The sequence below is a fragment of the Hansschlegelia plantiphila genome, from assembly GCF_027922265.1.
Classification (GTDB): Bacteria; Pseudomonadota; Alphaproteobacteria; order Rhizobiales; family Methylopilaceae; genus Methylopila; species Methylopila plantiphila.
The window spans coordinates 1-56,849 of the sequence record NZ_BSFI01000023.1 but is presented as its reverse complement, the minus strand read 5'-3'; the positions used below and the strand labels follow the sequence as shown (position 1 = coordinate 56,849).

Below are 56,849 nucleotides of genomic sequence, written 5' to 3'. Positions count from 1 at the left end.
CGGGCCGGCGTCGCTCACCGTCAGGACCAGCGAGTCACCGTCCCGGCGCGCGGCGACGCCGACCCAGCGCGGCGACGCCTCGATCGCGTTGTCGATGACGTTGCAGATCACCTGCTTCAGGGAGACGTCGGAGACGATGGAAAGATCCTCGCCGAACCGGTCCTGATAGGCGATCTCGCCCACCGGCCTGGCCGACCGGCGATCGGCGACGACGTCGGCGAGCAGCGCCTTCACCGTCGTGACGATCGGGGCCTCGCCGCGCGCCTCGCCGGCCGACAGCAGGATGCCGGTGACGATCGACTTGCAGCGGCTCACCTCCGCCTGCATCGCAGCGATGTCGCTCGAAAGCTCGGGGTCGGCCGCGAGCGCCGGCATCCGCCGCCAGTCGCCGAGGATGACCGCGAGCGTCGACAGCGGCGTGCCGAGCTCGTGGGCGGCGCCGGAGGCGAGCAGGCCCATGCGCACGATGTGATCCTCCTCCGCGGCCTGCTGCCTGAGAGCCGCGAGCCGGGCGTCGCGCTCCCGGAGGTTTCGTCCGATGCGTCCGACGAAGACGACGAGGAGCGCCGCGTCGAGCGCGAAGCACGCCAACATGCCCTTGATGTGCAGCTCGAAGAGATCGCCCGAGACGTTCGACGGCAGCGCCAGCGGCTGGAAAAACGAGATCAGCCCGACGAAGCACGCGACGGCGATCGCCACCATCGCCCATGTCGACCACGCCTCGAGCAGCATGGCCGCCAGCGTGACCTGCAGGAGGTAGAGGAACACGAAGGGATTGGTGGCGCCGCCGCTCAGAAACAGCTGGACGGTCAGCGCGAGCGCATCGAACGCCAGCGCCAGGAACAACTCGGCGTTGGCGACCGCGGCGCCCGATTTCAACCGCCACAGGCTGGCGACGTTGAGCGCGACGAGACCTGCAAGCACCAGGGCCATCGCCGGCAGCGGCAGCGCGATCCCGAACGCCAACTGGACGACGGCGATCGTGACGACCTGCCCGACGACCGCGATCCAGCGCAGCTGGATCAGCTGCATCATGTTCTTGCGGCCGGTCGAGTCGTCGTGCTGAGCGGAGTCTGCGATCACGGCCCGACCTTATCCGATCGCCGCGCCCGTCAGTAGCCGGGCTTATGAACCGATCCGCGCCGCCGTATCCGGCGCTCGTGCAGAAACACCCGCCACGCGCCGAACGCGACCATCAGGGCGAGACCGAACCAGGTTGCGGCGTAGACGAGATGGTTGTTGTTGAACGCGATCACGGTGAGGCCGCCGACCGGCCAGCCCCCGGGATTTTCCGTCGCGTCGGCGTCGACGAAATAGGGAGCCGCCTGCTCAAGTCCGCGCCGCGCGGCGATCGCGGCGACGTCGCGGGAATACCAGCGGTCGGCCGCAGGGTCGTTCGAACGGAGAAAGCCGCCCCCGGGCTCGGTCATCCGCAGCAGGCCGACGACCGTGACCTGCCCTGACGGCCGCCCCGCCGCGCGCGTGGCGGGATCGCGACGGTCCGCGGGAACGTAGCCGCGGTTGATCAGGATCTCGAAGCCTCGGCTCGAGCGCAACGGCGTCAGAACCCAGAAGCCCGGGCCGAGTTCGGTCGACGCCTGCACCAAGGTTTCGCGGTCGTTCGCGAAAGAGCCGGTGACGGTCACGCGCCGGTACTCGTCGGACTGAGGCGTGATCCCGGGCCACTCGGCCGGTCCGGGCGCGGCGACAGGCTCGGCATGGACACGTTGGTCGACCCGTTCGATCAGGTCGACCTTCCATGCGCGCCGCTCGATCTGCCAGACGCCAAGCGACGTCAGACCGACGAACGCCGCAAGCGCCATGAGTCCGATCGCCCCGAGCGTCAGCGCCGAGCGGGGAGAGGAAGCCGGCTGGTCTTCACTGGACATCGGGAAAGCCTGGCGGCCGCGCGACCTTAGTCCTTAGGCCGCCGCTCGGAACCGCCGTCGCGCGCCGTCACGGCAGCTTGTTCATGTCGTGAACCGACATCGGCATCATGTTGGCGTTGAGGTGGAACATCACCCAGAACGAGCCGCTCAGAGTGATCACCACCAGCACGACCGTGAAGATCATGGCGAGCATGGTCCAGCCGCCCTGCGACTTCGTATTCATGTGGAGGAAGTAGATCATGTGCACGAAGATCTGGACGACCGCGAACACCAGCACGACGATCGCCGCCGTCCTGGCGTCGCGGAACACGTCGCCCATGATCAGCCAGAACGGAATGGCCGTCAGGATCACGGAGAGGAAGAAGCCGGTGAGGTAGCCGCGCATCGAGCCGTGGCTCGCGCCGTCGTGGTGCTCGGCCAGCGCGTCGTGGGCGGCGTGGGCGTCGGCGCTCATCGCAGGCTCCCCATCAGATAGACGAAGGTGAAGACGCCGATCCAGACGACGTCGAGGAAATGCCAGAACATGCTGAGGCACATCAGCCGGCGCTTGTTCTCCGGGATCAGGCCTTTCTGGACCACCTGGACCATCAGCGTGATCAGCCAGACGATGCCGAAGCTCACGTGCAGGCCGTGGGTTGCGACCAGCGTGAAGAACGAGGACAGGAACGCGCTGCGCTGCGGGGTCGCGCCCTCATGGAAGAGGTGGGCGAACTCCGTCAGTTCGAGGCCCACGAAGGCGAGCCCGAACAGGCCGGTGATCACCAGCCAGACGAGCGTCGGCCCCTGCCGTCCCTTCTCCATCTCCAGCATGGCGAAGCCATAGGTGATGGAGGAGAACAGCAGCATCGCCGTGTTGATCGCGACCGTCGTCAGGTCGAACAGGTCGGCGCCCGACGGCCCGGCCGCATAGCTGCGTCCGAGCACGCCGTACATCGCGAACAGCACCGCGAAGATGAGACAATCGCTCATCAGATAGATCCAGAAGCCGAGCAGCGTCCCGTTCTCGGGATGATGCTCTTCCGCCAGGTAGAACATCGGCGTGTCGGCGTCGCCCGGCGTGATGGTCGTATGGGTCGACATCGATCAGGCCCCCGCCGCGAGCAGTTGGGTGCGCCGACCCTCGGTCCGCACCACTTCGTCGGCCGGAATGTGGAAGTCGCGGTTGTAGTTGAACGTATGACCGATCGCGATCGCCAGCAGCGAGACGAAGCCAAGCCCGGCGAGCCACCAGATGTGCCAGATCATCGCGAAGCCGATCACGACGCTGACCCCGGCCAGAATGACGCCGGCGCCGGTGTTCTTCGGCATATGGATCGGAATGAAGCCCTCGGTCGGCCTGACATAGCCGCGGCGCTTCATGTCCTCCCAGGCGTCGAGATCGTGCACGACCGGCGTAAGGGCGAAGTTGTAGGCCGGCGGCGGCGACGACGTCGACCACTCCAGCGTCCGGCCGTTCCACGGATCCCCGGTGACGTCCTTGAGCGCCTCGCGCCTGCGGAAGCTGACGAACAGCTGGATCAGGAAGGAGGCGATGCCGATCGCGATCAGGACCGCGCCGAAAGCCGCGATGACGAACCAGATCTGAAGCGACGGATCCTCGAAGTGGTTCACCCGCCGGGTCACGCCCATCAGGCCGAGCACGTAGAGCGGCATGAAGGCGAAGTAGAAGCCGACCGTCCAGAACCAGAACGACATCTTGCCCCAGAACGGGTCGAGCCTGAAGCCGAAGGCCTTCGGGAACCAGTAGGTGATGCCGGCGAACATGCCGAACACGACGCCGCCGATGATCACATTGTGGAAGTGAGCGATCAGGAACAGGCTGTTGTGCAGCACGAAATCAGCGGGCGGGACGGCGAGCAGCACGCCCGTCATGCCGCCGATCGTGAACGTCACCATGAAGGAGACGGTCCACAGCATCGGCACCTCGAAGCGGATGCGGCCGCGATACATCGTGAACAGCCAGTTGAAGATCTTGGCGCCCGTCGGGATCGAGATGATCATCGTCGTGATGCCGAAGAACGAGTTCACGCTCGCGCCCGACCCCATCGTGAAGAAGTGGTGCAGCCAGACGAGGTAGGAGAGGATCGTGATGACGACGGTCGCGTAGACCATCGACGCATAGCCGAACAGCCGCTTGCCGCAGAACGTCGCGGTGACCTCGGAGAACACGCCGAAGGCCGGCAGAACCAGGATGTAGACCTCCGGGTGGCCCCAGATCCAGATCAGGTTCACGTACATCATGGCGCTGCCGCCGAAGTCGTTCGTGAAGAAGTTGGTCCCGACGTAGCGGTCGAGCGAGAGCAGCACGAGCGTCGCCGTCAGCACGGGGAAGCTGGCGACGATCAGGATGTTCGAGCAGAGCGCCGTCCAGGTGAAAATCGGCATGCGCATCAGCGTCATGCCGGGCGCGCGCATCTTCACGATCGTGGCGATCAGGTTGACGCCCGACAGCAGCGTGCCGACGCCGGCGATCTGCAGCGACCAGATATAGTAGTCGACGCCGACGCCCGGGCTGTAGGCGATGCCGGACAGCGGCGGATAGGCGAGCCAGCCGGTCTTGGCGAACTCGCCGATGAACAGCGAGATCATCACCAGGACGGCGCCGCCCGCGGTCATCCAGAAGCTGAAATTGTTGAGGAACGGGAAGGCGACGTCGCGGGCGCCGATCTGAAGCGGGACGACGAAGTTCATCAGGCCCGTGATCAGCGGCATGGCCACGAAGAAGATCATGATGACGCCGTGCGCCGTGAAGATCTGGTCGTAGTGCTCCGGCGGCAGATAACCCTGCGCGTCGCCGAAGGCCATCGCCTGCTGGAGCCGCATCATGATGGCGTCTGAGAAGCCGCGCACCAGCATGATCACAGCCATGATGATGTACATCACGCCGATTTTCTTGTGGTCGATCGTCGTCAGCCACTCGGTCCAGAGATAGCCCCAGACCTTGAGGTAGGTCAGCAGCGCGAGCAGCCCCGCGCCGCCGAGAGCGACGACGGCGAAGGTCGCGACGAGAATCGGCTCGTGAAAAGGCAGCGCCTCGAATGTGAGACGGCCGAACACGAAGGTCAGAAGGTCCGGGCTGATGGACATCAGGCTACCTGTCATTCCGAAGAGACGGCGCGAGCGGCCGGGGAGCGGCCGTCGCTGACGAAGGACGTGCGCGTGGCCTTCATCTCGAAGATCGGCGGCTCGCCGGAGCGGCCGCCCACGGGAGCTTCAGAGGCCACGCTGGCGCGCGGAGCCTCCGGCGTGCAGACCGCCGCGACATAGCTCTTGGCGAACGCGCGGTCGCGCCCATCCTTGCCGAGGGTGATGACGTTCTCGACGCCGGCGACGCCGAGGCCGCCCTGCGCGTCGATCCGCATCATGTCGCTCTGGCACATCTTCGAGCGGTCGACGCAGCGGTTGAGAATCGCGTCGTACAGATCGGACGCAACGGAGGCGTAATGGCGGACCGGCTCGCGTTCGCTCGGGCGCTCCAGCGCGAGATAGTCCTGCCGCTCTAGGCCGCCGCCGTCGGCCTTCACCGACGCGACCCACTTGTCGAAGTCCTCGCGACCGAGGCCACGGAACTTGAAGCGCATGCCCGAAAAGCCCTGACCGCTGTAGTTCGCGGAGAAGCCTTCATAATCGCCTGGCTTGTTGATGACGGCGTGGAGCTTCGTCTCCATGCCGGGCATGGCGTAGATCTGGCCGGCGAGCGCGGGGACGTAGAACGAGTTCATGACCGACGACGCGGTGATCTTGAACGCGATCGGCGTGTCGACCGGGGCCGCGAGCTCGTTCACCGTCGCGACGCCGAGATCGGGATAGACGAACAGCCATTTCCAGTCGAGCGCGACCACCTGCACCGTCAACGGCTTCACGCCTTCGGGGATCGGCCGCGACGCGTCGAGGCGCTCGATCGGACGATAGGGATCGAGCAGATGCGTGCTCACCCATGTGATCGCGCCAAGCGCGATGATGATCACCAGCGGCGCCGACCAGATCACGACCTCGAGGCCGGTCGAGTGCGCCCATTCGGGAGCGTAGACGGCGTCCTTGTTCGACGAGCGGTAGCGCCACGCGAACAACAGCGTCAGCACGATCACCGGGACGATGATGAGCAGCATCAGCGCGGTGGACACGATGAGGAGGTCGCGCTGCTGCGCGGCCACGTCGCCGGACGGATTCAGCACAACCATGTTGCAGCCGGAAAGCAGGCCCAACAGGGGGAGCAGGACGAGTCTGCGGAGTTTGGTCACGGTCAGGCTGATCTTCTGTCATGACAGGGCGTTCCGTCCTCCCGTAGGCCTTTTGGGGCCGCCGGCGACATTGGACGGTTTGTCCTATCGGATGAACCGCTAGAGAGGGTATTGAAAGGTGCAACAGACGCCTTGCGGCATTATCTCGCAAGAGCACAATCGATCGCGGACGCCAGTTCGCACTCGAGACGGATGATTTCGAAGGAGCGCTCGGACCGATGAGCCAAGACCTCGCCCTGCCGAACGGCTCGTCGATCGAGCAAGCGACCGGACACGCCGGCGGCCACTCGAAGGTTTCGCCCAACGAGATCGCCATGGCCGTCGTCATCGGGCGGACATCGGAATTCTTCGACTTTTTCGTCTACGGCACGGCGTCGGTCCTCGTGTTCCCGAACCTGCTGTTCCCGGAAATCGACCGGCTGACGGCGACGCTCTACTCTTTTGCGCTGTTCTCGCTCGCCTTCCTCGCGCGACCGATTGGCTCGGTGATCTTCATGGAGATCGGCCGGAAGCTCGGCCGCGGCGTCAAGCTGACCATCGCGCTGTTCCTGCTTGGCATATCGACCGCGGCGATCAGCTTCCTGCCCGGCTACAGCCAGATCGGCTACGCCGCGGTCTATCTGCTCGCGGCCTGCCGAATCGGACAGGGCCTTGCGCTCGCCGGCGCCTGGGACGGCCTCGCCTCGCTGCTCGCGCTCAGCGCCCCTGACGAGAAGCGGGGCTGGTATGCGATGATGCCGCAGCTCGGCGCGCCGTTCGGCTTCCTTCTGGCGAGCGGGCTGTTCGCCTTCTTCGTCAGCGCGCTGTCCACCGCGGACTTCCTCGACTGGGGCTGGCGTTACCCGTTCTTCGTGGCCTTCGCGGTCAACGTCGTCGCGCTGTTTGCACGCCTCAGGCTCGTGATGACCGAGCAGTTCTCCGAATTGCTCGACCAGCGCGAGCTTCGACCGACTTCGGTGTTCGAGATGATCTGGGCCGAGGGCGGCAAGGTCATCATCGGCGCCTTCGCCCCGCTCGCGACCTTCGCGCTGTTCCATCTCGTCACGATCTTCCCGCTTTCCTGGGTGACGCTGTTCTCCACCCAGTCGCCCGGGGAATTCCTGGTGACGGAGATGGTCGGCGCCTCGATCATGATCGTCACGGTGATCGCGTCCGGCGCGATCGCCGACAAGATCGGCAGGCGCACCCTCCTTGGGATCTCCGCCGGCCTGATCGCGGCGTTCAGCTTCGTCGCGCCCCTTCTGCTCGCCGGCGGCGTCGGCGGCCAGACCGGCTTCATCATGCTGGGCTTCGGCCTGCTGGGCCTCGCCTTCGGCCAGTCGTCCGGCGCGGTCGCCTCAAAATTCTCAAGCAAGTACCGTTACACCGGCTCGGCTCTGACCTCCGACCTGGCCTGGCTCGTCGGCGCCGGATTCGCGCCGCTGGTCGTGCTTGGCCTCTCCAGCAGCTTCGGCATCGCGGCGGTCGGGGTCTACCTGCTGTCCGGCGCGGCCTGCACGTTGGCGTCGCTCACCTTCAGCCGGCAGCTCGAAACCGTGGAGTGACGGCGGCCGTCAGGAGGACCTGCTCGCAGCCTCGGCCATCGCGCAAAGGCGTGGGATGTCCTCCGCCTTGGAAGGGTGGGCCATGTGAAAGCCCTGCACTTCGTCACATCCATCAAGGCGCAGGAGCGTCAGCTGTTCGGCGGTCTCCACGCCTTCCGCCGTCACCGAGATGCCCAGCGCCCGACCGAGCCCCAGAATGGCCTGGACGATGGCGCGGGACTCGCCGACAGCATGGAGATCGGCGATGAAGCTCCGGTCGATCTTGATGGCGTCGAACGGAAAGCGCTTGAGGTATCCGAGCGAAGAATACCCGGTCCCGAAATCATCCATCGAAAGCTGGATCCCCCGCGCCTTCAGGCTGTTGAGGATGAGCCCCGCGCGCTCGGTGTCCTCGAGCAGCACCCCTTCCGTCAGTTCGAGTTCGAGCCGGGCCGGGGCGAGCCCCGTCACGGACAGCGCCTCGCTCACCGTCGCGACGAAATCGGATCCGCGGAACTGAACCGGCGACACGTTGACCGATACGCCGATCCCCGGCCATTCGATCGCCTGACGACAGGCGAGCCGGAGCACATGGACGCCGAGCGCGGCGATCAGCCCTGTTTCCTCCGCAAGCGGAATGAATTCCGCCGGACCGACAAGGCCGCGCTCGGGATGGCGCCAGCGTACGAGCGCTTCGACGCTCCGGATCCGCATCGAGCGGGCGTCGTAGCGCGGCTGATAGAGCAGGAAGAATTCGTCGGCGTCGAGACCGCGTCGCATGTCCGCCTCGAGCCCGCGACGCTTTAGAATCTGGTCGTTCATCTCGGATGCGAAGAAACGATAGGCGCCGCCGCCATTGGATTTCGTCTGGTGAAGCGCAATGCCAGAGCGACGCAGCAGGCCTTCGGCGTCGGCCGCATCCTCGGGCGCCAGAGTGACGCCGATCGACAGCCCGACATGGACGACATGGCTCTCGACCTCGATGGGCTGGCGGATCGCCTCTAGCAGACGGCGGCAGAGCGCCTCGACGTCCGCGCCGTCGATCCGGCGAACCATCATGACGAACTTGTCGCCGCCGACCCGCGCCACGAGATCGCCGCCCCGCACGGCCTTGCAGAGGCGCTTCGCGACTTCGTTCAGAACCAGATCGCCTACGGAATAGCCGAACCCATCGTTGACCGACTTGAAGCGGTCGAGATCGAGATGGAGCACCGCGAATCGCGAACCCTTGCGCGATAGCGCCTCCGTCATCTGCTTCGTCAGCATCGACCGGTTCGGCAGGCCCGTCGTCGGATCGTGAAGCGCCTGATGCTCGGCGTCGCGATAGGCTTCTGCAAGCTTTGCGGCGCCGCTCTGCGCCAGGGCGGCCGCCTTCATCGCGGAGCGCACGGCGAGCGCAAGCAGCGCGATGACTCCGGCCACCGTCACCACCAGCCACGGCAGAAACGTTTCGAGCAGACGCGTTCCGGGACGCTCCGGATCCCAGCGCAACGTGAACGCCGACGCGCCTTCGCCGATGCGCAATGAGGGCGCCGCCTTGGCGTCGTCGCCGTTGCGAGCGACGCGCAGGCCGTTCACGAAGGTGCCGCGCCCGAGCTTGTCGAGGGCGGCGGGCGACATGCGCTCGCCGAGAATGAGAACGGACGGCGGGCCGTCCTGCTGCGGGATCGATCCGTCGCCCCCGGTCGAGAAGGCGCCGGCCGAGACGATCACGGGATCGCCGCCCGCCGACAGAACGCCCGAAATCGCCAGCGTTTCGTTAGCCGGCGCTGCGGCCGCCTTGTCCACGAGGCCCCTGAGGTCGCCCTGCATCACGTCGCCCGCCTGCACATTGGCGAGAACGCCGTCTATGACGGCGTAGACCGTGCTCCCGTCCGGCGCGATGACGAAGATGTAGCCGAAATCGAATCGCTCGAAGAGCGAGCGCCCGAGGTTGCCTTGCGTATAGGCCCACTCAAGATTCACGCGCGTATGAAGGTTCGCGTAGGCGTCCCCCCAACCCGCATAGTCCGACAGCAGCTTGGACTGGGCGTCCGTCCGCTCGGACCACGCCAACTGAGTGAAGGCGACCGATCTTGCTTCGGACTCAGCGTCGAGTTGATTGGAGATACTGCACAGCAGCGCGAAGACGAGAGCGAGCGCGACGATCAGCACCCCGACGAGCGGAATCATGATGCGGCGGCCGAAAGTGGCGGCGAAACGCGATTGAGGATGAGACATAAGCGCCAGCGTGTCGTCGGATCGTGCGCAGCTTGCGCGAACGCCGTAAATATTCGCTCAAGAATTGGACCGTCCGGCGCAATCGGATCGGATGGCGAACGACGGATACTGCCCGCTAGGCGCCGGCCGGCGCGGCCGGAAACAGATTCTCCGCCAGAAAGTCGACGAACACCCTGACCTTGGGGGAGAGGTAGCGGCTGGTCGGCCACACTGCGCGCAACACGCCGACATGGTCGATGTCATCTCCGAGGATTGCGACCAGCGCGCCCTCGGCGATCTGCCGGCGGACGGCGAAATCGGGCACGCAGGCGATTCCGACGCCGAATTCGGCGAGCGAGATCAGCGGCTCTACCGTGCTCGAGGCGGCGGTGATCGGCAGCGCCACGTCGTGTCCGCCCGGTCGTCTGGCGAAAGGCCAGCGCTGCAGCTTGCCGCTCGTCGGGTATTTGTGGTGCAGGCAGGCGTGGGCCGTCAGATCCTCCGGCGTGGTCGGCGTTCCGGCGCGCGCGAAATAGGCGGGCGCTCCGACCACCTCCAGCCGGAAGGTGCCGAGGGTGCGCGACATCAGCCGGGAGTCGCCGGCCTCGCCGGTGCGCACCACCACATCGTAGCCGCCGTCGATCACATCGACGATGTGGTCGGTGAAATCCACCTCGAGCTGGATTTCCGGGTAGGCCAGCATGAACTGGCTGAGCGTCGGCATCAGCAGGGTGCCGACGAGGGGCAGGCTGACCTGCAGCTTGCCCTGCGGGGCCCCCTTTGTTTGCGCAAATTCAAGCTCGATGGTCTCGACCTCGGCGAAGATCCGCCGGCAGCTCTCGAGGAACAGCTTGCCTTCCTGGGTCAGCCTCATGCTGCGCGTGCTGCGGTGGAACAGGCGCACGCCGAGCCTCTCCTCCAAGCGCGCCACCGCCTTGCCGACCGCCGAGGACGACAGGCTGAGCTGCCGCCCGGCTTCGGTGAAGCTGCGCGCCTCCGCCGCCCTCACAAACGCGCTCAGTGCGCCGAGACTGTCCAATTTCAAGGCCCCTGATTGCGGACATCCATGTCCGATAAGTCGGGAATGTTGGCCCATAGATGGCTTATTTCAATCAGGTCTAAACTAGCGAGCTCCAGCGCCGCGGACGGACCTCCGCCGGCGCTTCGAGATCAACGCGCGGCGGCCGTCACGTCCCGTGCGATCCGAGGAGCGACCACTTTGATAAGCCTTCACATCAACGGTCAGACCCATCAGGTCGACGTTCCCGAAGACATGCCCCTGCTCTGGGTGCTGCGCGACGTGCTCGGCCTGACCGGCACCAAGTTCGGCTGCGGCATTGCGCAATGCGGCGCCTGCACGGTTCACGTCGAGGGCGAGGCCGTCCGGTCCTGTCTCTATCCGGTCGGCGCGCTCGGCGAGAAGCCGGTGACCACCATCGAGGCGGTCGGCCGAACGCCGGCGGGAGCCAAGGTTCAGAAGGCCTGGCTCGAGAACGAAGTCGTCCAGTGCGGCTACTGCCAATCGGGCCAGATCATGTCGGCCGCGGCGCTGCTCACCCAGACGCCGAAGCCGACCGACGCCGATATCGACGCCGCGATGTCCGGCAACATCTGCCGCTGCGGCACCTATGTGCGCATCCGCGACGCGATCCATTCCGCGGCGGAGGCTTGAACCATGCGCATCAACGAACTTGAAGCGCCGTCGCGCCGCTTTCTGCTGAAGGCGAGCGTGCTTGCGGGCGGCGGCCTGCTGCTCGGCCTGAGGCTTCCCGGCCTCGCGCGCGCGCAGGGCGCCGCGGCTGACGCCGGCGGCTCCTTCATGCCGAACGCCTTCGTGCAGATCGACACGGCCGGCAAGATCACGCTGATCGCTCCGCACACCGAGGTGGGTCAGGGCATCGACACCGCCCAGGCGATGCTGGTCGGCGAAGAGCTCGAGGTCGGGCTCGACCAGATCCACGTCCAGCCGGCCCCGCCCGACATCAAGAAATACGTCGACCCGAACCTCGGCGACCAGGCCACCGGCGGCTCGACCTCGATCCGCAGCGACTGGACGCGGCTTCGGCAGGCTGGCGCGACGGCGCGGGTGATGCTCGTCGGCGCCGCCGCGAAGCAGTGGGGCGTCGATCCCGCGACATGCCACGTCGAGCGCGGCGTGATCCATCACGACGAAAGCGGCCGCACGCTAGGCTTCGGCGACGTCGCGAGCGCGGCGGCTGGCGAGCCGATCCCGACCGAGGTGAAGCTCAAGGAACAGTCCGAGTTCAAGCTGCTCGGCACCAACGCCAAGCGCATCGACACCCCGTCCAAGGTGGACGGAACGGCGGTGTTCGGCATCGACGCCAAGGTCCCGGACATGAAGTTCGGCACCCTGGCGCTGGTGCCGACCAAGGGCGGCAGGCTCGTGCGGATGGACGAGGCGGCGGCCCGCAAGGTGCCGGGCGTCCGCGACGTGATCCGCGCGGGCGACGAGGCGGTCGCCGTGATCGGCGATCACATGTGGGCGGCCAAGCAGGGCCTCGAGGCGCTCGCTCCCGTCTGGGACGGCGGCGCCAACGGGGCCGTCACGCTGACGTCGCTGGTCGCGGCGATGGACAAGGCCTCGCAGAAACAGGGCGTGGTCGCGAAGGACGAAGGCGGCGCGGCGTCCGCGATCGACAAGGCGGCCACCAAGCTGTCGGCGATCTACGAGCTGCCGTTCCTGTCGCATTCGCCGATGGAGCCGCTGAACTGCACGCTGCACATCCAGCCCGACAAGGCCGAGATCTGGGTCGGCACGCAGGTGCCGGTGCGCGCGCAGAAGGCTGTGGCCGACGCCGCGGGCCTCGCGCCCGAGGCGGTCACGGTCAACAATCTCTACATGGGCGGCGCGTTCGGCCGGCGGCTCGACGTCGACAGCGTCGAGGTCGCCGCCAAGATCGCCAAGCAGGTGAGCTACCCCGTCAAGCTGGTCTGGACCCGCGAGGAGGATCTGCGCCACGATTACTACCGGCCGTATTATTACGACCGGGTGAGCGCGGGCCTCGACGGCGACGGCAAGCTCGTCGGCTGGACGCACCGGGTGACCGGCTCGTCCGTGATGGCGCGCTGGGCGCCTCCCGGCATGAAGGGCGGCCTCGACCCCGACGCCGTGGAGGGCGCGGCCGACACCCCCTACGAGGTCCCGGCCACCTTCGTGGACTATGTCCGCCACGAATCCGACGGCATGAACACCGGCTGGTGGCGCGGCGTCGGGCCGACGCACAACGTGTTCGTGACGGAAAGCTTCATGGATGAGCTCGCCGTCGCGGCCAAGCAGGATGCGGTCGCCTACCGGCGCAGCATGCTGGGCAAGAACCCGCGGGCGCTCGCCGTGCTGAACCTCGCGGCCGAAAAGTCGGGCTGGGGCTCGCCTCTGCCGCCCCGCTGCGGGCGCGGCGTCAGCGTGCAGTTCGCCTTCGGCTCCTACGTCTCCTGCGTCATGGAGGTCGAGGTGTCGCCGAAGGGCGAGATCCTCCTGCGCAAGGCCACCGTCGCGATCGACTGCGGGCTCACCGTCAATCCCGACACCGTGGTCGCGCAGATCGAGGGCGGCCTGATCCTCGGTTTGAGCACCGCGATGTACAACGAGATCACCCTGACCGGCGGCGCCGTGGACCAGAGCAACTTCCACGACTACCGCGCGATGCGGATCAACGAGGCGCCCAAGATCTCGGTTCACCAGATCCGCAACAGCGAGGCGCCGGGTGGCGTCGGAGAGACCGGCACCGCGGCCGCGGCGCCTGCGCTCGGCAATGCGATATTCGCGGCGACCGGACAGCGGCTTCGCAAGATGCCGTTCGCAAGCGGCCTGCGGGGCGCATGATCATGACCGGTCTCATACGCAACATCGCCGCCGCGGCGGCGCTCGTTCTCGCCTTCGCGCCGGTTTCCGCGCGGGCGGACGCCCAGTCCGATCTCGTGGCTCGCGGCGAATACGTGACGCGCGCCGCGGACTGCGTGGCCTGTCACACCGTTCCCGGCGGGAAGCAGTTCACCGGGGGCCGGCCCTTCAAGCTGCCGTTCGGCGTTCTCTACTCGCCGAACCTCACGCCGGACGAGACGACCGGCATCGCCGGCTACAGCGACGACGACTGGGTCCGCATGCTGCACGAGGGCGTCGGCCGCGGCGGCAAGCATCTCTACCCCGCGATGCCCTACGCCTCCTACACCGGCATGAGCCGCGAGGACGCGCTGGCGGTGAAGGCCTATCTCATGAGCTTGGCCCCGGTGCATGCGCCGGCTCCGGAAAACGACATCGGCTTCCCTTTCAACCAGCGCTGGGGAATGATGTTCTGGAACCTGCTGAACAACCCCAACAAGCGCTTCGAACCGGATCCTGCGAAGTCGGCCGAGTACAATCGCGGCGCCTATCTGGTCGACACCCTCGGCCACTGCGGCGAATGCCACACGCCGCGCAACCTCACGATGGGGCTGAAGAACAGCAAGAAGTTCGCCGGTGCCGAACAGGAGGGCTGGCTCGCCTACAACCTGACGAGCGATCCGAAGAGCGGCCTCGGCGGCTGGACCGACGAACAGCTCGCCGAATACCTGTCGACCGGCCAGACGGCGGGACGCGGGCCCGCCTCGGGTCCGATGGCCGAGGCGGTCGAGCACAGCCTGAGCCATCTGAAGCCCGAGGACATCAAGGCGATCGTCACCTATCTGCGCGGCGTCCCCGGCCAGCCCGACGGACCGCCGGCGGCGGTCGCAGGGGCGTCTCCGGGACCGGCCGACCCGCTCGGCGAACGGCTGTTCGCCCAGGCCTGCGCCGGCTGCCACCTGCCGAACGGCGCCGGCCGCCAGTCGCCATGGGCGGCGCTCGGGGGGGCTCACACGGCGGCCGATCCCGCCGGCACGAATCTCGTGAAGGTGCTGACCGAGGGAACCCAGCTCAACACCCGCCAGGGCCTGATGTTCATGCATCCCTTCACGGGCGCCTATAACGACCGCGAGCTCGCCGCGCTCGGCAACTACGTCCGCAGCCAGTTCGGCTACCAGCCCGGCGCGATCACGCCGGAGCAGATCGCCAAACAGCGCGAGGAGGCGTCGCCGAAACCGAGCAAGCCCTCCACCTGAGAAGAGCCGCGTCCGGGGCGCCGCGGGTTAGCCTGCGCGCTCCGGAACGGACCTTTCATGTCTCCGGACAGGAAGGGCTCCGGGCCAGTCCCTGACGCATGGCGCTTTCGTATCATCGAATCGCTTCCTCCCGATCCGCCGCGCGGTAAAGATCGCGATGGAGGAACGGCGTAATCGTCCTGCGCCGCCTCAGGATCGAGACCGGGAAAAATCGCCTTGGCGCTGTTTGAAAGCATGCTGACGCTCGTTCTGGTGGCGATCGTCCTGCTGCAGGCCTCGCGCCGGTTCCTGATCCCCTACCCCACGACCCTGGCGGTCGCCGGCGTCGCCGTCGCGGCGCTGCCGTGGACGCCGGCGGTCGAGATCGATCCTCAGCTCGCGCTCGCCTTATTCATCGCGCCCGCGCTGCTCGACGCCGCCTATGACCTTCCTCCCCGAGAACTCAGGCGCAATTGGGCGCCGCTGCTCGCGCTCGCGGGCGTCGCGGTGCTGATCACGACGGCTGCGGTCGCGACCCTCGGGGTCTATGCCGCCGGCATGCCGATCGCCGCCGCGATCGCGCTCGGCGCGATCGTCGCTCCGCCGGACGCGGCGGCCGCCGCCGCCGTGCTCGGGCGCTTCTCGCTGCCGCGGCGCACGGTCTCGGTGCTCAAGGGCGAGAGCCTGCTGAACGACGCCGCCGCGCTCCTGATATTCACCGCGGCGGTCGCAGCGGTGGCGGAGCCCGACGCATTCTCCGGCCTCGTCCCGCAGCTTCTGCTGGCAGCCCCCGGCGGCGTGTTGCTCGGCTGGATCACGGGTCGGGGCTATCTCGTTCTTTCGCGCTGGTTCGCGGGCGCGCTCAGCGCGCTGCTGTTCGAATTCGCGGCTACCTTCGGCGTCTGGGTGCTCGCCGAACGGCTGCATCTTTCAGCCATCCTCGCCGTCGTGGTCTACGCCATGGTGGTGGCCCGGCTCGGACCGGAGCGGCAGCTCGCGCATCACCGCGTGCGCTCCTATGCGGTCTGGGAAACCGCGGTGTTCCTGCTCAACGTCGTCGCCTTCATGCTGATCGGGCTGCAGGCGCGCGCCGTGGTCGGACGCCTCGACGCCTCGGCGACATGGAAGGCGCTCGGCTTCGCGGGACTGGTGCTGCTGACCGTCGTCGTGGTGCGGATCGCGTGGGTGTTCGCCTACACGACGACGGTCGTCGCGCGGATGCGCAGACGAGGCGAAGCGCCGCCGACCCTCGCCCAGCGCGTCGTCGTCTCCTGGTGCGGCATGCGCGGACTTGTGACCCTCGCGACCGGAATCGCGCTGCCGGCCGATTTCCCGGCTCGCGACACCATCGTGCTCAGCGCCTTCGTCGTCGTGCTCGGAACGTTGGTGCTGCAGGGGATTTCGCTCGGACCGCTGCTGAAGCTGCTTTCCTTCAAGCCGGACACCAGCTTCGACGACGATCTCGCGCGCGCCCGGCTTTCGCTGCTCGACGCCGCCGACCAGGCGCTTGAAGGCCGCGGCGACGAGACGACGGCGAGGGTCCGCGCGGAGATCGAAGCCCAGCGCGAGCTGACGCGCCGCGGCGACCACCGCAGTTCCGCAACCGAGCTCGGCGAAAGGAAGATGGAGAGCCTGGTCGCCAAGCGCCGTGCGCTCGCTGATCTCAGGCGTCGGGGCGATATCGACGACGACGTCTTTCACGCGCTCGAGCAGGAGCTCGACTGGCAGGAGATCGCCGCCTCGCCGCCCGACCGTATCGAGATCGCCGAGACCTGAAAGCTCCGGACGGTCGACCTTGGCGCGAACATTGCGATGGCACGCCAGCCGGCGCCGCCGCCGCTATGGGACGTCCGGCGATCGTAAGGAGGGATACTGACGATGTGCCAAGGCGATGACGCGACCTGCCCACAATTCGAGCTGCACTACCGCGCTCTCAAGGACAATCTGGACGCAGAGCGGCGTGGCTTCCTGAAGAGCGGCTTCGTGGCGGCGGGCGGTCTCGCCACGCTGGGCGTTGGCGGGGCGTCGCTCGTGACCCCCGCGCTCGCCGAAGCCGCAGCGGCGCGCCAGCCGGGCGAGCGCACGCATCATTACCTGCCGGCCAACGCTGACACCGTGCATTGGGGCTACTTCTCGAAGACGCTGAAGCCGCAGGTCGAGATCGAGTCCGGCGACCTCGTGACCATCGAGACGCTGACCCATCAGGCGAGCGACGACCTCGAACGCATGGTCGAGGGCGATCCGGGGGCGGAAAGCGTCTTCCTCTGGACCAAGGACAAGAAGGGCGTCGACCGGCGCGGGGCCGGGACCACTGACCCCAAGCTTTACAAGAAGGGCTCCGGCGAGGGCCAGGGCGTCCACGTGATGACCGGCCCGGTCTATGTCCGCGGCGCCGAGCCCGGCGACATCCTCGAGGTCCGCATCCTCGACTGCGTCCCGCGGCCCTGCGCCAACCCGAAATACAAGGGCAAGTCGTTCGGCTCCAACGCCGCGGCGTGGTGGGGCTACCACTACAACGACCTGCTCGGCGGCGAGAAGCGCGAGGTCGTGACGATCTACGAGGTCGACGCCGGCGGGTCCAAGAGCTGGGCGCAGGCGGTCTACAACTTCAAATGGGTGCCGCAGACCGACCCCTTCGGCGTCGTCCACCCGACGATCGACTATCCCGGCGTGCCGGTGGATCACGCCAAGACCAGCCGCAACTTCGACGCGCTCAAGGGCGTGCGGGTGCCGATCCGGCCGCATTTTGGCACGCTCGGCGTGGCGCCGGCCGACGCCGACTTCGTCGACACGATCCCGCCGAACCGCACCGGCGGCAACATCGACAACTGGCGCATCGGCAAGGGCGCGACGATGTACTATCCCGTCGCCGTCGAAGGCGCGCTGCTTTCGGTCGGCGACCCGCATGCGAGCCAGGGCGACAGCGAACTCTGCGGCACGGCGATCGAATGCTCGCTCACCGGCGTGTTCCAGCTCATCCTGCACAAGAAGGCGGACCTTGCCGGCACCGCGCTCGAGGAGCTGAACTATCCGATGCTGGAGACGCAGGACGAATGGCTCGTCCACGGCTTCAGCTTCGCGAACTACCTGAAGGACCTCGGCCCTGACGCGCAGACCGAGATCTACACGAAATCATCCGTCGACCTCGCCATGCGCGACGCCTTCCGCAAGATGCGTCACTTCCTGATGACGACGCAGAAGCTGACGGAGGACGAGGCGATCTCGCTGATGTCGATCGGCGTAGACTTCGGCGTCACGCAGGTCGTCGACGGCAACTGGGGCGTCCATGCGATCGTCAGGAAGGAGATCTTCGCCGGTCGCGCCTGAGGCCGGTCTCCGCCGGGGAGCGCTGCGTCTCCTCGGCGCGCTGGCGATCGCGCTCGCCGCCCTTCCCTCCTCCGGCGCGGCGGCGACGGTCACGGTCTCGTCGAAAAGCGACACCGAGGGGAGCCTGCTCGGAGCGATCATCCTGATCGCTCTCGAGCACGCCGGAATCGCGACGCGCGACAGAGTCGCGCTCGGCGGAACCGCGATCGTGCGGGCCGCCATTCTTGCGGGCGAGATCGACGTCTATCCCGAATACACCGGCAATGCCGCGTCGTTCTTCAACCGCGCCGCCGACCCGCTCTGGCGGGACGCGGCGAAGGCCTATTCAGAGGCGAAGCGGCTCGACTACGACGCCAACCGCATCGTCTGGCTGACGCCGTCGCCTGCCGACAACACCTGGGCGATCGCGCTGCGGAAGGACGTCGCCGATCCGAACCGAGTCGAGAGCCTGTCCGATTTCGGCCGATGGGTCTCCGCCGGCGGCGCGGTGACGCTCGCCGCCTCGCTCGAATTCATCCACTCCCCCTCCGCGCTGCCGAGCTTCGAAGCCGCCTATGGCTTCCATCTCAAGTCGGGCCAGCTGATCGGGCTTGCGGGCGGCGACACGGCCGCGACGCTCGCAGCGGCGGCGAAACAGATCAGCGGAGCGAACGCGGCGATGGTCTACGGGACCGACGGCGGCATCCCGTTCTCCGGCCTCGTGGTGCTGGCGGACGACAGGCACGTCCAGCCGGTCTACCAGCCCGCGCCGATCATCCGCGAAACCGCGCTCAAGGCCGAGCCGCGGATCGCCGACATCCTCCGGCCGATCTTCGAGCGGCTGGATCTTTCGACCCTTCAGCGTCTGAACGGCCGCATCCAGGTCGGGGGCGAACCCGCCAGCGCAGTGGCGGAGAGCTATCTTCGCGACAACGGATTTCTGAAATGACCGGCCCGATGGGAAGAACGGCATGACGCCCGGCGCCATCGAGCGCAGCGCGCTCCGTCTTGACCGCGTCGGCGCGACGCTGGCGGCGCTTGGCGTGGGCGGCCTTGCGCTCGGTCCCTTCGTCTCGGCGCGGCCCAACCGGATCGTCGACGGCGTCCCGCACGGGCTGTTCGAGGCGCTGCCGCCGTCTCTCGCCGCCTTTGTCGCGCTTGTGGCCGCCGCGGCCGCGCTCGTCGCCCTGTCCCAGGCGCCGCCCGTGCTGCGCGCCTTCGCCGGCGCCGCTGCGCTGGCCTGCCTGACGCTCGCGCTCGGACAGGCTCCGCGTCATCTGACGGCCCCGGGCGATATCTACGCCCGCGTCGCGCCGGGCTGGGGCTATTGGCTTGCGGGCTTCGCGTCCACGCTGCTCATCGCCGACGCATTGACGCGGCTGCGCTTTCGGCCACTCGCGCGCCTCGCCGCCCTCGTCATCGCCGGCCTGGCGGCGGCCGCGGCGATCGGCTCCGGCGCGCTCGACGACCTGTCGATCATGAAGGAATACGCGATCCGCGCGACGTCGTTCTGGGCGGAGGCGCGGACGCATCTGGCGCTGGCGCTGGGCTCGGTCGCGGCGGCGCTCGCGATCGGCGCGCCGCTCGGCGTCGCGGTCCATCGTGTGACCGCCGCCCGCGGGCCGACGCTCGCGGTCCTCACCGTCGTACAGACCATCCCCTCGATCGCGCTGTTCGGCCTGCTGATCGCGCCGCTCGCATGGTTGGCGCGGACCATCCCCGGCGCGGCCGAGATCGGGATCGCAGGCGTCGGAGCCGCTCCGGCCTTCGTGGCGCTCACCCTCTATGCCCTGCTGCCGGTCGTGGGGAGCGTCGTCTCAGGGCTCGGCGCCGCGCCGCCGCCCGCCATCGACGCGGCGCGCGGCGCGGGCATGACCGACTGGCAGGTTCTTGCGCAGATCGAGGCCCCGCTCGGCGCGCCGACCTTCCTCTCGGGCCTGCGCGTCGTCACGGTGCAGAACATCGGGCTGACGACGATCGCGGCGCTGGTCGGCGGCGGCGGGTTCGGGACTTTCGTGTTCCAGGGCGTCGGGCAGACCGCGATCGACCTCGTGCTGCTCGGCGCGGTTCCGACGGTCGCTTTGTCCTTCGTCGCCGCCGTCGTGCTGGACGCCGCCTCCGAGAGCGCGGGAGCGCACGCGTGATCACGATCGAACGACTCACCAAGCGCTATGACGACGATGTCGTCGTCGACGACGTCTCGCTGGAGATCGCGGAAGGCGCGATCGTCGCGGTCGTCGGCGCGTCGGGCTCGGGCAAGACGACGCTGCTGCGCATGATCAACCGGATGGTCGAGCCCACCAGCGGCCGGGTGCTGATCGCGGGCGAAGACACGCGCGCCACCGCGCCTCATCTGCTTCGCCGCTCGATCGGCTACGCCATCCAGGGCCACGGCCTGTTCCCGCACCGGACGATCGCGGAGAACGTCGCCACCACGCCGAAACTGCTGGGCTGGGACAAGGCGCGCATCGAAGCGCGGGTCGACGAACTGCTGTCGCTGTTCGGCTTGGAACCCGCGATCTACGGCCCCCGCCGTCCCCATCAGCTTTCCGGCGGCCAGCAGCAGCGCGTCGGCGTGGCGCGGGCGCTCGCGGCCTTTCCGCGCGTGCTGCTGATGGACGAGCCCTTCGGGGCGCTCGACCCGATCGTGCGCGCGAAGGCGCAGGCCGATCTGAGGGCGATCCAGCGCAAGCTCGGCGTGACGGTGGTGCTGGTCACCCACGACATGGACGAGGCGACCAGCCTCGCCGACCGCATCGCCATCATGGAGCGCGGACGCCTCGTGCAGGAGGCGACGCCCGTCGAGGTGCTGACGCATCCCGCGACGCAGTTCGCGGCCGACATGTTCGGGGCGGATGAGCGTCCGTTCCGTCTGTTGTCGCTGAAGAGCGTCGCCGACCTGACGCAGCCCGGCGAGGCCGGAGGCGAGCCGATCGCGGCCGACGCCGACCGTCGCGAGGCGCTCGCCGCCCTGCTCTGGTCGGGACGAGCCGCAGCCCCCGTCACCGGAGCCGGCGGCGAACGCCTCGGAATCGTCACCCTCGCCCGCCTCGTCGAGGCGGCCGCCGCGAAGGCGCGATGAAGGCCGCGGCCTGGACCCTTCGCTTGCTGACGCTGGCGCTGCTGGCCGTCTATCTCATCAGGCCGGAGACCTTCGCCGCCGCGCTCGCTCCGCTTGCGCCGGCCGGAGCGCCGGCCGTCTACACGCAGTCGAGCGTGCTGGAGCTCGCGGCGATCCATGTGGCGATCGCAGCCGTGGCGACCGTGCTCGCGACGGCTGCGGCGCTTGCGCTCGCCGTGTTCGCCACGCGTCCTGCGGGATCTGCGTTCCTGCCGCTGTTTCGAAGCGTCGCGAACGCCGGGCAGACGTTTCCGCCCGTGGCGGTGCTCGCGATCGCCGTGCCCTCCGTCGGCTTCGGCGAGGCGCCGACGCTGATCGCTCTCACGCTCTACGGCGTGCTGCCTGTGTTCGAAAATGCGCTGAGCGGGATCGAGGGCGTATCGCCCGCCGTGCTCGACGCGGCCCGCGGCGCGGGGCTGTCGCCGCGACAGGAGCTTCTGGAGGTCGAGCTGCCGCTTGCATTGCCGGCGATCCTGTCCGGCGTCAGGCTCTCGGCTGTGATCGCGCTGTCGACCGCGACGATCGGCTCAACGGTCGCGGCGCGGACGCTGGGCGAGGTGGTGATCGCAGGGCTCGCGACCAATAATCTCGCCTATATCGTGCAAGGCGCGGCGGCGATCGCGGCGCTGACGGTGCTGATCTCCGACGCGCTCGGCGCTCTCGAACGATGGGCCGCGCGCCGCGCTGGACGCGGTTGAGAGGGCCCCCAGCCGTCAGAACATGTGGCTGTAGCGGTCCGTCTCCCACTGGCTGATAGTGGCGTGATACTCCGCCCATTCCTCGCGCTTGTAGCGCACGAACTCGTCGCGCAGCGCCTTGCCCAGCGTCTTCTCGACCAGCGGGTCGGCGGCGAAGGCGTCGACCGCTTCGGCGAGCGTCTGCGGCAGGAACTCGATGCCGCGCCTGGCGCGCTCGGCCTCAGACAGCTCGTAGAGATTGTCCTCGTTCGGCGCGCCCGGATCGAGCTTTTCGCGCACGCCTTCGAGGCCGGCGGCGAGCGCCAGCGCGGCGGCGAGATAGGGGTTCGCCGCGCCGTCGGCGTTGCGGCTCTCGCAGCGGCCGCCGCCCATCGGTACGCGGATCGAGTTGGTGCGGTTGTTCGAGCCGTAGGAGTTGAACACCGGCGCCCAGGAAAAGGTCGCCATCGCGCCGCGACGGGTGAGGCGCTTGTAGCTGTTCACCGTCGGCGCGAAGGCCGCGCACAGCGCACGTCCATGGCGGATGATCCCGGCGATGAAGTGGTAGCCGACGTCCGAGAGGCCGAGACCGCGCGGGTCGTCCGCCGGGTCACGCGCGAACAGGTTGGCCCCGGTCTCGATGTCGGAAAGCGACATGTTGAAATGCGCGCCGTTGCCCGTGCGGTTCGCGAACGGCTTCGGCATCATCGTCGCGATCAGGCCGAGATCGCCGGCGTACTGCTTCGCCATCAGCCGGAAGAACGTCACGCGGTCGGCTGTCGTCAGCGCGTCGGCGTAGGCGAAGTCGAACTCGAACTGGCCGTTGGCGTCCTCGTGGTCGAAGGAATAGAGGTCCCAGCCCAGATCGTTGATGGTCTCGGCCATCCGGTCGACCCAGGCGAAGTTCGAGAGGAAGCCGCGGACGTCGTAGCAGGGCTTCACGAGCTTATCGTCCGGATCTGGGATCGACATCGTCCCATCGGTCTCCTTCTTCAGCAGGAAGATCTCGCACTCGACGCCGAGGTTGAAGCCGAACCCCATCTTCGCGGCTTCCGCCATGACGTTCTGCAGCACGATGCGGGTCGACAGCGGATAGGGCTCGCCCTTGAACGAGATGTCCGCCGGCGCCCAGGCGATCTTGGGCTCCCAGGGCAGCTGGATGAAGCGCTTCAGGTCGGGGACCGAGGCGAACTCGTCCTCGTTCGGCTCCTGGCCGAGGCCGTCGAGCGCATAGCCGGTGTAGAGCTCCGAGCCGCCAGCCATGTGGGGCAGATGATCGAGCGGCACGACCTTGCCCTTCTGGGCGCCGTGTATGTCCACATAGGCGCCGATGCAGTACTTCACGCCCTTGGCGCGGAGGTCCTCCATCACGGCCTTGACGTCGTCTTTCAGGTTCATCGGAGTCTCGCTCATGTCCTGGCGGGCTTCGCCCGTTCGTCATAGCCGTGCGGGAGCGGCGGTCGTTCTCGGAGGCCGCGGCGGACAAGGCTGCAAAGGTCCTCGACCATCCATGCGAACAGGCGCTCGCCCTTCGCGGCGGTGGCGAGGCTCGGGCGGCCGGTGACGCCGTTCAGGCTCGTGCGATTGACCGGGTGCGAAAACACCAGGCCGTCGGTTCGATCGGGATCGTCCGCGTCGGCCAGCCGGTCCTCGCGCACCAGGGCGGGCGCGATGGCCATCATCAGTGAGGTCTCGGCGTCGTTCGCGTGCCAATCCGCGGCGTCCGAGAAATGCGCCTCGCGCACCCGCTCGCTGAGCGTGGCGGTGTTGACCAGCGCGACCATCAGGTCGTCATGGCCGGCCCGCAGGATCTCGAGCGCCGACCGCAGCGGCGCTGCGTTGGTCACATGGGCGTTGACGATGAACAGCCGGCGCACGCCGGAGGCGTAGGCGTCCTCGCCCACCGCCGCGACCACCCGCGTCATGAGGATCGGATCGAGCGCGATCGTGCCCGGCCAGCGCCGGCTGTGGCCGAGCGAGCAGCCATAGGGCAGCGTCGGCAGCATCGGGACGCCGGTCTCGGCGGCGACGTCGCGGCACAGCCGATCGGCCAGCACGAAATCCATGCCGCAGCCCATATGAGGTCCGTGCTGCTCGGTCGCGCCGACCGGCAGGATCGCGGCGGACGCCGAAGCCGCGACGTCGGCGCCGATCTCCTCCCAGGTCCGCTCGGCCCAGAGCATCAGTCCACCTCCTCGGCCACGCTGGCGAGGCGCACCACCGGCGTCACCGGCTCGTCGTCGACCACCGTCTCGTGCGCGTGGATGAAACCTTCGAGCCGTTCGAGCGTCGCCCGCAGCGCGGGATCGTCCAGCGTGCGTCCGGCGGCCGGACGAAGCGCCGGCACCTCCATCAGGTCGACGACCTCGCCGGGACCGGTCTTCAGCACGAGGATGCGGTCGGCGAGCAGCACCGCCTCGTCGAGGTCGTGGGTGATGAAGACGATGGTGACGTCGATCTTGCGCCAGATGTCGACGAGATAGGCCTGCATCCGGGCGCGGGTGCGGGCGTCGAGCGCGGAGAACGGCTCGTCCATCAGCAGGATGCGCGGCTGGATCGCAAGCGCGCGGGCGATCGCGACCCTCTGCTTCATGCCGCCGGACAGCGTGTGCGGATAGGCGTCGGCGTAGGGCTCGAGCCCGACGAGATCGAGCCACTGCCTGGCCTCTCGCGCGGCCTCCTCCTTCGGTTTGTCCGCCATCCGCAGGCCGAACATCACGTTGCCGAGGACGGTCAGCCACGGAAACAGCGTGTAGCCCTGGAACACCATGGCGCGGTCGGGGCCGGGTCCGTGGACAGGCTGACCTGCGACGAGGATTTCGCCTCCGCTCGCCTCCTCCAGCCCCGCGATCGTGCGGATCAGCGTGGACTTCCCGCAGCCGGAGGGTCCCACGACGCAGAGGAATTCGCGCCGGTGGGTGGTGAAGTTGACGTCGTTCAGGATCGTCCGTTCGCCGTCCTTGGCCGGAACGGTCTTGCACAGACCCCGCACCTGCAGAATCGGCTCGCGCGCCTTCAGCCGGTCGAACCGCGCGCGCACCTCGTCCGGCGACGCGCTCATGCGGTCGTCCTCCGCCAGGGAAACAGCCAGCGGCCGAGCCGCGCCAGCAGCAGGTCGCTGCCGAAGCCGACGATCCCGAGGATGAAGATGGCGGCGTAGACGTTCTCGAAATGCTGGTAGCGCGCCTGCTGGGTGATGAAGAAGGTGATGCCGGACGACGTCCCGACGAGTTCGGCGACGATCAGATAGGTCCAGGCCCAGCCGAGCAGAATGCGCTGGTCGTTGTAGAGATCGGGCAGCACCGCCGGCACGACCACATTGCGCACCAGCCTCAGGTTCCGCGCGCCCAGGGTCTGCGCGGCCTCCAGCAGCGCGTAGTCCGCGCGCCGCGTCGTGCCCGCGATGATCAGCACCTGCTGAAAGAACGTGCCGATGACGACGATCGCGATCTTCGGGCCGTCATAGATGCCGAGCACGGCGACGCAGAGCGCCCCGAAGGCCGGCGCCGGCAGATAGCGGAAAAACTCGACGAACGGCTCCGTCAGCCGCCCGATCGCGCTGTAGGAGCCGCAGAGAATCCCGAGCGGGACGCCGATCGCCGACGAGATCAGGAACGCCCAGAAGATGATCTGGATCGAGTGCCAGAGGCTCGAGCTCAGGCGGAACTCCTCGCGCGCGTCCGCGGCCGGCGTCGCCGCCGCCCACAGCGCGAGCGCGACCTCGTGCGGGGCGGGCAGATAGACCGGATTGGCCGGAATCCCCTGCGGGGGCGCCTGGCCCGAGGCGGTCATGCCCTCGACCTCCTCGGCGAAGGCGTCCGCCGGCGCCCGCATCCCCTTGCTGTAGTAGGCGACGTCGCCGGGATCGGTGATCTCGACCAGCGGATGCCAGAGGAACGGCGCATAGGACACCGCAGACCACAGAGCGAGCGGGAGCACGAAGGACAGCACCCCCAGCATCGTGCGCGCCCGCGGCGTCGGCGACCGCCCGACCGCGAAGAACCGCGCGGAGAACAGCCGCGGCCGAGCGATCGGCCGCGGAACCGCGACGTCAGCCTTCAAGGCCTTACTTGGCCCCGGCCAGCGACGGGTCGATGTAGGACTTCACGTCCTGGCTTTCCTTGTAGACGCCGGCCTTCACGTTGAAGTCGTCGGCGTTGCGCGTGGAGCCGTAGAGCGAGCCGAAGCCGTCGGCGTCCTTGAACACCTTGGCGCCCTCGGCGAGGCTGAGCAGCTTGGTGCCCTTGAGGTAGCGGACGTATTCCTCGGGCGGCACGCCGCTGCGTGCAGCCATGATCTTCACCGCGTCGGGCTGCGTCTTCGGATCGGTGATGAAGGCGACGACCTTGTCCCAGACCTTCATGACCTTGGCCCAGTCGTCCTTGCGGCCGGCGAAGCTCGTCGGCGACACGGTGACGACATCGTAGATCAGGCCCGGCTGGTCGGCCGAGGTGTAGAGCGGCTTCGCGCCCGGCACGCCCTTCATCGCCTGGCCCGCGACCGGCTGCCACGCGCCGACGGCGGAGATGGCGTCGTCCGAGAGGACCTGCGGCGTGTCGTTGGTTTTGACGTTGACGATCTCGACGTCGGCGTCCGTCATCCCGGCCTTCTTCAGGCCGTTGAGCAGCAGCAGGTGCTCCACCAGCCCGCTCTCGAGGCCGACCTTCTTGCCCTTGAGGTCCGTCAGCTTCTTGAGGCCCGGCTTGCCGATGATCATGTCGTTGCCGTTGGAATAATCCGTCAGCATGATCATCACGCCCTTGGAGCCGCCCGACCCCATCACCAGCGTGTCGCCATTTGTCACGGTGACGGCGTCGATCTTCCCCGCGCCGAAGGCGTCCATCGAGGCGGAATAGTCGAACCACTCGAAATCGACGTCGACGCCGGATTCCTTGAACCAGCCCTTGTCGATCGCGACCTGCCAGGCGACCCAGCCCGGCCAGTCGCTGTAGCCGATGCGCAGCGGGCCGTCCGCGGCGCTCGCCTTTGGAGCCGTCGCGCCGATCGCGACAAGCGCGAGCAGCGCCAACGCCGCTCCCCGGATGAAATGCCTGGCCGAACCCATGCCGATCTCCTCTCGACGAGTATTACGATTTTAGATTATCGTAATACTCAACAGGCTTGCATACGCCGTGCCAGAGGAGATCGACATGGAGAAAAAGGAGCCTGGCCCCCAGTCCCGACCTCCCGCCGAGCCCGGCCGGCGGGCGACGGTCGAGCGGGTCAGCCTCTCTTTGCCGCCGCGCATGCTCGGCGACCTCGACGCCATGGTCGCCCGACGGGGCTTCGCCAGCCGGTCGCAGGCTGTCGCCGAGATGCTGCATCGCCTGCTGATCGAAGAGCAGACCGAATTCGGAGAGGAGGTGATGGTCGGAACCCTCACGCTTTTCTATGGTCAGCTGTCGACCGGCGTGGAGCAGCGCATCGGCGATCTGCAGCGCGCCTATATCGACGAGGTGATCTCGTCCTTCCACGTCCACCTCAACGAGAGCCGCACGCTTGAGGTGCTGCTCCTGCAGGGTCCCGCGCGCAAATTGCAGGCGATTGCCGACGAAATGATCACCGTCCGCGGCGTGATCTCCGGTCGACTGCAGGTGGTCGCGGCCATCATCCCGCAGATCCACCCCTTCATCCGGCAATAGGGATCGCGATGCCCCGCCCGGCGCCCGGCTATTTCACCTCCGGCCTTGAGGCCGATCCGGAGCTCGCGGCTGCGATCGGCGGAGAGGTCCGCCGTCAGCAGGACGGGATCGAACTGATCGCATCGGAGAACCTGGTCTCCCGGTTGGTCCTCGAGGCGCAGGGGTCGGTCTTCACCAACAAGACCGTCGAGGGTCCGGCTTACGCCCGCTACTACGGCGGCGCCGAGTTCGCCGACGCGGTGGAGACGCTCGCCGTCAGCCGGGCGACGAAGCTCTTCGGCTGCCGTTTCGCGAACGTCCAGCCGCATTCGGGCTCCAACGCCAACGCCGGCGTGTTTCTGGGCCTGCTAAAACTCGGCGACACGATCCTCGCCATGGACACGGCGGCCGGCGGCCATATCAGCCATGGCCATCCGGCGACGCTGACGGGACGCGACTACGAGATCGTCCGCTACGGCGTGAGCCGAGCGACGGAGCGGATCAACCTCGACGAGGTTCGCGCTTTGGCGCAAGCGCGCCGGCCGAAGCTGATCGTCGCCGGCGGCTCCGCCTACCCGCGCGCGCTCGACGTCTCCGGCCTGCGCGCGGTCGCCGACGAGGTCGGCGCGTTGCTGATGGTCGACATGGCCCATTTCGCGGGGCTCGTCGCCGCCGGCCTCCATCCGAACCCCTTCCCGCACGCGCATGTCGTGACGTCGACGACCTACAAGTCGCTGCGCGGCGCCCGCGGCGGACTGGTCCTGTGGGACGACGACGCCCTGAGCGGGCGGATCAACGCCGGGATTTTCCCGGGCGTGCAGGGCTCGGTGATGATGCACATCGTGGCCGGCAAGGCGGCCTGCTTCGGCGAGGCGCTGCGGCCGGACTTCGTCGCCTACAACCAGGCGGTGGTCGACGGCGCGCAGACGCTGGCGGCGACGCTGGCGGAAGCGGGCGTCCGGCTGGTCGCGGGCGGCACGGACACCGGGCTGATGCTGGTCGACCTCGTCAACCATGGGCTGACCGGCGACGTCGCGGCGAAGGCGCTGGAGGCGGCAGGCCTCGCGGTGAACAAGAACCAGATCCCGTTCGATCCCCGGCCGCCGGAGGCGCCCTCCGGCCTGCGGCTATCCAGCAACGCAGGCGCGGCGCGAGGCTTCGGCGTTGCGGAGTTCGCCTCCATCGGCGGCTGGATCCTGCGCGTCCTGAACGCGCCGGCAGATGGCGGCGCGATAGAGACCGTGCGCTCGGAGGTTCGCGAGCTTTGCGCGCGGTTCCCGATCTACCCCGCGGCGTGATCCGGAATGCGACAAACCGACTGATCGCGCGATTTCATACCGACCGATATGTTTCAGTCTTGACTCCCAGGCGGCCTAACTTTACCTGTCGGTACCATACCGTTCGGTACGGTTAAATACTCTGCTGGGGACGTAGAGATGCCAGACTTTTCGACAGCTTCGCGGCGCACCGTGTGCGCCGGCGCGGCTGCGCTCGCGATCGCGGGCGCCGTGTTCGCGACGCTGCCCGCCAGCGACGTCGCAGCGGACGCGGCCGTCGCCGCAACGCCGCCGGCCACGCCCGCCTCGGTCGCCGCCGTCCAGTCGCGCGACATCACCAACTGGACCGAGTTCTCGGGAAGGCTCGAAGCGATCGACCGCGTCGAGGTCCGATCACGGGTCGCGGGCGAGGTCGAGACGGTCCACTTCCGGGAAGGCGCGCTGGTCGAGAAGGGCACCGCGCTCTTCACCATCGACCCCGAGCCCTACAAGGCGGAGGTCGACCGCGCGCGCTCACAGGTCTCCGCGGCCGAGGCGCGCCTCACCCTCGCGAAGAGCGACCTCGACCGCGGCCGCCGGATGACGGCGCTCTCGACGATCTCCCAGCGTGACCTCGACTCGCGGACCAGCGGCCTTCAGGAGGCGGAAGCCTCGCTGCAGGGCGCGAAGGCGGCGCTCCGGACGGCGGAGCTCAATCTCGGCTACACCGAGGTTCGCGCGCCGGTCGCCGGCCGCGTCGGCAAGATCGAGGTGACCGCGGGCAACCTCGTCGCCGCCGGCCCCGGCGCGCCGGTTCTGACCAGGCTGGTCTCCGTCAATCCGATCTACGCCAGCTTCGACGCGGATGAAGAGACGCTGATGCGGGCGCTCGACACCCTGCCGAAGGGCGGCGACCGCAGCGACGCGGTGGGCGCCATCCCGGTCGAGATGTCGACGCTGACCAGCGACGGCGCGACCCGCGGCAAGTTGATCTATGTCGACCCGACGGTGGACGCGGGCGCCGGCTCCGTCCGCGTGCGCGCCGTGTTCGACAATCCCGACGGCCGGCTGATGCCCGGCCAGTTCGCGCGGCTCAGGATGGGCCAGGCGAAGCCCGCCCCTGCGCTGCTCGTCAGCGAGCGGGCGATCGGCGTCGACCAGGACAAGAAATACGTCCTCGTCGTTGGGCAGGACCAGAAGGCGATCTACCGCGAGGTGAAGCTCGGCCCGTCCGCCGAAGGGCTCAAGGTCGTGCTGAGCGGGCTCGAGGCGGGCGAGCGGATCGTCGTCAACGGCCTGCAGAAGCTCAGGCCAGGAGCGCTGGTCGCGCCGGAGCCTGTCGCGATGGACGGCTCTCCGCTTACGCAGAAACAGGCCTCGGCGGAACGCTGAGACCGGCGGGTCCCGGACGGCGGCGAGCCCGCCGGTCCGGGATCGTCATCCGTGAGTACTGAAAACTTCCAACGATCCCGGCTCTCCGCGCTCGGGACGACGGCAGAATCGAGCCATGAACATCTCCAAGTTCTTCATAGACCGGCCGGTGTTCGCGGGCGTTCTGTCGACCGTGATCTTCCTTGCGGGCCTGTTGTCGCTGCGCTCGATGCCGATCTCGGAATATCCCGACGTCGTGCCGCCGCAGATCGTGGTGCGCGCCACCTATCCCGGCGCCAATCCGAAGGTGATCTCCGAGACCACCGCGACGCCGATCGAGGAGCAGATCAACGGCGTCGAGGGCATGCTCTACATGTCGAGCCAGGCGACGACCGACGGCGTGATGACGCTGACGGTGACGTTCGCGCTCGGCACCGATCCCGACAAGGCGCAGCAGCTGGTCCAGAACCGCGTCGCCCAGGCTGAGCCGCGGCTGCCGGCGGAAGTGCGCCAGCTCGGCATCACCACCATCAAAACCTCGCCCGACCTGACGCTGGTGGTGCATCTCACCTCGCCGAATGGTCGCTACGACATGACGTATCTGCGCAATTACGCGGTGCTGAACGTCAAGGACCGGCTGGCGCGCATCCCGGGCGTCGGCCAGGTGCAGCTGTTCGGCTCCGGCGACTACTCCATGCGCGTCTGGCTCGACCCGCAGAAGGTGGCCGAGCACGGCCTGTCCGCATCCGACGTCGTGAACGAAATCCAGGCCCAGAACGTGCAGGCGGCCGCCGGCATCATCGGCGGCTCGCCCTCGCCGGCCGGCGTCGACCTCCAGCTGTCGGTGAACGCGCAGGGACGACTCCAGAGCGAGGAGGAGTTCGGCGACATCATCGTGAAGTCGGGCGCAAACGGCGAGGTCGTGCGGCTGCGCGACGTCGCCCGCATCGAGATGGGGGCCGCCGACTACGCGCTGCGCTCACTGCTCGACAACAAGTCCGCCGTGGCCGTCCCCGTGTTCCAGGCGCCGGGCTCGAACGCGATCGACATCGCCGACCGCGTGCAGGCCGAGATGCGCGACATCAAGGCGAACATGCCTGACGGCGTGGACTACTCCATCGTCTACGACACCACGCAGTTCGTGCGGTCCTCGATCGAGGCGGTGATCCACACCCTGCTCGAGGCGGTCGCCCTGGTGGTGCTCGTCGTCATCCTGTTCCTGCAGACGTGGCGGGCGTCGATCATCCCGCTGATCGCGGTGCCGGTGTCGATCGTCGGCACCTTTGCGGTGATGCATATCTTCGGATTCTCGATCAACGCGCTCAGCCTGTTCGGTCTCGTGCTCGCGATCGGCATCGTCGTCGACGACGCGATCGTCGTGGTCGAGAACGTCGAGCGCAACATCGAGGACGGCCTTCCCCCCCGCGAGGCCGCGCTGAAGGCGATGCAGGAGGTGTCCGGCCCGATCGTCGCGATCGCGCTGGTGCTGATCGCGGTGTTCGTGCCGCTCGCCTTCATCACGGGCCTCACCGGCCAGTTCTACAAGCAGTTCGCGCTGACGATCGCGATCTCGACCGTGATCTCGGCGATCAATTCGCTGACGCTGTCGCCGGCGCTCGCGGCTCTGCTTCTGAAGGGCCACGACGCGCCGAAGGATCGGCTGACGCGCGTGCTCGACGTGCTGCTCGGCTGGTTCTTCCGCCGGTTCAACAAGGGCTTCAGCTGGGGCTCGCGGGTCTACGGCAAAGGGGTGACCCGGGCGATCGGGCACAAGGTCGTCATGCTCGTCGTCTACGCCGGGCTGATCGCGGCCACGGGCCAGTTGTTCCGCGTCATTCCCGGCGGCTTCGTGCCGGCGCAGGACAAGCAGTACCTCGTCGGCTTCGCGCAGTTGCCCGACGCCGCGACGCTCGACCGAACGGAGGACGTGATCCGCCGCATGGGCGAGATCGCGCTGAAGACGCCGGGCGTGAAGAGCGCCGTCGCCTTCCCGGGCCTGTCCATCAACGGTTTCACCAACTCGTCGAACTCGGGCATCGTCTTCGTGACGCTGAACGAGTTCGAGGAGCGGCGCGACCCGAGCCTGAGCGCGGCTGCGATCGCGATGAGCCTCAACCAGCAGTTCGGCGCCATCCAGGAAGCCGTGATCGCGATGTTCCCGCCGCCGCCCGTGCAGGGCCTCGGCACCATCGGCGGCTTCAAGCTGGAGATCGAGGACAAGGCCGGCCTCGGCTACGACGCGCTCGACCAGGCGACCAAGGCTTTCCTCGCGAAAGCCAATACGGCGCCCGAGCTCGCCGGCCTGTTCTCCTCGTTCCAGGTGAACGTGCCGCAGCTGTTCGCCGACATCGACCGGACCAAGGCCCGCCAGCTCGGCGTGCCGATCTCGGAGGTGTTCAACACGCTGCAGATCTATTTCGGCTCGCTCTACGTCAACGACTTCAACAAGTTCGGCCGCACCTATTCCGTCAGGGTCCAGGCGGATTCAAAGTATCGCGCGCATGCCGACGACGTCGGCTTCCTCAAGGTGCGCTCGAACTCCGGCGACATGATCCCGCTGTCCGCGCTGATGACGGTGAAGCCCAGCGCCGGCCCGGAGCGCGCCATGCGCTACAACGGCTTCCTGTCGGCTGACGTGAACGGCGGCGCCGCGCCAGGCTTCTCGACCGGTCAGGCGCAGGCGGCGGTCGCGCGGATCGCGGCTGAGACGCTGCCGAAGGGCATCTCCTACGAGTGGACCGAGCTGACCTATCAGGAGATCATCGCCGGCAATTCGGGGATCATCGTCTTCCCGGTCGCGATCCTGCTGGTCTTCCTGGTGCTCGCCGCCCAGTACGAGAGCCTGACCCTGCCGATCGCGATCATCCTGATCGTGCCGATGGGCATTCTGGCGGCGCTGACCGGCGTCTGGCTGTCCGGCGGCGACACCAACGTGTTCACGCAGATCGGCCTGATCGTGCTGGTCGGCCTGTCGGCGAAGAACGCCATCCTGATCGTCGAGTTCGCGCGAGAGCTCGAGCTGGCGGGACGGACGCCGCTCGAGGCCGCGGTCGAGGCCAGCCGCCTCCGACTGAGGCCGATCCTGATGACGTCGCTCGCCTTCATCATGGGCGTTCTGCCGCTCGTCACCTCGGTCGGCGCAGGCTCGGAAATGCGCGCCGCGATGGGCGTCGCGGTGTTCTCCGGGATGATCGGCGTCACCGCTTTCGGCCTGTTCCTGACGCCGGTTTTCTATGTCGTCATCAGGACGCTGGCTGGCGGACGCAAGCTCAAGGGTTCTGGGAACCACGCTCCGATAGCGCCGGGCGCGGGCCCCGCCGCGCACGGCTCCGAAACCAAGCTGTCCCTGGGTTAGGAACTGCGAGACGGAAAGCGTCCCCACGCCCTTCGCAGTTCCTGACGACGACGGCCGCCGGATTCCCCATCCGGCGGCCGTCACGTTATGGCTCTCGAACATTTCGCTGAAAACCTGTATATACAGGTTGGATGCTGATCGTCTGGGACGAGCCGAAGCGGCAGGCGAACCTTGAAAAGCACGCGCTCGACTTCGCGGACCTGACGCTGGCGTTCTTCGAGAGCGCGATCTTCGAGCCTGGCCACTCGGAAAGATGGCGGGCCCTCGGTTTGAAAGATGGCGCACCGATCGCCGTGGTGTTCCGTTCGCTCGGCATCGAAGCGCTCTCGATCATCAGCATGCGGCGCGCGAGCGCACAAGAGAGGAGGCTCCTCAATGGCTAGGGCGCAGAACGGCTTCGTCTCCGGACAGGGCTACACGAAGGAAGATTGGGACGACGTCTCGGACAATCCGGAATGGACGGCCGAAGAAATCGCCCAGGCCAAGCCCTTCGCCGAGGTCTTCCCGGAGCTTGCGGAAAGCATCCGCAGGCAGCGGGGGCCGCAGCGGACGAAGGCGGCGATCTCGATACGGCTCGACGACGACATCGTCGCGAAGCTCAGGGAGAGCGGGCCGGGCTGGCAGTCGCGGGTGAACGACGCGATCCGGGCGTGGCTTGACAAGGGCGTCACCTGACGCCTTCAGACTTCGGCGGTTTCGCGCACAGGCAGGGCGCGCAGCGCGAGGTCGGCGACCTTATAGAGCTCGTCCCGCGTCGCGCCGGAGGCGGCCTTCATCGCCATGCCGAGACCGACCGCCATCACATAGCGCGCCCAGTCGGCCGGGCTTTCGCCGGACGACAGCTCGCCGTCCTGCGCGGCGCGATCAAGCCGCTGGCGGAGCGTGTCCTCGCTGAGCGAGCGGCGCGCGATCAGTTCCTGCCGTATGGCGTTGCCTTCGCCGCCGCAGCCGACCGTGCTGTTCACGCCGAGACAACCCGGCGGATGCATCGGGTTCGTCAGGACGTCGGCATAGCCCTTGAGAAGTCTTTCGATCGTCGCGCGGGCGGTGGGCTCCTCAAGCGCATGCGCCACGAAGCAGAGGTGGTTCTGCTCGTATCGGTCGAGCACCTTGCGGAACAGATCTTCCTTGTTGCCGTAGGTCGCATAGAGGCTCGGACGGGTGATGCCCATCGCCTCCGTGAGCTCGGTCAGCGACGCGCCTTCGTAGCCCTGACGCCAGAACACCTGAAGCGCCGCACACAGCGCTTCGTCGACGTCGAACTCCTTGTGCCTGCCCATCTCCCGGCGATCCTAAAATTTCATACCGATCGATATAGTCCCGCGACCGGTTTCCGTCGAGAGCAATCCTCCGTCCAGAAGGCCATATCAGGGCGCCACTCTGGTATGACCCGCCGACGCCAAGCGGAACGCTCAGTCGCCCGGCCTGTCGCCGGTCACGCCGTCGATCAGGTTGAGGCCGAGGAGGAACTCCGAGGACAGCTCGCGGCGGATGACCGGCTCGAACGCGATCCCGCGGGTGAGCAGCGCGGCCTCGTCACGCCGGGCTGCGACGGCCTCGACGATGGAGATCGCGCGGAAGCGGAACGCCGTCCCCGCCCGGACCTGGGCCAGCCGGCCGAGGTCCGGGCCGATGACGGTGGCGATCTTGGGGTAGCCGCCGGTCGGCTGGCGGTCGGCCATCAGCACGATCGGCCGACCATCGCCCGGGATCTGGATTGCGCCCATCGCGACGCCGTCGGAAACGATGTCGTGACCCTTCGCATGCGCGATCGTCGGGCCGTCGAGGAAGGTGGCCATTCGGTCCGAACGCGCGGAGACTTTCCAGGGGCCGGCGAGAAACGCCGCGACCTGGTCGTCCGCGAAGTAATCGTCCTGCGGTCCCATCACGACGCGGATCACATCCGGCCGGCGCTCCAGCAGCGGCGCGACGATGGCGCCAGGCTCCTGTCGGGCCTGACGGCCGGCCGCGACCTGAAGCAGATCGCCCGACCTCAGCCCCCTGCCTTCAAAGCCGCCGAGGCCCGAACGGGTATGGGTCGCGCTGGAGCCGAGCACGTCGGGGAGGTCGAAACCACCGGCCACGGCGAGGTAGCACCAGGCGCCGGCGGCGCCGGCGCGAAGCTTCAGCGCCGTTCCGGGCTCGAGCGTGAGCCTGACAGCCGGAGGCAGCGGCCGGCCGTCGAGCGTCACGGCGAAGGCGCCGCCGGCGACGGCGACCGTCAGCGGACCGCTCTCCGCCGTCGCCTCGACGCCGCCGAGCGAGACTTCGATCGCCGCGGCCCCTGCCGGGTTGCCTACGGCGAGGTTCGCGACCGCATGCGCGAGCCGGTCCATCGGCCCCGCCGCGGTGACGCCGAAGCGCAGGTAGCCGCGCCGGCCGCCATCCTGCGCCGTGACGCCGGGTCCGGCGGACAGCACGCGGAGCGCGCTCATGCCGACGCAGCCTGCGCGACGATCTCCCCGGTCGCGGCGCGCCGCTCCAGCGCGCGGAACGTCGCGACGTCGACCGGCTCGAAACGCAGCGCATCGCCGGGCGCGAGCAGGAACGCCTCGGCGCGCTCCGGCGCATAGAGCCGTTCCGGCGTGCGGCCGACGACGTGCCAGCCGGTCGGCATCGGAAAGGTCGCTATGGCCGCGAGCCCGCCGCCGACCATCACCGCGCCGGTCGGATGCGGCGGTCGCGGCGTCCGGCGGCGCGGAACGGCGAGGGTCTCCGGCAAGCCGCCGAGATAGGCGAAGCCGGGCGCGAAGCCGTACATGGCGACACGGTAGTCGGCGCCGGCGTGCCGCGTGACCACCTCCTCGGCCGGGAGACCAAGCGCCTCCGCGACCTCGCCCAAATCCTCCGCGAGCTCCGCATCGTAGCAGCACGGCATCAGCCAGGCGCGGACGCTGGGGCGGGCGCCGTCAGATGCTCTCGCCGCCGCTTCGCCCGCACGCGCCACCAGCGCCTCGCGGTCGATCACCAGCGGATCGTAATGGATCATCAGCGAGCGGTAGGTCGGGACGAGCTCCAGCAGTCCGTCGGGCGGGTCAGCGGATAGCGCCGCGTCGAGCGCGAGCACCCGGTCGCTGATCGCGGGATCGACGATTTCGCCGAACTCGACGACCAGCGCCGCCTCGCCGGCGTCGAGGAAACGCGGCGCTTCGGTCATCGCGCGGCGAAGGGCTTGAGCGCGACGCCTGCAGCTTCCAGCCGCTCCCGCACCAGCTCCGCGACGGCAACCGCATGCGGGCTGTCGCCGTGCACGCAGATCGAGCGGATCGGGGTTTCGAGCCGCGCGCCCGACCGGGCGATGATCGCGCCCTCCTCCACCATCGCGAGCGCGCGCGACGCGGCCGCTTCAGCGTCCTCGATCAGCGCGCCGGGCTGGCCGCGGGCGATCAGCGCGCCGCCGTCGGTGTAGCCGCGGTCGGCGTAGATTTCCTGATGGACGGCGAGACCCGCCGCCTCGCCGGCCTTCACCTGCTCCGTCAGCGCGATGGCGAGCAGCGCCAGCGCGGGGTCGACCGCCTTGATCGCCCGCGCCACCGCGTCGGCCACAGCAGGCTCCTCGCAGGCGACGTTCGCGAGCGCGCCGTGCGCCTTCACGTAGGTGACGGCGTGGCCGGCATAGGCCGCGAGCGCCGCCGCCGCGCCGATCTGGTAGGCGACCAGCCGCTCGATCTCGCCGGCCGAGAACGGGATGCGCCGCCGCCCGAAGCCGATGCGGTCGGGGAAGCCGGGATGGGCCCCGACCGCGACCCCCCGCTCGCGCGCCAGACGAAAGGTCCGCGCCATGATCTCGGGGTCGCCCGCGTGCATGCCGCAGGCGACGTTCGCGGAGGTGACGAGCCGCAGCATCGCCTCGTCGTCGCCGCAGACGTAATCGCCGAAGCCTTCGCCTAGGTCTGAGTTCAGGTCGATGAAGGGCATCGGTCCTCTCGGGCGATCGGACGGCGGGCGTCCGTTATGGCGAAACCGCACGGAAACGCCGATATGCTAATCACCGATTATCGCGACGGAAACGAAGCGCGGCTAAAGAACCTGCGCGCGACAGATGAAGGGCTCGCCTTGACGGCCGGATCGCCAGACTTCGCCTCCATCCACGCCCACGGCTTCGTCCGCGTCGGCGTCGCGACGCCCGGCGTCTTCGTGGCCGACCCCGCGCGCAACGCGGCCGCCGCGATCGCGCTCGCCGAGCAGGCGTCGGCCGAGGCCGTCGACCTCCTGATCTATCCCGAGCTCAACCTGTCGTCCTACGCGATCGACGACCTGCATCTGCAGGACGCGCTGCTCGCCGAGGTCGAGCGCGCCATCGGCGAGATCGCCGAACGCTCCGCGACGCTTGCGACCGCGCTGCTCGTCGGAGCGCCGCTCCGCCGCAACGGACGCGTCTACAACTGCGCGGTCGTGATCGCCCGGGGGCGGATTCTCGGCGTCGTGCCGAAGAGCTTCCTGCCGAACTACCGCGAATATTACGAGAAGCGCTGGTTCGCCTCGGGCGTCGGCCTCCATGGCCTCGACATGAGGGTCGCGGGACAGGTCGCGCCGTTCGGGACCGACCTGATCTTCTGCGCTCTCGACCTGCCGGACTTCATCTTCCACGTCGAGATCTGCGAAGACGTCTGGGCGCCCACCCCGCCTTCGACGCTGGGCGCGCTCGCCGGCGCGCTGATCCTCTGCAATCTGTCGGCCTCCAACATCACGATCGGCAAGGCCGACGACCGCACGCTGCTCTGCGCCTCGCAGTCGATGCGCTGCATCGCGGCCTACGCCTATTCGGCGGCCGGCGACGGAGAGAGCACCACCGACCTCTCCTGGGACGGACAGGGCGCGATCCACGAGATGGGCGAGGCGCTGGCGCAGTCCGAGCGGTTCGCGCGCGCCGCGCAGCTGATCGTGGCCGACGTCGACGTGCAGCGCATCCGGCTCGAGCGCGCGCGCGTCCAGACCTTCAACGACGCGGCGGCGGCGAGCGGCCACCCGGAGACCGCCTTCCGCCGCGTCGATTTCGAGCATGGCCCGAGCGGCGGCGACGTCGGCCTCAGGCGCGCGCTCCGCCGCTTCCCCTATGTCCCGGACGTCGCCGCGCGGCTCGACCAGGACTGCTACGAGGCCTTCAACATCCAGGTCCACGCGCTGGTGAAGCGCTTCGAGGCGACACGCGGCCGCCACATGGTGATCGGCGTTTCGGGCGGCCTCGACTCGACGCAGGCGCTGATCGTCGCGGCGAAAGCCTGCGACCTGCTCGGCCTGCCGCGCACGACGATCCTCGGCTACACCATGCCGGGCTTCGCCACCGGCGACGAGACCAAGGCGAACGCCTGGGCCCTGATGCGCGCGCTCGGCGTATCGGCGGAAGAAATCGACATCCGCCCGGCCGCGAACCAGATGCTCGCCGACATGGGGCACCCGTTCGCGACGGGCCAGAAGGTCTACGACGTCACCTTCGAGAACGTGCAGGCCGGGCTTCGCACCGACTACCTGTTCCGGCTGGCGAACCAGCATGGCGGCTTCGTCGTCGGCACCGGCGACCTGTCGGAGCTCGCGCTCGGCTGGTGCACCTACGGCGTCGGCGACCAGATGAGCCACTACGCCGTCAACGCCGGCCTGCCGAAGACGCTGATCCAGTATCTGATCCGCTGGACCGTCCGCACCGCGCAGGTCGGCGCCGAGGCGAGCGCCGTGCTCTCCGCGATCCTCGACACCGAGATTTCGCCGGAGCTGGTGCCGGCCGACGAGACCGGCGCGATCCAGAGCACGCAGGCGCGCGTCGGACCTTACGAGCTGCACGACTTCTTCCTGTTCCACACCTTGCGCTACGGCCTGCCGCCGTCGAAGACGGCGTTCCTCGCATGGCGCGCGTGGAGCGACGCGTCGGTCGGGCTGTGGCCGGCGCATTTCCCCGACGAGGCTAAGAACGCCTACGACCTCGCGACGATCGTGCGCTGGCTCGAGACCTTCCTGGTGCGCTTCTTCCAGACCAGCCAGTTCAAGCGCAGCGCCATCCCCAACGGCCCCAAGATCTCCTCCGGCGGCAGCCTCTCGCCCCGAGGGGACTGGCGGGCGCCGTCGGATTCCGTCGCGGACGCCTGGCTGCAGGAGCTGCGCGCGGCGCTCCCGCCCGAGTTCAGGGCCGGATGAGCGTCGTGTCCCGGCCCCGGGGACCGGGACACGACCGGGACATCAGTCGTCCGCGTGCTCGTTCGAGATCGCGCCGGTCTTCGCGTCGATGTGGAACTCGAGCGTCTGGCCGTTCTTGACGCCCGCGCCTTCCCAGCGACCGTCGTCGGCCTCGATCTTCGAGATCTCGGTGTAGACGGCGTCCTTGGCCTTCCGGGCCGCCTGCTCGATGCTGATCCAGCCCGGGCCGGCCGGGTCGGCCAGAACGGGACCGGCGAGGCCGACGGCGAGAGCGGCGGCGAGGACGATCTTGGATGCGTTCTTCATGTCTGGTCCGCGCGCCCCCTCGGATCAGTCCGCGGGGGCGCTCGGAAATCCGGCTGGTCCGTCGCGGGCCTCCAGCCGGGGCGCCAGTTCGGCGACGCCGAGGGTGATGTGGCGGGCGAACTGCTCGGCCGCCTGCGACAGACCGTTGAGACGCCGCCAAAGCATGATGTCGATATTGGGGAGCGGCGGCAGCCCGGATTCCTGACCGAGGCGGACCAGCCCGGTCGCGTGAACGGAAGCCGACAGCACGATCACGGCGGCGTCCGCGAGCGCCATCGCCTGAAGTCCGGCGATGCTCTCGGAGACGCAGGCGATCCGCCAGCTGACCCCCGCTTCGTTCAGGGCCATGAGGGCGAGATCGCGGTAGAGGTTGCCCTCGGGCAGCATGGCGAGCGGCACGGGCGCGCGCCGATGCGCTTCGCCGTTTTCGGCGCCCAGCCACACGAGCTTTTCCGATTTGAGCCGCACCGCGTCTCCCGTGCGCGGGCCGACGCCCGGCATCCGCGTCGCGATCGCCACGTCGACGAGGCCCTCGTCCATGTCGGCGGCGATCTGGCGCGACAAGGCGCATCGCACGGAGACTTCGACGCGCGGATAGGCCTTGCGGAAGCTTGCCAGGGTCTCCGGCAGCAGGAACGCGGCGTAGAGATCCGGGCAGCCGAGCGTGACGCGGCCCTCGATCTCCTCGGAGGCCAGCCGAAGCTGCGCCTCGTCGTGCATGCGCAGAACCGCGCGCGCATAAGGCAGCAGCGTTTCGCCCTGCGGCGTCAGCCGGAGCCGCCGGAGATCGCTCTCGAACAGCGGCTGACCGGCCGCCTCCTCGAGTCTTCGAATCTGCAGGCTCACGGCGGGCTGCGTGCGGTGCAGCTTTCTCGCCACGCGCGTCACGCTGCGCATCTCGATCAGCAGCACGAAGGTCCGCAGCAGCACAATCTCAAGAGGTCGCGTCATATAAGCCAAATATTATTTTGCTTTTTGCAAAGCAATATAAATTTGCTTAGGGGAATGCGCGGCCTTTAGAATGTTTAACAGCACGAATACTGTCGAGTTTTTAAGCTTATGCTCATGGATAAGGCAAATCATGCACAATTGGTGGGCTGGCGGCGACGGCCGTCCGCCCGCGGCCTGTCCGCATGAGCGGCCCGTCGACGAGCGGGTCGGCCCTTTCGCTGCTTGAGGTTCGCGGCGTCGCGAAGCGATATGGAGGGCTGGCGGCGCTCGACGGCTGCAGCCTGACGCTGGAGACCGGCCGCATCACCGGCCTGATCGGTCCCAACGGCGCCGGGAAAACCACGCTGCTCAATGTGATGACGGGCCTCGTCCGGCCCGACGAGGGCCGCGTCCTGCTTTCGGGCCGCGACGTCACGGCCGCGGCCCCGCATCGCTTCGCCGCGCTCGGCGTCGCCAGGACCTTCCAGATCGTGCGCGAACTCGGCAGTCTCACGGTTTTCGAGAACCTGTTGCTCGCCCCGCGCCGGCAATCCGGCGAGGGCGTCGTCGCAAGCCTGTTCGGGCGCCGCAAATGGTGGGCCGAGGAAAGCGCCAACGCCCTGAAGGCGAAGGCGTTGCTCGAGCGGGTCGGCCTCTACAAGCTCGCCGATCAGCAGTCCGGCGGGCTGTCGGGCGGCCAGAAGAAGCTGCTGGACCTCGCCCGAGCGCTGCTGCTTGAGCCCAGGCTCATCCTGCTGGACGAGCCGGGGGCGGGCGTCTCCCCGCCTCTCAAGCTCGAGATGATCCGGCTCGTGCGCGAGCTCAACGCGGAAGGGGTCTCCTTCGGCCTCGTCGAGCACGACATGCATCTGGTCGGCGAGCTCTGCGACCATGTCCATGTCATGGCGGAGGGTCGCCTGCTGGTCTCCGGCACGTTCGGGGACGTCGTCAAGGACCGCCGCGTCGTCGAAGCCTATCTCGGAGTGGCGGCGTGACCGGCGGCGATATCCAGGCGCTTTCGGTGCGGAGCCTGCGCTCCGGCTACGGCCGCGGCGGCGACATCATTCGCGGCGTCGACCTCGACCAGGCGCCGGAGACGATACTCGCGGTGATCGGTCCGAACGGATCCGGCAAGTCGAGCTTCGTGAAGACGCTCGCCGGTCTGCTCGATGTCCGCTCGGGCCACGTGATGGTCACCGGCCGCGACGTGACGGCCGAGACGCCGGCGAAGCGCGTGGCGGCGGGCCTTGCTTACGTCCCGCAGGAAGCCAACGTCTTCCCGAGCCTGACCATCGGCGAGAACCTCAAGCTCGCGACCGAATTCCTACGCGGCCGCGCAGGCGTCGGGCCAGAGCAGCGCCAGCGCGTTCTCGAGCTCTTCCCCGAGATCGCGGCGCGGCTGCGCACCCGCGCCGGCGATCTTTCGGGCGGCCAGCGGCAGATGCTCGCCTTTGCGAGCGCTCTGCTCGCCAACCCCGAAGTCCTGCTGCTCGACGAGCCGTCGGCCGGCCTCAGCCCCAAGATCGTCGGCCAGACGATGGAGGCGATCGTCCGGGTCCGCGAAGCCGGCGTCACGGTGCTGCTCGTCGAGCAGAACGTCGCGGCCGCGCTCAGGATCGCCGATGAGGCCGTCGTGCTGGTCGCCGGCCAAATCAGCCTTCGCGCGCGCGCCGCCGAGGTCGGCGCCTCCGATCTCGCCGAGCTGTTCTTCGCGAAGGTCGCCTGAGATGGCCGTCCAGCTCTTCTTCAATGGGCTTGTGACCGGGTTGCTGATCGCCCTGCCCGCGCTCGCCCTCACCCTGATCTTCGGCGTGCTGAAATTCGCGAACTTCGCCGTGGGTTCGATGGTCACCCTTGGCGCCTACGCCGCCTGGGTCGCGAACGTGCGCCTCGGACTGCCGCTGTCGGCGTCGGCCGCGATCGCGGCGGTCACGGTCGCCGCCGCCGGCGTCGCCTCCGACCAGCTCGTCTTCGAACGGTTGCGCGAACGGGGTTCGATCTCGCTGCTGGTCGCCTCGATGGGCGTCTCGCTCATCATCGAAAACGTCTGCCGCTTCGCCTTCGGCAACGCCAGCCGAGGCTTCGACGTGGCGCCGTCGCGGCCGATCCGCTGGCAGGGCATCAGGATCAACCAGGAGCAGATCACGACCGCGGCGGTCGTCCTGGTCTGCCTCGTGCTGGTCGACGCGCTGCTGCGCTTTTCTCCGCTCGGCCGCGCGATGCGCGCCGTGGCGGACAACGCTTCCCTTGCCGCGGTCAGAGGCGTCGAGCGACGGACGGTCGCCCGGCTGACCTGGGCGCTCGTCGGGGCGCTGCTCGGCGTCGCCGGCGTCCTGTCGGGCCTCGACCGCGCCATCGACCCGCTGATCGGCTGGAATTACCAGATCCCGATCTTCGCGGCCGCGATCCTCGGCGGCCTGGGCTCGCCGCTCGGCGCCATCGCGGGCGCGCTCGTCATCGGCGTCGCGGAAGAGATGTCGGCGCTCGTCATTCCCACCAACTACCGGCAGGTCGTGAGCTTCGCGGTCATTCTCGCGCTGCTTCTGTTCCGGGCGAACGGCCTGTTCGGGGCGAAAGCTGCGCGCCGATGATCGCCTATCTCATCACCATCACCATTCTGGTCTGCGTCGCGGCCCTGGTCGGCCTTGCGCTGAACCTGCAATGGGGCCTCGCCGGCCTGGTGAACTTCGGAGTCGTGGGCTTCGTCGCGATCGGCGCCTATGCGGCCGCGCTGCTCGCCCCTGAAATCGGCTGGCTTCCGGCCATGGCGGTCTCCGCCGCGCTGTCGGCCGCCTTCAGCGCCGGCCTCGCCTTGCTCGCGATACGGCTCGAGGAGAACTATCTCGCGATCGTCACGATCGGCTTCGGGGAGGTGGTGCGGCTCGTCATCCTGAACGAGCCCTGGCTGACGAACGGCGCGCTCGGCATCGCGGACATTCCGAGGCCGTTCGCGGCGCTGGGCGACGCGGTCGGCGGCGACGCCGTGTTTCTCGTCTTCGCCGTCGCGCTGGTGGCGCTGGCCTTCGTCACGCTCGAAGGCATGGCGCGCTCCCCCTTCGGGCGGGCGTTGCGCGCAATACGCGACGACGCGACCGTGACCTCCGCGCTCGGCAAGAACGTGTTCGCTCTGCGGGTGCGGGCGTTCGCGGTCGGCGGAGCGGTGATGGGAATCGCAGGCGCGCTCCACGCCTACTACCTCACCTATATCGATCCCGGCCAGTTCACCCCGATCGTCACCGCCTACGCTTTCATGGCCGTGATCGCGGGCGGCCGCGGCTCGAACGTCGGCCTGCTGGTCGGGGCGGGCTCGATCATGGCGCTGCTCGAGGGCACGCGCTTTCTCAAGGACTTCATCACGGTGATCGACGGCGTGCAGCTTTCGGCGCTCCGGCTCGGCCTGATCGGCGTCGGCATCGTGCTGCTTCTGATCCTCCGGCCACAGGGGCTGGCGCCCGAGCCGCGCCGGCGCACCTCCGACGTTCTCCCCGACCGGACCACGAGGTCCTGACGCGCCCCGCGTCGTCATCTTTCAACCCCTGCCGACGACGGCCGATCGGCCGCAACGCCTGCAACCAGCGAGTGAGGATGCATCCATGACTGACAGCTTCGTGGTGAACCGCCGCGCCGTGGTGGCGGGGCTCGGCGCGCTCCCGCTCGCGACCGCGTTCGGCAGGCCGGCGCTCGCGCAGGGCGCGGCGGACGTGCCGCTCGGCATGGTGCTGCCGTTCTCCGGCGCGACCGGCTCCTATGGACCCGCCATGAAACAGGCGGCGGACCTCGTCGTCGCCAAGGTGAACGGCGCGGGGGGCATCCTCGGCGGCCGGAAGGTGAAGCTGTTCATCGAAGACAGTGAAACCAGCGCCACCGCGAGCGTCGCGGCCAGCAAGAAGCTGCTCGAGGTCAACAAGGTCGAGCTCGTCGGCGGCTTCTGGGGCAGCCCGGAGGCGCTCGCGGCGAAGCCGGTCATTCTCGCGGCGAACAAGGTCCAGATGCTGTCCTGCGCGGCGAACGCCGTCACCGAGGGCGACACCAAGGGCCTGATCTACCGGCTTCAGGCCAAGAGCAGCCAGTGGGGGCCCGCCGGCGCCAAGGTGATGGAGAAGATCGGGGCCAAGAAAGTCACGGTGCTCGCGCAGCAGAACCCGTTCATCGTCGCCATGGTCGAGCCGTTCAAGGCCGAGATGGCGAAGATCGGCGGGCAGGTGATGGACGTCGTGATGTACAATCCCGACCAGGCGTCCTACCGCGCCGAGGTCGAGAAGGCGTTCGGGCCGGAGCCCGACGCGGTGTTCGTGCTGCCGCTGCTCACCGACATGGTCTCGATCGCGAAAGAGATCTTCCGTGGCGGCTTCACCTCGAAGGTGGTGTCGCTCGGCACAGGGGCGGACGCCGAGGGCAAGTTCCTGCAGGCGGTCGGCCCCGAGGTCGCCGAGGGCATCTACCACCTGCAGCCCTCGCCGCCGATCGACAGCCCGTCCTACGCCCGGTTCGTGAAGGAGATGGGCGCGCCGGAGGGGACGGTCTTCCTGTTCGCCGGCAACGCCTGGGACCAGGTCTGCATCACGGTGCTCGCGATGGAGCACGCCAAGACCCAGGAGGCGGCGGTCTGGACCAAGTCGGTCCGCGAGGTCTGCAACCCGCCCGGCGAGAAGGTCGACGACGTCGTCAAAGCGCTGAAGATGATCCGCGACGGCAAGAAGATCAATTTCAACGGCGCGGGCTGCACCTGCGACTTCGACGAGAAGGGCGACTCGATCAACCGCTCCTTCTACGTCCAGCTCATCAAGGGCGGGAAGAACACGCCGGTCGGCGTCGTGAGCTGACCGCACGAACCCAGACGCTTTGAACGGAATCTAGGAGCGCGTGGCCGCCGGCCGCGCGCCAAGGGAGGCGCGCGCCCGGACGAGGCCGCGAAGGCAGACAATGACCCAGCCGAAACAGATGCATTTCTGCGGCTTTCTCGTCGCAGGCCCCGTGGTCCACAGCCACGCGATCTGGCGCAATCCCGCGCATGAGACGCCGTTCCTCAGCCTCGCGCATTACGCCGGCATCGCCCGGACGCTCGAGCGGGGGGTGTTCGACTTCGTGTTCTTCGCCGACCGCCTCGCGATCGCCGACCGCTATGGCGACAGCCACGAGATGGGCCTGCGGCTCGGTGATCAGGACGCCACCCGCATGGACCCCCTGCCCATCCTCGGCGCGATGGCGGCGGTGACGTCGCGGCTCGGCCTCGGGGCGACGCGGTCCACCACCTACGACGCGCCGTTCAACGTCGCGCGCGAGTTCGCCACGCTCGACCACATCTCAGGCGGGCGCGCCGCATGGAACGTCGTCACCTCGATGAATGACGGCGAAGCGCTGAACTTCGGCGACGTGCCGCACCTCAGCCATGACGAGCGCTACGACCGGGCCGACGAGTTCATGGAGGTCGCGTTCAAGCTCTGGGACAGCTGGGACGACGACGCGCTGGTGCTCGACCGCGCCGCCGGCGTCTATGCGGATCCGTCGAAGGTCCACTACGTCAACCACAGGGGAAAGTGGTTCCAGTCACGCGGCCCGCTCAACATTCCGCACAGCCCGCAGGGACGTCCGGTCGTCATTCAGGCGGGCTCGTCCGGGCGCGGCAAGGCGTTCGCGGCGCGCTGGACGGAAGTGATCTTCGCTCTGCAGCCGAACATGACCCGCATGGCCGCCTTCACGAAGGATGTCCGCGCCGCCCTCGAGGCCGCAGGCCGCGCGCCGGACGCCGCCAAGGTGATGATGGCCGTCATGCCCTTCGTGGGCGCGACGCGGGCGGAGGCTGAGGCGAAGCGCGACCTGCACGACAGTCTGATCGACCCGCGCGTCGGCCTCTCGACGCTGGCCGCCCACGCCAACGCCGACTTCGGCGCCCTGCCGCTCGACGCCGCCGTCAACGAGATCGCCGACACCGGCAGCCAGGGAAACCTCGCCGCGCTGCGCTCGATCGCCGGCGACGGCTCGATGACGATCGCCGAAGCCGGCAGGATCTATGGCCGCGGCGTGATGTGCCCGCGGCTGGTCGGAACCGCCGAGGACATCGCGGACGAGCTGATCGCGATCGTCGACAGCGGCGCCGCCGACGGCTTCGTGGTGTCGCCCGCTTTTCTGCCCGACACCTTCGACGATTTCGTCGACAAGGTCGTGCCGCTGCTTCAGGCGCGCGGACGCGCCGCCGCGGCCTATGGCGAAGGAACGCTGCGCGATCGGCTGGGCCTCGCGGGGGGCCGGGAATGAGGGCGACCCTGTCTCCCCTGCGGGACCGCGCGGAGGGCGTTGCCCCCGCCCCCTTCAAGGCCGCGATGCGCCGTTTCGCTTCGGGAGTGACCGTGGTCACGAGCAGGTCCGGCGCGAGCGTCAACGGCATGACGGCGACTGCGGTGTGCAGCGTGAGCGCCGACCCGCCGCTGGCCCTCGTCGTGGTGAACCGCGCCAGCGCATCTCACGCGCTGATCGTCAAAGGACAGGCCTTCGCGCTCAACATCCTCGCCGAGGGACAGGAGGGGCTGGCGACCTATTTCGCCGGCGGAGACGCGAAGACCTTCGAGGCCGCGCCGCATGCGGTGGGCGAGACGGGTTGCCCGCTGCTCCTCGGCTGCGCCGCCCACGTCGAATGCGTGGTTGAAAACGACTATGACGAGGGCACGCATACGATCTTCGTGGGGCGGGCGATCCATGTGTCGTCCGCAGATCTTGCGCCCCTCATCTATTGCGACGCGGACTTTCAATCGCTGCAGCGGGTCTGAAGGGGCCAGTAGGCTCTTCCGCGTCACCCGGGCTTTATCAACCGGCTCAGGGATCAGCGCGCCCGCCGTCGGGCGGGCGCGCCGATCCCCGCAGCCAGCGCTTATTTCTGCTTGGGCTGTTCGGAATCGCTGCCCGGAGCGGCGCCGACAGTGCCTGGCGAGGTCGTGCCCTTGCCTGCCTCGCCGGCTCCCTTCGACTGCTCCTGCACCTCCTGCGGGCTGGTCGCGACGCCCGACGACTTGTTCTCCATCGCGCCGGTCGCTCCGGGCGAGGAGTGCTTCGGGTCGGCCTGCGGGTTCTGTCCCGAGGCCGCGGGCGCGTCGCTCGTCGACGGGGTGGTCTGGGCGAGCGCGGAGCCGCCCATGACGGCGGCGATGACGATGGCGGAAAGAATTCGCATGATCTGTCTCCCTGACGGTTGTTTTTACTTGTCGAGCTGTTGAGCCATCTCGAGATGGTGTTGGAGGGCCGGCAGCGTCTGCGCCGCCCAGGCCTTCAACTTCGGGTTGTCGCCGCCGTCGGCGTAGCGCTGGAACAGCGAGACCGCGTCCTTGTGGGCGCTGACCTGGTCGTCGACATACTGATCGGATAGGTCGCCACCGCTTCGGCCCTTGAGGTCGTCGAGCATGCTGACCTGGCCGCTGCTCATGTCGGTCGGAAGACTGACCTTGGGCGCGTCCGACCCCACCAGAGCCGTGAGCTCCTCGGTCGTCTTCTTGTGCGCGTCGATCATCTGCGCGGCGAAGGTCTTGGTGGCCTCGTCGCCTTTCGCTGCGGCCAACTCGCTGGACCGAATCTCGAATTTGTCGCTCTGAGCGGCCTGCATCACGAAGTCTTCGGTCGAGGGCGTGATGCCGAGAACGGAGTTCGCGCCGGTCTTCTCGCCGATCGACTGCGCCGAGGCCGGCGCCGCGGCGAGCATGCAGAGAGCGAGGAATGTCGTTGTTTTCTTCATCGCGAGCCTCCCAGCGAATACGGTGTGTAACGCTGCGAGGTCGCCGACGATCCCTGACCGCCCCCCTACTTTAGGCGCCGGCCGGAGCTCGAGATCATGAACATGATCTACTGCCACGTGATGAGCGCGGACGAGCTGTTCGGCTATCTCCCGTAAGCTGCGACGAACGTGCAGCCGCCGCGGCGGGCGGCGTCGCCGGCCTTACGTTCGCTTCTCCGGCGCCTGGTCCGGCGCGGTCGATCGCGCCGCATGGGCCATCGCCTCCTGCCGGGCGCCCAGCCAATAGCCGTTGACGAGCCACGCCGCCGCTACGGGCAAGGCGGCGAGCGCGACCCCCGCGACGCCGAGTCCGAAGGCCGCGAGAAGCGCGTAGGACCAGCTGCCGACCTGATCGCCAAGCCGGTAGACCACGGTGTCGACGACGTTCTTCGCCTTGTACTTGTCCTCGCGCGGAAGCACCGTGAACATCAGCTCCCGCGTGGGCTTCGCAAGCCCGAAATTGCCGACGCGGCGCAGCACCTGGAACACGACGATCGCGGCGATCGTCGGCGCGATCGCGAGGACGGCGAAGCCCACCAGCGTCAGCAGCGGGAGCGCGGCCGCGGCCTTCGCCACGCCGAAGCGGCGGAGGATCCCGCTCGTCAGGAACACCTGCACGAACAGCGTGAGCACGTTCACGGCGAGATCGACGGAGGCGAAGAACGCCGTCCGAGCGCCGCGGTCGGCGAACGCGTTCTTCGCGATCTCGGCCTGCTGGAAGTACAGAAACGTCGAGGTGACCGTGTAGAACAGGATGTAGAGGCCGATGTTGACGAGGTAGGGCGACCGCGCGACCCGCGTCAGCCCGGCCCACAGCCCTCCCCCGATCGTCTCGCGCTCGAGATCGGCGGTCCTGCTCGGCATGTCGCGCGCCAGCCGCACGATGCGGGCGACGCACCCGACCGCGACCAGCAGCAGCGCCGCAGCGACCGTCATCATCGCCGCCGTGCTGAGCGCCTTGGCGAGCGTGGCTGCGATCGTCGAGCCGAGCGTGGCGCCAAGCGTCGCGGCGGCGGACAGGAAGCCGAACAGCCGCTTGGCCTGGCCGGGGTCGAACAGGTCGACCATCAGCGTCCAGAACACCGAGACGACGAACAGGTTGAAGACCGAGAGCCAGATGAAGAAGGCGCGGCCGACCCAGACGAGCTGCTCAGGGTTCGCGACATGCGCCGCCGCGCCGAACAGGCCGAGATTGGCGATGAAGAACAGGTAGACGACCGGGATCAGCGACCGGCTCGGCAGCCCGCGGACCAGCGCCGCGTAGAACGGGTTCAGCGCGATCATCGCGACCAGCGTCGCCGTGAACAGCCAGGGCAGGTTCTCGATCCCGCCCTCGACGCCCATCGCGTCGCGTATCGGCCTCAGCACGTAATAGGCGGTCATCAGGGCGAAGATGTAGAGCCCCGCCCACGCGATCAGCGCGCCTTCGCCCGGCCGGATCTCCACGACGCGTCGGAGTCCGCGCCCTGCGGCGCCTCGCTCGGCTGCGACCGCTTCGGCGGCCACGCGTCAGCCCAGCATCTCGATCAGCGATTTTCGCTGCGCCTGGTCGAGCGCCGGTCCTCGTCCGGCCTTGAGGTTGTCCGCCTGGCGTTCGGGCTTGCCGGTCGCCGGGATCACGACCGTGACCGCAGGCTGGCTGAGCGCGAATTTGAGGAAGGCCTGAGCCCAGGAGGTGACGCCGGCCTCGGCGGCCCAGCCCGGCAGCTCCCGCCCCTTGACGCGGGCGAACAGCTTTCCGTCCTCGAAAGCGCGGTTGATCATCACCGCGACGCCCATGTCGCGCGCGGCGGGCAGCAGCCGGTCTTCCGCGCCGCGCACGCCGACCGAATAGTTGATCTGGATGAAGTCGGGCCTGGTCTCGCGCATGGCGTCGAGCAGACGATCATGGGCCGATTCGAGATAATGCGTGAGGCCCACATAGCGCGCCTTGCCCTCGGCCTTGAGCTCGCGGGCGAGCTCCGCCTGGGTCGCGACGTCGCCGAGATTGTGCACCTGCAGCAGCTCGACCTTGTCGGTCCGGAGCGATTTGAGCGAACCGTTGAACTGATCGAGGCCGTGGTCGCGGCCTCGGACGCCCGACAGCTTGGTCGCGAGCCAGCATCTCGAACCCAGGTTCTGCTCGGCGAGGATCGGGCCGAGGATGTCCTCGGCGTTCGAATAGGTCGGCGCGGTGTCGATGACGGTCCCGCCGCCTGCGAAAAACGTCTTTACGACGTCGCGAAGCGCCGTCTCCTCAGAGGATCCCGGCTGGACCTCGAAGCTGCCCGACGTGCCCATGCCGATCACAGGAATCTTTTCGCCCGTGGACGGGATCGCGCGCGTCTCGATCTCCATGACGTTTCCTTCGACCGGCGCCGCCCAGGCGTCGAAGGGCCGAACGGCTGTGGTTGCGGCGGCTGCTGCGAGCAGGGCGCGGCGGGTCAGCATGGGCGCTTCCTCGTTGGTCCCGTCCGCGGCTCTCCTTCAGCCGGCGCGGCGGGAGCGTGGCGTCGTCGCGGAGCCAACTAAAGCGCCCGGAGGAATGCGCGACCGGAGGTCCATCACATCTGATTGAAAGGAGACGCGCAGCGGGACGGCTGAGGCCTGTGACCGCTATCCGTCAGCGTCCGGCGGCTCCGCCGATCGATCGGAGGCGTTCGCCAGGCCGCCGCCGTTTCGCTTCAGAACGTCGTCGAGGAGCTCGATCTCGCCGCGCGCTATCGCTTGTTCGAGGCGATCGAGGAAACGACGGGTGTCGGAGTAGGGAATGTCCTTCATCACCCGGCGATCGAGGTGATAGTTCCACCATTTCACCCTGAGCAGGCGTTCAACGGTCTGCCCGTCAAGCCTGAGCCGGCGCATCGTCGCGGGCACGCCGGCGACGATCGCGTATGGCGCCACATCTTTCGTGACGACCGCGCCGGCGGCGATGATCGCCCCGTCTCCGACTGTCACGCCACGACGTATGATCGCCCCCGCGCCGATCCACACGTCGTTGCCGATCGTGGTCCTCAGCGGCCCGGAGCTGAAGGGCTCGTGGGACTTCATCGCGGCGAAGGTCGGATCGTCGCGGAAACGGCGGTCCCGGTTTCCGTGCGAGAAAATGTGCGTGCTGAGGAAATCGGTGGGATGTTCGGCGAGTCCGGCGATGACGCGCGGCGCGATCGAGCAGAACCTGCCCACGTCACAGCGATCGAGCGTCACTTCTCCGTTCAGATAGGTGAATGCGCCGATCCGTGTCTTCCGGACGAGCTGCTTGTGTCGGACGTCGACCGGTTGCTCGAAGATGTTCCCGCGCGCCAAAGCCTCTCCAATCACTGACAGCGGAGGTTGCGCACGCGCAGCAGCGATCCCTCTTCGCCCTGGTTCCAGCCCTCTCCGGACGGCTCCTTGATATCCGGAGCGCGCCGCAAAAAGAACGACCTTTACGCCGCAGCCTCCCCGCTCGGCGCCGTTCTGCGGCCGCCGGCGGACGACCGGCGTGAACGGAATCCACGCTTTTTCGACGTCGGCGGACGTGGCGGGACGCGGCGGACCCGTTCCGGCTCTCAGAAGCGGCGGGTCGGGGCGAAGGCGTCGATCGGGATCGACGGCGGGCGGCCCGCGATAAGATCGGCGACCACAGCGCCGGTCCGCGCGCCGGCCGCAAGCCCGACATGGCCATGCCCGAAGGCGTAGATCACGTCGCGCGTGGCGCGGGCGCGGCCGATCACCGGCAGCGAATCCGGCATGCTTGGCCGGAAGCCCATCCACCGCGACAGCCGGTCCTCCGGATAGCCGTCGCGCAGCGCCGGGAACAGCCGCCTGCCGAGCGTCAGCAGCATGCGGGCCCGCCGCCAGTCCGGCGCGGCCTCGAGCCCGGCGAACTCGACCGTCCCCGCGAAGCGCAGCCCCACATCCATGGGCGTCGCGACGAACTTGCCGGCCGCGTCGAGGATCGACGAGCGCGGCGTGACCTCTGGATCCTTGATCACGACGTGATAGCCGCGCTCGGTGTCGAGCGGCAGGTCGTCGCCGAGCGCCGTCGCGAGCGGCTTCGAATGGGCGCCGGCGGCGACGACCGCGGCGTCCGCCGGGATCGCGCCGCTCTCGGTGCGCACCGCCTTCAGGCGGCCGCCCTCGACGTCGAAGCCCGTCGCCCGTTCGCGGCGGACGGCTCCGCCGTCGCGAAGGAAGGCCTCGGCGAGCGTCGCGATCAGCCGGTTCGGGTTCACCGTGTGGCCGTTGCCGGGAATGAACACGCCGATCTCGTAGTCGCGCGACAGGCTCGGCTCCTGACGCCACAGCGCGTCGCGCTCCAGCACGTCGAAGGCGATCCCGTTGTCGCGCCTGAGGCTCCAGCCGAACGCGTCGCCCTCGAAATCGGCCTTCGAGCGATAGACCACGAGGTGCCCGTTCCGGCGCATCAGCGTCTCGGCGCCGGCGTTCTTCACCAGCGCGGCGTAGGAGCCGTAGCTGTCGTGCAGCAGGCCGCGCAGCGCCTGCGCCTGCGCCGTGACGCGCTCACGCGTCCCCGCACGAAGGAACTTCACCAGCCACGGCGCGATCTTGGGCGCGTAGGACCAGCGGATCGAGAGCGGTCCGAGCGGATCGAGCAGCCAGCCTGGAACCTTGGCGAGGTTGCCCGGCACCGACATCGGAACGACCGACGACGCGTTCAGGCAGCCGGCGTTGCCGAAGGTCGCGCCCTCGGCGATCGCGCCGGGCTCCAGCAGCGTCACCTCGTGCCCGTCCCTGAGCGCGAAGCTCGCGGAGGCGACGCCGACCACGCCGCCGCCGATCACCACGACCTTCATGCCGGCGTCGCGGCGGAGCGGAGCGCGTCGAAACGCCCGTCGGCGTAGAGCAGCGGCCAGGCGGCGTCGTCGCGCAGGGACAGCCCGACGACGGTCCCGATGAACACCGTATGGCTATGGACCGCGACCGCCTCGGCGACTGCGCAGTCGAAGCTCGCGATCGCGGCGGTGAGCGCAGGCGCGCCGGTCCCGAGCGTGCGCCACTCGCAATCGGTGAAGCGGCGGAGCCGGTGCTCGGAGGCGCTGAACAGCCGCGCGACCTCGACGTCGTCCTCCGCGAGCAGGTTCACGCAGAACACGCCGGAACGCCCGATCGCGTCGTGGCAGGACACCGCGCGGTTCACGCAGATCAGCAGCGTCGGCGACGGCTCCGCTGCGACCGAAGTCACCGCCGTCGCCGCAAAGCCCTGCGGCGCGCCGTCCTCGATCGTCGTGATCACCGACACGCCGGCGGCGAGCCGGCGCATGCCGCGCTTGAACTCAGTGGGATCGATCATCGTCAACTCCTGAAGCGCGGCCTCACCGGGCGGCGACGCGCTTGGCGAGCTTTGTCGGCAAGCGACGTGCCAAGCGCCTGCGCCCTGAACTCCGCGGCCGCGGGCCGACGACGTCTCGGGCCTGAGCCGGCGCCTGTCGCTGTTTTGAGATTTTGGAGGCGGCGGCGCGCGGGGCGTCGGGCTGAGCTCGGGACGAGAAGCGCCGCGAGGCCGCGACTTACCGGGAGATCGGCCGCCGCGCCGGTCGGGAAAGCCTGGCCATGGCATGGCTCTTGCGCCGCTCCGCCCAAAGGCCACCCGCCTAAATTAAAGGGGGAAAAGGTGAAGCTTTCTCTGTTCATGATGCCGATGCACGCGATGGGCCGGGATTATCCGGTCACGCTCGACGAAGATGTCGAAGCCTTCAGGCTCGCCGATGAGCTTGGGTTCGAGGAGGGGTGGATCGGCGAACATTATTCCTCCGAGATCGAGCAGATCTCGTCGCCGCTGATTTTTCTGGCGCACATGGCCGCCCAGACCAAGAACATCAAGCTCGGCACAGGGGTCGTGTCGCTGCCGATCTATCACCCCGCGCAGTTGTCCTCGCATATCGCCCTGCTCGACCACCTCACCAAGGGGCGGCTAATTCTCGGGATCGGCACCGGCGGCCTCGGCTCGGATTTCGAGGTGTTCGACCTTGTCGACGCCGATCGCACGGCGATGATGCTCGACAGCCTCGACATCATGAAACAGATCTGGGCCTCCGACCCGCCCTACGACATCAAGGGCAAGTTCTGGAAGGTCAGCGTCCAGAACACGATCTGGCCCGACCTCGGCGTCGGTCCGCTGCCGAAGACGCTGCAGAAGCCGCACCCGAAGCTCGCCATCTCCGTCAGCAGCCCCAACTCGAACTCGATCCGCGTCGCCGCCCAGCGCGACCTGATGCCGATCTCGGCCAACTTCGTGGCCTCCTGGGTCGTGAAGACGCACTGGGAGACTTACTGCGACGAGATGGCCAAGCTCGGGAAGACCCCGGACGGGGCGGACTGGCGGGTGGCGCGCAGCATCTTCGTCGCGCCGACCGACGAGGAGGCCGCCGCCGTCGTCAAGACTCCGGGGGGCGCCTTCGACTGGTATTACGACTACATGTTCCAGGTGTACGCCCGGATGGGCGCGGCCGGCCTGCTGGCGCCCTTCGCCGACACGCCGCCGGAGAGCATCACCCACGAGATGGTGCGCGATAATTTCGTGATCTTCGGCAGCCCCGAGACGGTCGCGAACAAGATCCTCGCGCTCCGCGAGGAGGTCGGTCCGTTCGAGACGCTGATGATGACCTCGCACGACTGGGCCGACAAGGCGGCGATGCGCCGTTCGATGGAGCTGCTCGCCAACGACGTCATGCCCCGCGTCAACGCCGCGCTTTCAGCCGGGGCGCCGTCGCTGAAGCATGCGGTGGGAGCCTGACCATGCTGAGCCCCGACAGCGGACTGCTCGAGCCGGGCAGGCTTTGGTACAACTGGTTCGGCGAGCAGTACTTCGTCCCGACCTACACGGCGCGCCCGAAGTCCGAGGAGGACGTGCGGACGATCGTGCGCGAAGCCCGCAAGCTCGGGCTTCCGCTGCGCGGCAGCGGCGCCGGCCACTCCAACCCCGCGATCGTGCCGACGCCCGGCGTCCATGTCGATTTCGACGCGATGCGCGAGATCGTCTCGGTCGACAAGGCGAAGCTGCAGGTCACGGTGCAGCCGGGCGTCCGCGTGGGCGAGCTCAGCCGCTATCTGCGCACGCAGGGCATGTCGCTCAACAATCAGGGCGACATCGACACGCAGGCCGTGCCGGGCGCGATCATGACGGCGACCCACGGCGCCGGAAAGACGCTGCCGTGCATGTCCGCGCAGATGATCGCAGCCCGCATCGTGACCGCGGACGGCGATTTCCTCGACCTGTCGGCGGAGAAGGACGGCGAGCTGTTCAAGGCGTTCCGCGCGTCGATCGGCATGTTCGGCCTGATCGTGTCGCTCACTATCCAGGCCGTGCCCTCCTACAACATCCACAAGCGCTCCTGGAACACGGACGTCGAGGACACGATCGGCAACCTTCACCAGCGGCTCGACGACAACCGGACGTTCTGGTTCTTCTGGCTGCCGAAAAAGGAGTCCGCGGATCTCTACGTGCTGCCCGGCGGCGCGGTGCCGTCGACCGCGACGCGCGACCACGACATCTGCCACATGCGGACCTACAACCCGGTTCCGGTCGACGAGCCCGCGCCGGAGCTGCAACCCGGCGAGCAGTTCGACCACAGCTCCGTCATCTACCCGAACCCCTACATCCCGAATTTCCGGGAGATCGAATACGCGGTTCCGTTCGGCCGCTTCGAAGAGGCTTTCGCCGAGGTGCGGGAGCGCATGCTCCAGAAGTACCCCGAGGCGATCTATCCGATCGAATGCCGGGCGGTGAAGGGCGACGACAGCTATCTCAGCGCCTACGCCGAGCGCGACGGCTACGCCATGTCCATCTCGGGACCGCTCGAATATTGGACCTGGGGCATGCTCAAGGAGATGGACGAGATCCTCGATCGCTACGAGGCGCGTCCCCACTGGGGCAAGCATCACTTCATGTCGCCGGCCCGGCTCGAGCGCCTCTACCCGCGCTATGACGCCTTCAAGAAAATCCGGCGTGAGATCGACCCCGGCGGGATGTTCCTGAACGATCATCTTCGCGCGTTGTTTGTCTGAGGCGTTTTGGCTTCGGCTTTTTGCGCGCGTCCACTCCCGAGAGACCGGAACGGCTCCATGACCATGACCCTCAGCCTCGCCCCCGCCCCGTCGGCCGGCGT

52 protein-coding genes (1 of these 52 running past the window's edge) are annotated in these 56,849 nt (G+C 68.3%); 26 read left to right on the top strand and 26 right to left on the bottom strand.

All coding sequences use genetic code 11. The features are described from left to right. From PKE75_RS16845 to cyoA, 6 genes are all read right to left on the bottom strand, one after another. Positions 1-1,083, bottom strand: the 5' portion of a protein-coding gene (locus tag PKE75_RS16845; protein ID WP_309298826.1) for an ATP-binding protein. It extends 219 nt beyond the left edge of the window; the window shows 1,083 of its 1,302 coding nt (coding positions 1-1,083); its start codon is at positions 1,081-1,083; its stop codon lies off the left edge, out of view. 29 nt (positions 1,084-1,112) lie between these two features. Next, positions 1,113-1,889, bottom strand: coding sequence for an SURF1 family protein (locus tag PKE75_RS16840; protein ID WP_428979157.1), 777 nt, complete (start codon positions 1,887-1,889; stop codon positions 1,113-1,115). A gap of 67 nt (positions 1,890-1,956) precedes the next feature. Then, on the bottom strand, positions 1,957-2,343 hold the full coding sequence (gene cyoD / locus PKE75_RS16835; RefSeq protein WP_271169909.1) for a cytochrome o ubiquinol oxidase subunit IV: 387 nt from the start codon (positions 2,341-2,343) through the stop codon (positions 1,957-1,959). After that, positions 2,340-2,969, bottom strand: a complete 630-nt coding sequence (gene cyoC, locus PKE75_RS16830; RefSeq protein WP_271169908.1) for a cytochrome o ubiquinol oxidase subunit III — start codon at positions 2,967-2,969, stop codon at positions 2,340-2,342. The genes cyoD and cyoC overlap by 4 nt, the downstream gene beginning before the upstream one ends. A 3-nt stretch (positions 2,970-2,972) precedes the next feature. Beyond that, the gene (gene cyoB / locus PKE75_RS16825) at positions 2,973-4,976 is read right to left on the bottom strand and encodes a cytochrome o ubiquinol oxidase subunit I (RefSeq protein ID WP_271169907.1); all 2,004 of its coding nucleotides are present in this window, start codon (positions 4,974-4,976) and stop codon (positions 2,973-2,975) included. An 11-nt stretch (positions 4,977-4,987) separates the two neighbouring features. Further along, entirely contained in the window at positions 4,988-6,070 is a 1,083-nt protein-coding gene (cyoA, locus tag PKE75_RS16820; protein ID WP_428979161.1) for a ubiquinol oxidase subunit II, read from the bottom strand. A gap of 278 nt (positions 6,071-6,348) precedes the next feature. Here cyoA and PKE75_RS16815 point away from each other — a divergent pair, with 278 nt between their 5' ends. Beyond that, positions 6,349-7,674 (top strand): MFS transporter, encoded by a 1,326-nt coding sequence (locus PKE75_RS16815; protein ID WP_428979156.1) that lies wholly within the window; start codon positions 6,349-6,351, stop codon positions 7,672-7,674. A gap of 9 nt (positions 7,675-7,683) precedes the next feature. Here PKE75_RS16815 and PKE75_RS16810 read toward each other — a convergent pair whose 3' ends face one another. Continuing rightward, positions 7,684-9,873 (bottom strand): putative bifunctional diguanylate cyclase/phosphodiesterase, encoded by a 2,190-nt coding sequence (locus PKE75_RS16810; protein WP_271169905.1) that lies wholly within the window; start codon positions 9,871-9,873, stop codon positions 7,684-7,686. Positions 9,874-9,988: 115 nt separating this feature from the next. Then, the gene (locus PKE75_RS16805; RefSeq protein WP_271170096.1) at positions 9,989-10,891 is read right to left on the bottom strand and encodes a LysR family transcriptional regulator; all 903 of its coding nucleotides are present in this window, start codon (positions 10,889-10,891) and stop codon (positions 9,989-9,991) included. 180 nt (positions 10,892-11,071) lie between these two features. Between PKE75_RS16805 and PKE75_RS16800 the strand changes: the two genes are divergently transcribed. The 9 genes from PKE75_RS16800 to PKE75_RS16760 all read left to right on the top strand — a co-directional run bounded on the left by PKE75_RS16800 (position 11,072) and on the right by PKE75_RS16760 (position 22,053). Beyond that, entirely contained in the window at positions 11,072-11,524 is a 453-nt protein-coding gene (locus PKE75_RS16800) for a (2Fe-2S)-binding protein (protein WP_271169904.1), read from the top strand. Between the two features lie 3 nt (positions 11,525-11,527). Then, a complete protein-coding gene (locus tag PKE75_RS16795; RefSeq protein ID WP_271169903.1) occupies positions 11,528-13,696 on the top strand; it encodes a xanthine dehydrogenase family protein molybdopterin-binding subunit in 2,169 nt (722 codons plus the stop codon). Between the two features lie 2 nt (positions 13,697-13,698). Continuing rightward, positions 13,699-14,949 (top strand): c-type cytochrome, encoded by a 1,251-nt coding sequence (locus PKE75_RS16790; protein WP_271169902.1) that lies wholly within the window; start codon positions 13,699-13,701, stop codon positions 14,947-14,949. 216 nt (positions 14,950-15,165) lie between these two features. Further along, positions 15,166-16,704 carry a cation:proton antiporter gene (locus tag PKE75_RS16785; RefSeq protein WP_271169901.1) on the top strand — a complete coding sequence of 513 codons (1,539 nt, stop codon included), beginning with the start codon at positions 15,166-15,168 and terminating at the stop codon, positions 16,702-16,704. Between the two features lie 102 nt (positions 16,705-16,806). After that, on the top strand, positions 16,807-18,255 hold the full coding sequence (locus PKE75_RS16780; RefSeq protein WP_271169900.1) for an acetamidase/formamidase family protein: 1,449 nt from the start codon (positions 16,807-16,809) through the stop codon (positions 18,253-18,255). Further along, positions 18,215-19,183 (top strand): glycine betaine ABC transporter substrate-binding protein OsmF, encoded by a 969-nt coding sequence (gene osmF / locus PKE75_RS16775; protein WP_271169899.1) that lies wholly within the window; start codon positions 18,215-18,217, stop codon positions 19,181-19,183. The genes PKE75_RS16780 and osmF overlap by 41 nt, the downstream gene beginning before the upstream one ends. A gap of 22 nt (positions 19,184-19,205) precedes the next feature. Beyond that, positions 19,206-20,378, top strand: coding sequence for an ABC transporter permease (locus PKE75_RS16770; RefSeq protein WP_271169898.1), 1,173 nt, complete (start codon positions 19,206-19,208; stop codon positions 20,376-20,378). After that, positions 20,375-21,316 (top strand): ABC transporter ATP-binding protein, encoded by a 942-nt coding sequence (locus tag PKE75_RS16765; RefSeq protein WP_271169897.1) that lies wholly within the window; start codon positions 20,375-20,377, stop codon positions 21,314-21,316. Before PKE75_RS16770 ends, PKE75_RS16765 begins: the two co-directional genes overlap by 4 nt. Next, positions 21,313-22,053, top strand: coding sequence for an ABC transporter permease (locus tag PKE75_RS16760; protein WP_271169896.1), 741 nt, complete (start codon positions 21,313-21,315; stop codon positions 22,051-22,053). Before PKE75_RS16765 ends, PKE75_RS16760 begins: the two co-directional genes overlap by 4 nt. A gap of 15 nt (positions 22,054-22,068) precedes the next feature. Here PKE75_RS16760 and glnT read toward each other — a convergent pair whose 3' ends face one another. The 5 genes from glnT to PKE75_RS16735 are packed head-to-tail and all read right to left on the bottom strand — an operon-like array spanning position 22,069 to position 27,097. Further along, positions 22,069-23,445, bottom strand: coding sequence for a type III glutamate--ammonia ligase (gene glnT, locus PKE75_RS16755; RefSeq protein WP_271169895.1), 1,377 nt, complete (start codon positions 23,443-23,445; stop codon positions 22,069-22,071). Beyond that, entirely contained in the window at positions 23,442-24,215 is a 774-nt protein-coding gene (locus PKE75_RS16750; RefSeq protein WP_271169894.1) for a creatininase family protein, read from the bottom strand. The genes glnT and PKE75_RS16750 overlap by 4 nt, the downstream gene beginning before the upstream one ends. Further along, on the bottom strand, positions 24,215-25,093 hold the full coding sequence (locus PKE75_RS16745) for an ABC transporter ATP-binding protein (protein ID WP_271169893.1): 879 nt from the start codon (positions 25,091-25,093) through the stop codon (positions 24,215-24,217). The genes PKE75_RS16750 and PKE75_RS16745 overlap by 1 nt, the downstream gene beginning before the upstream one ends. After that, the gene (locus PKE75_RS16740) at positions 25,090-26,094 is read right to left on the bottom strand and encodes an ABC transporter permease (protein WP_271169892.1); all 1,005 of its coding nucleotides are present in this window, start codon (positions 26,092-26,094) and stop codon (positions 25,090-25,092) included. Before PKE75_RS16740 ends, PKE75_RS16745 begins: the two co-directional genes overlap by 4 nt. A gap of 4 nt (positions 26,095-26,098) precedes the next feature. Further along, complete coding sequence (locus tag PKE75_RS16735) at positions 26,099-27,097, bottom strand: ABC transporter substrate-binding protein (RefSeq protein ID WP_271169891.1); 999 nt, start codon at positions 27,095-27,097, stop codon at positions 26,099-26,101. An 85-nt stretch (positions 27,098-27,182) separates the two neighbouring features. Here PKE75_RS16735 and nikR point away from each other — a divergent pair, with 85 nt between their 5' ends. From nikR to PKE75_RS16705, 6 genes are all read left to right on the top strand, one after another. Then, a complete protein-coding gene (gene nikR, locus PKE75_RS16730) occupies positions 27,183-27,674 on the top strand; it encodes a nickel-responsive transcriptional regulator NikR (RefSeq protein ID WP_271169890.1) in 492 nt (163 codons plus the stop codon). 8 nt (positions 27,675-27,682) lie between these two features. Next, the gene (locus PKE75_RS16725; RefSeq protein ID WP_271169889.1) at positions 27,683-28,951 is read left to right on the top strand and encodes a serine hydroxymethyltransferase; all 1,269 of its coding nucleotides are present in this window, start codon (positions 27,683-27,685) and stop codon (positions 28,949-28,951) included. A 138-nt stretch (positions 28,952-29,089) separates the two neighbouring features. Further along, entirely contained in the window at positions 29,090-30,301 is a 1,212-nt protein-coding gene (locus tag PKE75_RS16720; protein ID WP_271169888.1) for an efflux RND transporter periplasmic adaptor subunit, read from the top strand. A 115-nt stretch (positions 30,302-30,416) separates the two neighbouring features. Beyond that, on the top strand, positions 30,417-33,635 hold the full coding sequence (locus PKE75_RS16715; RefSeq protein WP_271169887.1) for an efflux RND transporter permease subunit: 3,219 nt from the start codon (positions 30,417-30,419) through the stop codon (positions 33,633-33,635). Positions 33,636-33,766: 131 nt separating this feature from the next. Continuing rightward, complete coding sequence (locus PKE75_RS16710; protein ID WP_271169886.1) at positions 33,767-34,018, top strand: BrnT family toxin; 252 nt, start codon at positions 33,767-33,769, stop codon at positions 34,016-34,018. Continuing rightward, positions 34,011-34,310, top strand: coding sequence for a BrnA antitoxin family protein (locus tag PKE75_RS16705; protein WP_271169885.1), 300 nt, complete (start codon positions 34,011-34,013; stop codon positions 34,308-34,310). The genes PKE75_RS16710 and PKE75_RS16705 overlap by 8 nt, the downstream gene beginning before the upstream one ends. 5 nt (positions 34,311-34,315) lie before the next feature. Here the strand turns inward: PKE75_RS16705 and PKE75_RS16700 are convergent, their stop codons facing one another. The 4 genes from PKE75_RS16700 to PKE75_RS16685 form a co-directional block, all read right to left on the bottom strand. Further along, entirely contained in the window at positions 34,316-34,915 is a 600-nt protein-coding gene (locus PKE75_RS16700) for a TetR/AcrR family transcriptional regulator (RefSeq protein ID WP_271169884.1), read from the bottom strand. Between the two features lie 132 nt (positions 34,916-35,047). After that, positions 35,048-36,070, bottom strand: a complete 1,023-nt coding sequence (locus tag PKE75_RS16695; protein ID WP_271169883.1) for a 5-oxoprolinase subunit C family protein — start codon at positions 36,068-36,070, stop codon at positions 35,048-35,050. Further along, positions 36,067-36,792 carry a 5-oxoprolinase subunit B family protein gene (locus PKE75_RS16690; protein WP_271169882.1) on the bottom strand — a complete coding sequence of 242 codons (726 nt, stop codon included), beginning with the start codon at positions 36,790-36,792 and terminating at the stop codon, positions 36,067-36,069. Before PKE75_RS16690 ends, PKE75_RS16695 begins: the two co-directional genes overlap by 4 nt. Next, entirely contained in the window at positions 36,789-37,553 is a 765-nt protein-coding gene (locus tag PKE75_RS16685) for a 5-oxoprolinase subunit PxpA (protein WP_271169881.1), read from the bottom strand. Before PKE75_RS16685 ends, PKE75_RS16690 begins: the two co-directional genes overlap by 4 nt. A 63-nt stretch (positions 37,554-37,616) precedes the next feature. Here PKE75_RS16685 and PKE75_RS16680 point away from each other — a divergent pair, with 63 nt between their 5' ends. After that, the gene (locus tag PKE75_RS16680; protein WP_271169880.1) at positions 37,617-39,764 is read left to right on the top strand and encodes an NAD(+) synthase; all 2,148 of its coding nucleotides are present in this window, start codon (positions 37,617-37,619) and stop codon (positions 39,762-39,764) included. Between the two features lie 42 nt (positions 39,765-39,806). Here PKE75_RS16680 and PKE75_RS16675 read toward each other — a convergent pair whose 3' ends face one another. Next, positions 39,807-40,070, bottom strand: a complete 264-nt coding sequence (locus tag PKE75_RS16675) for a PepSY domain-containing protein (RefSeq protein ID WP_271169879.1) — start codon at positions 40,068-40,070, stop codon at positions 39,807-39,809. Between the two features lie 24 nt (positions 40,071-40,094). After that, positions 40,095-41,021, bottom strand: coding sequence for a LysR substrate-binding domain-containing protein (locus PKE75_RS16670; protein WP_271169878.1), 927 nt, complete (start codon positions 41,019-41,021; stop codon positions 40,095-40,097). A 182-nt stretch (positions 41,022-41,203) separates the two neighbouring features. Here PKE75_RS16670 and PKE75_RS16665 point away from each other — a divergent pair, with 182 nt between their 5' ends. The 7 genes from PKE75_RS16665 (at position 41,204) to PKE75_RS16635 (ending at position 47,764) form a co-directional block, all read left to right on the top strand. After that, complete coding sequence (locus PKE75_RS16665) at positions 41,204-41,995, top strand: ABC transporter ATP-binding protein (RefSeq protein ID WP_271169877.1); 792 nt, start codon at positions 41,204-41,206, stop codon at positions 41,993-41,995. Continuing rightward, positions 41,992-42,726 carry an ABC transporter ATP-binding protein gene (locus PKE75_RS16660; protein ID WP_271169876.1) on the top strand — a complete coding sequence of 245 codons (735 nt, stop codon included), beginning with the start codon at positions 41,992-41,994 and terminating at the stop codon, positions 42,724-42,726. The genes PKE75_RS16665 and PKE75_RS16660 overlap by 4 nt, the downstream gene beginning before the upstream one ends. 1 nt (position 42,727) lies before the next feature. Beyond that, positions 42,728-43,591, top strand: coding sequence for a branched-chain amino acid ABC transporter permease (locus PKE75_RS16655; RefSeq protein WP_271169875.1), 864 nt, complete (start codon positions 42,728-42,730; stop codon positions 43,589-43,591). Continuing rightward, on the top strand, positions 43,588-44,508 hold the full coding sequence (locus PKE75_RS16650) for a branched-chain amino acid ABC transporter permease (protein ID WP_271169874.1): 921 nt from the start codon (positions 43,588-43,590) through the stop codon (positions 44,506-44,508). The genes PKE75_RS16655 and PKE75_RS16650 overlap by 4 nt, the downstream gene beginning before the upstream one ends. An 85-nt stretch (positions 44,509-44,593) precedes the next feature. Then, complete coding sequence (locus PKE75_RS16645; RefSeq protein ID WP_271169873.1) at positions 44,594-45,823, top strand: ABC transporter substrate-binding protein; 1,230 nt, start codon at positions 44,594-44,596, stop codon at positions 45,821-45,823. Positions 45,824-45,923: 100 nt separating this feature from the next. After that, positions 45,924-47,255, top strand: coding sequence for an LLM class flavin-dependent oxidoreductase (locus PKE75_RS16640; protein WP_271169872.1), 1,332 nt, complete (start codon positions 45,924-45,926; stop codon positions 47,253-47,255). Continuing rightward, on the top strand, positions 47,252-47,764 hold the full coding sequence (locus PKE75_RS16635; RefSeq protein ID WP_309298825.1) for a flavin reductase family protein: 513 nt from the start codon (positions 47,252-47,254) through the stop codon (positions 47,762-47,764). Before PKE75_RS16640 ends, PKE75_RS16635 begins: the two co-directional genes overlap by 4 nt. Positions 47,765-47,865: 101 nt before the next feature. Here the strand turns inward: PKE75_RS16635 and PKE75_RS16630 are convergent, their stop codons facing one another. From PKE75_RS16630 to PKE75_RS16600, 7 genes are all read right to left on the bottom strand, one after another. Continuing rightward, positions 47,866-48,165 carry a hypothetical protein gene (locus tag PKE75_RS16630; RefSeq protein WP_271169870.1) on the bottom strand — a complete coding sequence of 100 codons (300 nt, stop codon included), beginning with the start codon at positions 48,163-48,165 and terminating at the stop codon, positions 47,866-47,868. A 24-nt stretch (positions 48,166-48,189) separates the two neighbouring features. Further along, positions 48,190-48,720, bottom strand: coding sequence for a DUF4142 domain-containing protein (locus tag PKE75_RS16625; protein WP_271169869.1), 531 nt, complete (start codon positions 48,718-48,720; stop codon positions 48,190-48,192). Positions 48,721-48,921: 201 nt separating this feature from the next. Then, positions 48,922-50,265, bottom strand: a complete 1,344-nt coding sequence (locus PKE75_RS16620; protein WP_271169868.1) for an NTP/NDP exchange transporter — start codon at positions 50,263-50,265, stop codon at positions 48,922-48,924. Positions 50,266-50,268: 3 nt separating this feature from the next. Continuing rightward, positions 50,269-51,189, bottom strand: a complete 921-nt coding sequence (locus tag PKE75_RS16615; protein ID WP_271169867.1) for an aldo/keto reductase — start codon at positions 51,187-51,189, stop codon at positions 50,269-50,271. A 165-nt stretch (positions 51,190-51,354) separates the two neighbouring features. After that, positions 51,355-52,044, bottom strand: coding sequence for a CatB-related O-acetyltransferase (locus tag PKE75_RS16610; RefSeq protein WP_271169866.1), 690 nt, complete (start codon positions 52,042-52,044; stop codon positions 51,355-51,357). A 245-nt stretch (positions 52,045-52,289) separates the two neighbouring features. Then, positions 52,290-53,537, bottom strand: a complete 1,248-nt coding sequence (locus PKE75_RS16605; protein ID WP_271169865.1) for an NAD(P)/FAD-dependent oxidoreductase — start codon at positions 53,535-53,537, stop codon at positions 52,290-52,292. After that, positions 53,534-54,034, bottom strand: a complete 501-nt coding sequence (locus tag PKE75_RS16600) for a flavin reductase family protein (RefSeq protein WP_271169864.1) — start codon at positions 54,032-54,034, stop codon at positions 53,534-53,536. The genes PKE75_RS16605 and PKE75_RS16600 overlap by 4 nt, the downstream gene beginning before the upstream one ends. 321 nt (positions 54,035-54,355) lie before the next feature. Here PKE75_RS16600 and PKE75_RS16595 point away from each other — a divergent pair, with 321 nt between their 5' ends. Both PKE75_RS16595 and PKE75_RS16590 read left to right on the top strand, forming a co-directional pair. Beyond that, positions 54,356-55,477 (top strand): LLM class flavin-dependent oxidoreductase, encoded by a 1,122-nt coding sequence (locus PKE75_RS16595; RefSeq protein WP_271169863.1) that lies wholly within the window; start codon positions 54,356-54,358, stop codon positions 55,475-55,477. A 2-nt stretch (positions 55,478-55,479) separates the two neighbouring features. After that, positions 55,480-56,748 (top strand): D-arabinono-1,4-lactone oxidase, encoded by a 1,269-nt coding sequence (locus PKE75_RS16590; RefSeq protein ID WP_271169862.1) that lies wholly within the window; start codon positions 55,480-55,482, stop codon positions 56,746-56,748. Positions 56,749-56,849 lie beyond the last annotated feature (101 nt).

Bases quoted from the DNA above. Each gene is read 5' to 3' on its own strand.
- PKE75_RS16840 (WP_428979157.1), bottom strand. From the start codon at position 1,889: ATGTCCAGTGAAGACCAGCCGGCTTCCTCTCCCCGCTCGGCGCTGACG.
- cyoD (WP_271169909.1), bottom strand. From the start codon at position 2,343: ATGAGCGCCGACGCCCACGCCGCCCACGACGCGCTGGCCGAGCACCAC.
- cyoC (WP_271169908.1), bottom strand. From the start codon at position 2,969: ATGTCGACCCATACGACCATCACGCCGGGCGACGCCGACACGCCGATG.
- cyoB (WP_271169907.1), bottom strand. From the start codon at position 4,976: ATGTCCATCAGCCCGGACCTTCTGACCTTCGTGTTCGGCCGTCTCACA.
- cyoA (WP_428979161.1), bottom strand. From the start codon at position 6,070: ATGGTTGTGCTGAATCCGTCCGGCGACGTGGCCGCGCAGCAGCGCGAC.
- PKE75_RS16815 (WP_428979156.1), top strand. From the start codon at position 6,349: ATGAGCCAAGACCTCGCCCTGCCGAACGGCTCGTCGATCGAGCAAGCG.
- PKE75_RS16810 (WP_271169905.1), bottom strand. From the start codon at position 9,873: ATGTCTCATCCTCAATCGCGTTTCGCCGCCACTTTCGGCCGCCGCATC.
- PKE75_RS16795 (WP_271169903.1), top strand. From the start codon at position 11,528: ATGCGCATCAACGAACTTGAAGCGCCGTCGCGCCGCTTTCTGCTGAAG.
- PKE75_RS16790 (WP_271169902.1), top strand. From the start codon at position 13,699: ATGACCGGTCTCATACGCAACATCGCCGCCGCGGCGGCGCTCGTTCTC.
- PKE75_RS16780 (WP_271169900.1), top strand. From the start codon at position 16,807: ATGTGCCAAGGCGATGACGCGACCTGCCCACAATTCGAGCTGCACTAC.
- osmF (WP_271169899.1), top strand. From the start codon at position 18,215: ATGCGATCGTCAGGAAGGAGATCTTCGCCGGTCGCGCCTGAGGCCGGT.
- PKE75_RS16770 (WP_271169898.1), top strand. From the start codon at position 19,206: ATGACGCCCGGCGCCATCGAGCGCAGCGCGCTCCGTCTTGACCGCGTC.
- PKE75_RS16760 (WP_271169896.1), top strand. From the start codon at position 21,313: ATGAAGGCCGCGGCCTGGACCCTTCGCTTGCTGACGCTGGCGCTGCTG.
- glnT (WP_271169895.1), bottom strand. From the start codon at position 23,445: ATGAGCGAGACTCCGATGAACCTGAAAGACGACGTCAAGGCCGTGATG.
- PKE75_RS16750 (WP_271169894.1), bottom strand. From the start codon at position 24,215: ATGCTCTGGGCCGAGCGGACCTGGGAGGAGATCGGCGCCGACGTCGCG.
- PKE75_RS16745 (WP_271169893.1), bottom strand. From the start codon at position 25,093: ATGAGCGCGTCGCCGGACGAGGTGCGCGCGCGGTTCGACCGGCTGAAG.
- PKE75_RS16735 (WP_271169891.1), bottom strand. From the start codon at position 27,097: ATGGGTTCGGCCAGGCATTTCATCCGGGGAGCGGCGTTGGCGCTGCTC.
- nikR (WP_271169890.1), top strand. From the start codon at position 27,183: ATGGAGAAAAAGGAGCCTGGCCCCCAGTCCCGACCTCCCGCCGAGCCC.
- PKE75_RS16725 (WP_271169889.1), top strand. From the start codon at position 27,683: ATGCCCCGCCCGGCGCCCGGCTATTTCACCTCCGGCCTTGAGGCCGAT.
- PKE75_RS16720 (WP_271169888.1), top strand. From the start codon at position 29,090: ATGCCAGACTTTTCGACAGCTTCGCGGCGCACCGTGTGCGCCGGCGCG.
- PKE75_RS16715 (WP_271169887.1), top strand. From the start codon at position 30,417: ATGAACATCTCCAAGTTCTTCATAGACCGGCCGGTGTTCGCGGGCGTT.
- PKE75_RS16710 (WP_271169886.1), top strand. From the start codon at position 33,767: ATGCTGATCGTCTGGGACGAGCCGAAGCGGCAGGCGAACCTTGAAAAG.
- PKE75_RS16705 (WP_271169885.1), top strand. From the start codon at position 34,011: ATGGCTAGGGCGCAGAACGGCTTCGTCTCCGGACAGGGCTACACGAAG.
- PKE75_RS16700 (WP_271169884.1), bottom strand. From the start codon at position 34,915: ATGGGCAGGCACAAGGAGTTCGACGTCGACGAAGCGCTGTGTGCGGCG.
- PKE75_RS16695 (WP_271169883.1), bottom strand. From the start codon at position 36,070: ATGAGCGCGCTCCGCGTGCTGTCCGCCGGACCCGGCGTCACGGCGCAG.
- PKE75_RS16690 (WP_271169882.1), bottom strand. From the start codon at position 36,792: ATGACCGAAGCGCCGCGTTTCCTCGACGCCGGCGAGGCGGCGCTGGTC.
- PKE75_RS16685 (WP_271169881.1), bottom strand. From the start codon at position 37,553: ATGCCCTTCATCGACCTGAACTCAGACCTAGGCGAAGGCTTCGGCGAT.
- PKE75_RS16680 (WP_271169880.1), top strand. From the start codon at position 37,617: ATGCTAATCACCGATTATCGCGACGGAAACGAAGCGCGGCTAAAGAAC.
- PKE75_RS16675 (WP_271169879.1), bottom strand. From the start codon at position 40,070: ATGAAGAACGCATCCAAGATCGTCCTCGCCGCCGCTCTCGCCGTCGGC.
- PKE75_RS16670 (WP_271169878.1), bottom strand. From the start codon at position 41,021: ATGACGCGACCTCTTGAGATTGTGCTGCTGCGGACCTTCGTGCTGCTG.
- PKE75_RS16665 (WP_271169877.1), top strand. From the start codon at position 41,204: ATGAGCGGCCCGTCGACGAGCGGGTCGGCCCTTTCGCTGCTTGAGGTT.
- PKE75_RS16655 (WP_271169875.1), top strand. From the start codon at position 42,728: ATGGCCGTCCAGCTCTTCTTCAATGGGCTTGTGACCGGGTTGCTGATC.
- PKE75_RS16650 (WP_271169874.1), top strand. From the start codon at position 43,588: ATGATCGCCTATCTCATCACCATCACCATTCTGGTCTGCGTCGCGGCC.
- PKE75_RS16645 (WP_271169873.1), top strand. From the start codon at position 44,594: ATGACTGACAGCTTCGTGGTGAACCGCCGCGCCGTGGTGGCGGGGCTC.
- PKE75_RS16640 (WP_271169872.1), top strand. From the start codon at position 45,924: ATGACCCAGCCGAAACAGATGCATTTCTGCGGCTTTCTCGTCGCAGGC.
- PKE75_RS16635 (WP_309298825.1), top strand. From the start codon at position 47,252: ATGAGGGCGACCCTGTCTCCCCTGCGGGACCGCGCGGAGGGCGTTGCC.
- PKE75_RS16630 (WP_271169870.1), bottom strand. From the start codon at position 48,165: ATGCGAATTCTTTCCGCCATCGTCATCGCCGCCGTCATGGGCGGCTCC.
- PKE75_RS16625 (WP_271169869.1), bottom strand. From the start codon at position 48,720: ATGAAGAAAACAACGACATTCCTCGCTCTCTGCATGCTCGCCGCGGCG.
- PKE75_RS16615 (WP_271169867.1), bottom strand. From the start codon at position 51,189: ATGCTGACCCGCCGCGCCCTGCTCGCAGCAGCCGCCGCAACCACAGCC.
- PKE75_RS16605 (WP_271169865.1), bottom strand. From the start codon at position 53,537: ATGAAGGTCGTGGTGATCGGCGGCGGCGTGGTCGGCGTCGCCTCCGCG.
- PKE75_RS16600 (WP_271169864.1), bottom strand. From the start codon at position 54,034: ATGATCGATCCCACTGAGTTCAAGCGCGGCATGCGCCGGCTCGCCGCC.
- PKE75_RS16590 (WP_271169862.1), top strand. From the start codon at position 55,480: ATGCTGAGCCCCGACAGCGGACTGCTCGAGCCGGGCAGGCTTTGGTAC.